The organism is Streptomyces sp. NPDC057137 (assembly GCF_042670825.1).
Classification (GTDB): domain Bacteria; phylum Actinomycetota; class Actinomycetes; order Streptomycetales; family Streptomycetaceae; genus Streptomyces.
Genome location: NZ_JBHUUW010000053.1, coordinates 1 through 56,709, shown reverse-complemented (window position 1 = coordinate 56,709; position 56,709 = coordinate 1). Strand labels below are relative to the sequence as shown.

Annotated in this window: 49 protein-coding genes, 2 tRNA genes, 2 pseudogenes and 1 riboswitch (1 of these 54 only partly in view); of the genes and pseudogenes, 27 read left to right on the top strand and 26 right to left on the bottom strand. The window is 69.8% G+C overall.

Annotated elements, in window-relative coordinates:
• Both ACFT9I_RS30750 and ACFT9I_RS30745 read right to left on the bottom strand, forming a co-directional pair.
• Positions 1-1,306, bottom strand: the 5' portion of a protein-coding gene (locus tag ACFT9I_RS30750) for an ABC1 kinase family protein (RefSeq protein WP_382569610.1). The gene continues 98 nt to the left of window position 1, outside the view; the window shows 1,306 of its 1,404 coding nt (coding positions 1-1,306); its start codon is at positions 1,304-1,306; its stop codon lies beyond the left edge, outside the window.
• A 42-nt stretch (positions 1,307-1,348) separates the two neighbouring features.
• Positions 1,349-2,581 (bottom strand): TOMM precursor leader peptide-binding protein, encoded by a 1,233-nt coding sequence (locus ACFT9I_RS30745; protein WP_382569608.1) that lies wholly within the window; start codon positions 2,579-2,581, stop codon positions 1,349-1,351.
• A 185-nt stretch (positions 2,582-2,766) separates the two neighbouring features.
• On the opposite strand from ACFT9I_RS30745, the gene ACFT9I_RS30740 reads away from it, so the two are divergent.
• The 4 genes from ACFT9I_RS30740 to ACFT9I_RS30725 all read left to right on the top strand — a co-directional run bounded on the left by ACFT9I_RS30740 (position 2,767) and on the right by ACFT9I_RS30725 (position 6,616).
• Positions 2,767-3,390: a M48 family metallopeptidase gene (locus ACFT9I_RS30740; protein WP_382569606.1), complete on the top strand. Its 624-nt coding sequence runs from the start codon at positions 2,767-2,769 to the stop codon at positions 3,388-3,390.
• A gap of 113 nt (positions 3,391-3,503) precedes the next feature.
• A complete protein-coding gene (locus tag ACFT9I_RS30735) occupies positions 3,504-5,141 on the top strand; it encodes a TerD family protein (protein ID WP_382569604.1) in 1,638 nt (545 codons plus the stop codon).
• Positions 5,142-5,154: 13 nt separating this feature from the next.
• Positions 5,155-5,835 (top strand): AIM24 family protein, encoded by a 681-nt coding sequence (locus ACFT9I_RS30730; RefSeq protein ID WP_382569602.1) that lies wholly within the window; start codon positions 5,155-5,157, stop codon positions 5,833-5,835.
• Between the two features lie 16 nt (positions 5,836-5,851).
• Complete coding sequence (locus ACFT9I_RS30725; RefSeq protein ID WP_382569600.1) at positions 5,852-6,616, top strand: AIM24 family protein; 765 nt, start codon at positions 5,852-5,854, stop codon at positions 6,614-6,616.
• Between the two features lie 91 nt (positions 6,617-6,707).
• Here the strand turns inward: ACFT9I_RS30725 and ACFT9I_RS30720 are convergent, their stop codons facing one another.
• Both ACFT9I_RS30720 and ACFT9I_RS30715 read right to left on the bottom strand, forming a co-directional pair.
• Positions 6,708-7,247 (bottom strand): NUDIX hydrolase, encoded by a 540-nt coding sequence (locus ACFT9I_RS30720; RefSeq protein WP_382569598.1) that lies wholly within the window; start codon positions 7,245-7,247, stop codon positions 6,708-6,710.
• Positions 7,244-8,761, bottom strand: a complete 1,518-nt coding sequence (locus ACFT9I_RS30715) for a zinc-dependent metalloprotease (protein WP_382569596.1) — start codon at positions 8,759-8,761, stop codon at positions 7,244-7,246. Before ACFT9I_RS30715 ends, ACFT9I_RS30720 begins: the two co-directional genes overlap by 4 nt.
• 190 nt (positions 8,762-8,951) lie before the next feature.
• Here ACFT9I_RS30715 and ACFT9I_RS30710 point away from each other — a divergent pair, with 190 nt between their 5' ends.
• The 4 genes from ACFT9I_RS30710 (at position 8,952) to ACFT9I_RS30695 (ending at position 12,222) form a co-directional block, all read left to right on the top strand.
• Positions 8,952-10,061 carry an SDR family oxidoreductase gene (locus tag ACFT9I_RS30710; protein WP_376267925.1) on the top strand — a complete coding sequence of 370 codons (1,110 nt, stop codon included), beginning with the start codon at positions 8,952-8,954 and terminating at the stop codon, positions 10,059-10,061.
• A gap of 139 nt (positions 10,062-10,200) precedes the next feature.
• A complete protein-coding gene (locus ACFT9I_RS30705; protein WP_382569593.1) occupies positions 10,201-10,662 on the top strand; it encodes a molybdenum cofactor biosynthesis protein MoaE in 462 nt (153 codons plus the stop codon).
• Between the two features lie 143 nt (positions 10,663-10,805).
• Positions 10,806-10,979, top strand: a complete 174-nt coding sequence (locus tag ACFT9I_RS30700) for a hypothetical protein (RefSeq protein WP_354604858.1) — start codon at positions 10,806-10,808, stop codon at positions 10,977-10,979.
• A gap of 151 nt (positions 10,980-11,130) precedes the next feature.
• On the top strand, positions 11,131-12,222 hold the full coding sequence (locus ACFT9I_RS30695) for a PDZ domain-containing protein (RefSeq protein ID WP_382569591.1): 1,092 nt from the start codon (positions 11,131-11,133) through the stop codon (positions 12,220-12,222).
• Between the two features lie 58 nt (positions 12,223-12,280).
• On the opposite strand, the gene ACFT9I_RS30690 is transcribed toward ACFT9I_RS30695, so the two are convergent.
• A complete protein-coding gene (locus ACFT9I_RS30690) occupies positions 12,281-12,886 on the bottom strand; it encodes a PPA1309 family protein (RefSeq protein ID WP_382569589.1) in 606 nt (201 codons plus the stop codon).
• Positions 12,887-13,037: 151 nt separating this feature from the next.
• Here ACFT9I_RS30690 and ACFT9I_RS30685 point away from each other — a divergent pair, with 151 nt between their 5' ends.
• From ACFT9I_RS30685 to ACFT9I_RS30670, 4 genes are all read left to right on the top strand, one after another.
• Entirely contained in the window at positions 13,038-15,944 is a 2,907-nt protein-coding gene (locus tag ACFT9I_RS30685) for a UPF0182 family protein (RefSeq protein WP_382569623.1), read from the top strand.
• Between the two features lie 43 nt (positions 15,945-15,987).
• A tRNA-Met gene (locus ACFT9I_RS30680) sits at positions 15,988-16,061 on the top strand.
• Between the two features lie 237 nt (positions 16,062-16,298).
• Positions 16,299-18,302: a tetratricopeptide repeat protein gene (locus tag ACFT9I_RS30675; RefSeq protein ID WP_382569587.1), complete on the top strand. Its 2,004-nt coding sequence runs from the start codon at positions 16,299-16,301 to the stop codon at positions 18,300-18,302.
• A gap of 59 nt (positions 18,303-18,361) precedes the next feature.
• Positions 18,362-18,435, top strand: a tRNA-Met gene (locus tag ACFT9I_RS30670).
• A gap of 95 nt (positions 18,436-18,530) precedes the next feature.
• Here the strand turns inward: ACFT9I_RS30670 and ACFT9I_RS30665 are convergent.
• Positions 18,531-18,947, bottom strand: coding sequence for a Fur family transcriptional regulator (locus ACFT9I_RS30665; RefSeq protein ID WP_382569586.1), 417 nt, complete (start codon positions 18,945-18,947; stop codon positions 18,531-18,533).
• Between the two features lie 127 nt (positions 18,948-19,074).
• Between ACFT9I_RS30665 and ACFT9I_RS30660 the strand changes: the two genes are divergently transcribed.
• Complete coding sequence (locus tag ACFT9I_RS30660; RefSeq protein ID WP_382569584.1) at positions 19,075-20,544, top strand: catalase; 1,470 nt, start codon at positions 19,075-19,077, stop codon at positions 20,542-20,544.
• A gap of 82 nt (positions 20,545-20,626) precedes the next feature.
• Here the strand turns inward: ACFT9I_RS30660 and ACFT9I_RS30655 are convergent, their stop codons facing one another.
• Both ACFT9I_RS30655 and hisN read right to left on the bottom strand, forming a co-directional pair.
• On the bottom strand, positions 20,627-21,028 hold the full coding sequence (locus ACFT9I_RS30655; protein WP_382569582.1) for a cyclic nucleotide-binding/CBS domain-containing protein: 402 nt from the start codon (positions 21,026-21,028) through the stop codon (positions 20,627-20,629).
• A gap of 454 nt (positions 21,029-21,482) precedes the next feature.
• Complete coding sequence (gene hisN, locus ACFT9I_RS30650; RefSeq protein WP_382569580.1) at positions 21,483-22,283, bottom strand: histidinol-phosphatase; 801 nt, start codon at positions 22,281-22,283, stop codon at positions 21,483-21,485.
• A gap of 135 nt (positions 22,284-22,418) precedes the next feature.
• Between hisN and ACFT9I_RS30645 the strand changes: the two are divergent.
• A pseudogene (locus ACFT9I_RS30645) lies at positions 22,419-22,892 on the top strand (TetR/AcrR family transcriptional regulator); the annotation flags it as partial.
• A gap of 394 nt (positions 22,893-23,286) precedes the next feature.
• On the opposite strand, the gene ACFT9I_RS30640 reads toward ACFT9I_RS30645, so the two are convergent.
• The 4 genes from ACFT9I_RS30640 to ACFT9I_RS30625 form a co-directional block, all read right to left on the bottom strand.
• Positions 23,287-23,613, bottom strand: coding sequence for a DMT family transporter (locus tag ACFT9I_RS30640; RefSeq protein ID WP_382569621.1), 327 nt, complete (start codon positions 23,611-23,613; stop codon positions 23,287-23,289).
• A gap of 124 nt (positions 23,614-23,737) precedes the next feature.
• Positions 23,738-24,748, bottom strand: coding sequence for a ribosome small subunit-dependent GTPase A (gene rsgA / locus ACFT9I_RS30635; RefSeq protein WP_382569579.1), 1,011 nt, complete (start codon positions 24,746-24,748; stop codon positions 23,738-23,740).
• Between the two features lie 4 nt (positions 24,749-24,752).
• Positions 24,753-26,129, bottom strand: a complete 1,377-nt coding sequence (gene aroA, locus ACFT9I_RS30630; RefSeq protein ID WP_382569577.1) for a 3-phosphoshikimate 1-carboxyvinyltransferase — start codon at positions 26,127-26,129, stop codon at positions 24,753-24,755.
• 119 nt (positions 26,130-26,248) lie between these two features.
• Positions 26,249-26,986 (bottom strand): M50 family metallopeptidase, encoded by a 738-nt coding sequence (locus tag ACFT9I_RS30625; RefSeq protein ID WP_382569575.1) that lies wholly within the window; start codon positions 26,984-26,986, stop codon positions 26,249-26,251.
• Between the two features lie 382 nt (positions 26,987-27,368).
• Between ACFT9I_RS30625 and ACFT9I_RS30620 the strand changes: the two genes are divergently transcribed.
• From ACFT9I_RS30620 to ACFT9I_RS30575, 10 genes are all read left to right on the top strand, one after another.
• Positions 27,369-27,884: a lytic polysaccharide monooxygenase auxiliary activity family 9 protein gene (locus ACFT9I_RS30620; protein WP_382569573.1), complete on the top strand. Its 516-nt coding sequence runs from the start codon at positions 27,369-27,371 to the stop codon at positions 27,882-27,884.
• Between the two features lie 171 nt (positions 27,885-28,055).
• The gene (locus ACFT9I_RS30615; protein ID WP_382569571.1) at positions 28,056-28,871 is read left to right on the top strand and encodes an SOS response-associated peptidase; all 816 of its coding nucleotides are present in this window, start codon (positions 28,056-28,058) and stop codon (positions 28,869-28,871) included.
• A gap of 83 nt (positions 28,872-28,954) precedes the next feature.
• Positions 28,955-29,629: an alpha/beta family hydrolase gene (locus ACFT9I_RS30610; RefSeq protein ID WP_382569569.1), complete on the top strand. Its 675-nt coding sequence runs from the start codon at positions 28,955-28,957 to the stop codon at positions 29,627-29,629.
• A gap of 277 nt (positions 29,630-29,906) precedes the next feature.
• Positions 29,907-30,566, top strand: coding sequence for a sigma-70 family RNA polymerase sigma factor (locus ACFT9I_RS30605; RefSeq protein WP_023538783.1), 660 nt, complete (start codon positions 29,907-29,909; stop codon positions 30,564-30,566).
• Positions 30,563-30,883 (top strand): mycothiol system anti-sigma-R factor, encoded by a 321-nt coding sequence (gene rsrA / locus ACFT9I_RS30600; protein ID WP_382569567.1) that lies wholly within the window; start codon positions 30,563-30,565, stop codon positions 30,881-30,883. The genes ACFT9I_RS30605 and rsrA overlap by 4 nt, the downstream gene beginning before the upstream one ends.
• Before the next feature lie 200 nt (positions 30,884-31,083).
• On the top strand, positions 31,084-32,679 hold the full coding sequence (locus ACFT9I_RS30595; protein WP_382569565.1) for an HD-GYP domain-containing protein: 1,596 nt from the start codon (positions 31,084-31,086) through the stop codon (positions 32,677-32,679).
• Positions 32,680-32,761: 82 nt separating this feature from the next.
• Entirely contained in the window at positions 32,762-34,048 is a 1,287-nt protein-coding gene (locus ACFT9I_RS30590) for an HD-GYP domain-containing protein (RefSeq protein WP_382569564.1), read from the top strand.
• A gap of 104 nt (positions 34,049-34,152) precedes the next feature.
• A complete protein-coding gene (locus tag ACFT9I_RS30585) occupies positions 34,153-35,157 on the top strand; it encodes a tetratricopeptide repeat protein (RefSeq protein ID WP_382569618.1) in 1,005 nt (334 codons plus the stop codon).
• 131 nt (positions 35,158-35,288) lie between these two features.
• Entirely contained in the window at positions 35,289-36,020 is a 732-nt protein-coding gene (gene def / locus ACFT9I_RS30580) for a peptide deformylase (RefSeq protein WP_382569562.1), read from the top strand.
• 206 nt (positions 36,021-36,226) lie between these two features.
• Positions 36,227-36,964 (top strand): D-Ala-D-Ala carboxypeptidase family metallohydrolase, encoded by a 738-nt coding sequence (locus ACFT9I_RS30575; RefSeq protein ID WP_382569560.1) that lies wholly within the window; start codon positions 36,227-36,229, stop codon positions 36,962-36,964.
• A 24-nt stretch (positions 36,965-36,988) separates the two neighbouring features.
• Here ACFT9I_RS30575 and ACFT9I_RS30570 read toward each other — a convergent pair whose 3' ends face one another.
• Positions 36,989-37,951: a GlxA family transcriptional regulator gene (locus ACFT9I_RS30570; protein ID WP_382569558.1), complete on the bottom strand. Its 963-nt coding sequence runs from the start codon at positions 37,949-37,951 to the stop codon at positions 36,989-36,991.
• 81 nt (positions 37,952-38,032) lie between these two features.
• On the opposite strand from ACFT9I_RS30570, the gene ACFT9I_RS30565 reads away from it, so the two are divergent.
• Positions 38,033-38,254 (top strand): hypothetical protein, encoded by a 222-nt coding sequence (locus ACFT9I_RS30565; RefSeq protein WP_382569625.1) that lies wholly within the window; start codon positions 38,033-38,035, stop codon positions 38,252-38,254.
• Positions 38,255-38,276: 22 nt separating this feature from the next.
• Here ACFT9I_RS30565 and ACFT9I_RS30560 read toward each other — a convergent pair.
• The 4 genes and pseudogenes from ACFT9I_RS30560 to ACFT9I_RS30545 all read right to left on the bottom strand — a co-directional run.
• Positions 38,277-38,330: pseudogene (locus ACFT9I_RS30560) on the bottom strand (hypothetical protein); the annotation flags it as partial.
• Between the two features lie 588 nt (positions 38,331-38,918).
• Positions 38,919-39,767, bottom strand: coding sequence for a helix-turn-helix domain-containing protein (locus ACFT9I_RS30555; protein ID WP_382569556.1), 849 nt, complete (start codon positions 39,765-39,767; stop codon positions 38,919-38,921).
• 29 nt (positions 39,768-39,796) lie between these two features.
• The gene (locus tag ACFT9I_RS30550) at positions 39,797-40,318 is read right to left on the bottom strand and encodes a DUF6879 family protein (RefSeq protein WP_382569554.1); all 522 of its coding nucleotides are present in this window, start codon (positions 40,316-40,318) and stop codon (positions 39,797-39,799) included.
• Positions 40,290-40,550 (bottom strand): hypothetical protein, encoded by a 261-nt coding sequence (locus ACFT9I_RS30545; protein ID WP_382569616.1) that lies wholly within the window; start codon positions 40,548-40,550, stop codon positions 40,290-40,292. Before ACFT9I_RS30545 ends, ACFT9I_RS30550 begins: the two co-directional genes overlap by 29 nt.
• Before the next feature lie 534 nt (positions 40,551-41,084).
• Here ACFT9I_RS30545 and ACFT9I_RS30540 point away from each other — a divergent pair.
• Positions 41,085-41,468, top strand: coding sequence for an SH3 domain-containing protein (locus ACFT9I_RS30540; RefSeq protein WP_382569552.1), 384 nt, complete (start codon positions 41,085-41,087; stop codon positions 41,466-41,468).
• Between the two features lie 125 nt (positions 41,469-41,593).
• On the opposite strand, the gene ACFT9I_RS30535 is transcribed toward ACFT9I_RS30540, so the two are convergent.
• The 9 genes from ACFT9I_RS30535 to ACFT9I_RS30495 all read right to left on the bottom strand — a co-directional run bounded on the left by ACFT9I_RS30535 (position 41,594) and on the right by ACFT9I_RS30495 (position 54,970).
• Complete coding sequence (locus ACFT9I_RS30535; protein WP_382569550.1) at positions 41,594-42,337, bottom strand: transposase family protein; 744 nt, start codon at positions 42,335-42,337, stop codon at positions 41,594-41,596.
• 490 nt (positions 42,338-42,827) lie between these two features.
• Complete coding sequence (locus ACFT9I_RS30530; protein WP_382569548.1) at positions 42,828-46,106, bottom strand: RHS repeat-associated core domain-containing protein; 3,279 nt, start codon at positions 46,104-46,106, stop codon at positions 42,828-42,830.
• A gap of 382 nt (positions 46,107-46,488) precedes the next feature.
• Positions 46,489-47,013 (bottom strand): GNAT family N-acetyltransferase, encoded by a 525-nt coding sequence (locus ACFT9I_RS30525; protein ID WP_382569546.1) that lies wholly within the window; start codon positions 47,011-47,013, stop codon positions 46,489-46,491.
• 56 nt (positions 47,014-47,069) lie between these two features.
• Complete coding sequence (locus tag ACFT9I_RS30520; RefSeq protein ID WP_382569544.1) at positions 47,070-48,095, bottom strand: ribonucleotide-diphosphate reductase subunit beta; 1,026 nt, start codon at positions 48,093-48,095, stop codon at positions 47,070-47,072.
• Positions 48,095-50,536 carry a ribonucleoside-diphosphate reductase subunit alpha gene (locus ACFT9I_RS30515; RefSeq protein WP_382569542.1) on the bottom strand — a complete coding sequence of 814 codons (2,442 nt, stop codon included), beginning with the start codon at positions 50,534-50,536 and terminating at the stop codon, positions 48,095-48,097. Before ACFT9I_RS30515 ends, ACFT9I_RS30520 begins: the two co-directional genes overlap by 1 nt.
• Positions 50,537-50,683: 147 nt before the next feature.
• A riboswitch (cobalamin riboswitch) is annotated at positions 50,684-50,815 on the bottom strand.
• Positions 50,816-50,892: 77 nt separating this feature from the next.
• Positions 50,893-51,417: a GNAT family N-acetyltransferase gene (locus tag ACFT9I_RS30510; protein ID WP_382569540.1), complete on the bottom strand. Its 525-nt coding sequence runs from the start codon at positions 51,415-51,417 to the stop codon at positions 50,893-50,895.
• A gap of 98 nt (positions 51,418-51,515) precedes the next feature.
• Complete coding sequence (locus ACFT9I_RS30505; protein ID WP_382569614.1) at positions 51,516-51,719, bottom strand: YbdD/YjiX family protein; 204 nt, start codon at positions 51,717-51,719, stop codon at positions 51,516-51,518.
• 8 nt (positions 51,720-51,727) lie between these two features.
• Entirely contained in the window at positions 51,728-53,950 is a 2,223-nt protein-coding gene (locus ACFT9I_RS30500) for a carbon starvation CstA family protein (RefSeq protein WP_382569538.1), read from the bottom strand.
• Between the two features lie 255 nt (positions 53,951-54,205).
• On the bottom strand, positions 54,206-54,970 hold the full coding sequence (locus tag ACFT9I_RS30495; RefSeq protein WP_382569612.1) for a GntR family transcriptional regulator: 765 nt from the start codon (positions 54,968-54,970) through the stop codon (positions 54,206-54,208).
• A 280-nt stretch (positions 54,971-55,250) separates the two neighbouring features.
• Between ACFT9I_RS30495 and ACFT9I_RS30490 the strand changes: the two genes are divergently transcribed.
• Positions 55,251-56,552, top strand: a complete 1,302-nt coding sequence (locus ACFT9I_RS30490) for a sugar ABC transporter substrate-binding protein (protein ID WP_382569536.1) — start codon at positions 55,251-55,253, stop codon at positions 56,550-56,552.
• Positions 56,553-56,709 lie beyond the last annotated feature (157 nt).

Here is a 56,709-nt window from a genome sequence, read left to right as displayed (position 1 = left end):
GCCGCACCGTGGCGTTCAGCTGGCACAGCACCCCGATCGTGCTCAGCGTGACGCGATGTATCAGCAGATAGGCGGGCGGCAGATTCAGCTGCTTCCCCAACTGGTGCGCCGGGGACCGAGGATCGGCGATCCGGGCCGCCTGGGTGCGCATCCAGCCCCGGCTGAAGGTGAACTCCTCCGCCTCCGCCGGCTCGATGATCGGCACCAGATACTCCAGCACCGCGTCCGGGTCGAGATCGATCGACTCCTTGACGAACCCCTCCGTACGCAGGAGTTCGTACACCGTCTCGGCGTCACCCTCCAGCGTCAGTCGCAACGACTCACCGATCGTCTCGGGCAGCCCGCCCGGCAGCCGGTCCACGGTGCCGAAGTCCAGCACACCGAGCCGCAGTTCACCCTCGGCCTCCATGCCGTCCTCCCCGGCACCGGCGGGCGGCAGCAGCCGGAAGTTGCCCGGATGCGGGTCCGCGTGCAGCAGTCCCGTACGGGCCGGGCCCGAGAAGAGGAAGCGCGCCAGCAGCTGCCCCGCGCGGTCGCGCTGCTCCTCGGTGCCGTCGGCGATCACGTCCGCCATCGGCATGCCGTCCATCCACTCCGTGACCAGCACCTGGTCGCACTGGTGCACCACGTCGGGCACGACCACATCGGGATCGTCCGCGAACTCCGCCGCGTGCTCCCGCTGGGCCTGCGCCTCCAACTCGTAGTCCAGCTCCTCCGACACCCGGTCGCGCAACTCGTTGATCAAGGGCTTGACGTCCATGCCCGGGATCAGCGGACCCAGCAGCCGGGCGAACCGGCTCAGCTGCGTCAGGTCCGACAGCAGCGCCTCCCCGGCGCCCGGGTACTGGACCTTGACGGCCACATCCCGCCCGTCGTGCCACACCGCCCGGTGCACCTGGCCGATCGACGCGGCGGCCGACGGCTTCTCCTCGAACTCCAGGAACAGCTCACGCCACTCCTCGCCGAGCCGCTCGGCCAGCACCTTGTGCACCGTGCCGGTCGGCATCGGAGGGGCCGCCTCCTGAAGTTTGGTGAGCGCCGCGCGATAGGGCCCCGCCACCTCCTCGGGCAGCGCCGACTCGAAGACGGACAGCGCCTGCCCGAACTTCATGGCGCCGCCCTTGAGCTCACCGAGCACCTTGAAGAGCTGGTCCGCCGTGCGCTGCTGGAGCTCCCGGCCCACGATCTCCGCGGACTTGCCGCCGATCCGCTTGCCCAGACCCCACGTGGCACGACCGGCGAAGCCCAGTGGCAGCGCGGCCAACTTGGCAGTTCGGGTGACCGCCTTCCGGGGAAGATCAGACATGCGCCCCTCCAAATCCCAGACAGCCGAGCCGCGTACGGCGGTTTACCCCACCATTGTGTCGTGCGGCGCGCCGGTCACAGCCATGCCCTCTCCCTCCAGTTCTCCGGCGGCCCCGCAGGGGCAGTCGGGATGCGGCGCGATCCGCTCCGAACGCCAGTCGAGCAGGGGCAGTGTGATCTCCCAGCGCGCACCGGTGCTCGCCGGCAGCTCCCCGTCCAGGAAGGACAGCGCGTGGGCGGCGGCGAGACCCGCCACGGTGGTGGCGAGCCCCAGGTCACAGGCCGGAGTGACCGACGCCCTGCGTCCCGACCGCCACTGCGCCAGCATCAGGGGCCACCCAGGATCCCGGCCCGTGCGCTCCTCGGTCAGGCAGCCCGCGCACGCCGTGCCGCCCGGCAGCACCAGCGGGCCCACCACACCCGTGGCCTCCACAACTCCCACGTAAAGATGCGGAGTCCCGGTGGCGATCCAGCGCTCGGCGGACGCCGGATCCGGGGCGTACGCCGCGAGCCCGTCCCGTGGGGCGACGATCACCAGCGACAACCCCGCCCCGCCACCGCTCGCCAGGGCCGCCCGCGCGTCGGCCCGCTCGGCCTTCTCGGCCGCTCGCCCACCCGGCATGTCGTCGACGGCGCCCGCCTCCGCCCCACCCGGATCCGCCCCCGCCGCTCGGCCGGATCTGCCCGGCGCCGAGCGCCGCACCAGTAGCCGGGCGGCCACGTCCCTGCGCTCACCCACCGATTCCGCGGGCACCCCGCCCGGCGCCACGTCCCATGCCTGGGTGAGCCCGCCGTCCAGCACATCCACCCTGCCCACCCCCGAGGCCGAGAGCGTGGCGGCGACGGCCGCACCGACACGACCCGCCCCGCGCACCTGGACACGCATGGTGCGCCGCGCCGCCAGCCGCTCCATCGCCGCGCCCGGCTCCCGGTGAGTGACGGACAGCGACGCCAGATCCGCCCGCAACCGGTCGACCTCGACCTTTCGATTCCGTAACGCTTCGGCGGCCCGTCCTCCCGCCGTGCTGTCGTCCAGCAACCCCGCCGCCGCGAGCCGGTCCACGAGCGCGTCCGCCTTGCCGTCCGGCAACCCCAGGCTCCGCGCCTCGTCCCGCAGCAGCGGAAGCCCTCGCGTGCCGTCGAGCAGGTCGAGAAAGCTGCCCGTGGCCGTATCGACCGGGCCCACCACCACCGCGTGCGCGGGTGTGATTCCGAACTGCACCGTCTGCCGCTCCCGCCAAGCCCGGCGCAACGCGGGCTTCACCATTGGATGCATATTCGTCTCCCCCGTGTGCCTGTCGTGCGATCCGATTCCAGAATGCAGGGAACCGGTGAGAGCTGCGAAGAGTTATCCACAGGCGTGGGGAATTAGCCGTTCAAATGACGGGTGCATGGAGTGGATCAAGATCGAATGGTCCCCGCGACGGGACGTCCCACACTGACAGCGGGTAACGTCGAGGCGTGTCCGCCGACCCTTCCCCTCGCGTTGCGGGGGAATCCCCATCGCACAGCGCCGGAAGCGAAGAGCGCGGCGTGACCGGCCGCCCGCAGCGCGGCCCGGCCACGAGCGCCGTCGAGGTCCGCAGGAGCGCCCGGCGCAACAGGACGGTCTCGGCCTACCGCGAGGGCGACCGCACCATCGTGCTCATCCCGGCCCGGATGTCGGAGGCCGAGGAGCGACGCTGGGTGACCGTGATGCTCGACAAACTCGCGGCCCAGGAGAGCAAGCGCATCCTCGGCGACAGCGATCTGACCGAGCGCGCCAAGCGGCTGTCCGAGCAGTATTTCGAGAGCCGGGCCCGCCCAGCGTCCGTCCGGTGGGTCACCAACCAGAACACCCGCTGGGGCTCCTGCACCCCGGCCGAGGGCAGCATCCGCCTGTCGCACCGCCTGCAGGGCATGCCCGAGTACGTCGTCGACTACGTGCTCGTCCACGAACTCGCGCACCTGCTCGTGCCGGGCCACGGCCCGCGCTTCTGGGAGCTGCTGGAGGCGTACCCCCGTACCGAACGGGCCCGCGGCTACCTCGAAGGCGTCGTCGCCGCCGAGCGGCTGCCGCATCTGCCCACCCCTCCCGGAGAGTGATCGCGCCCCTTCGGTGATCGTGTACCGAATGTGTACCGGCTTGGCTCAATGTCGGACTTAGCCGTTAGCCTGACGCGACGTGTTCAGCTCGGGATGGGGGACGGTCGTTACGCATGGCCAGGGAATTCCAACGCGGCCACAAGGCCAAGATCAGTGACCTCACGCCGGGGACGGATCTGTACGTAGGTGTGCAGATCGCGGCACCCGGCTTGACGTTCGACATCAGCTGTTTCGGCCTCGACGCCAATGAACAGCTCTCGGACGACCGGTATTTCATCTTCTTCAATCAGCCGAAGTCTCCCGAGGAATCCGTCCAGTTGCTGGGCGCGCAGTCGGGGGACACTGAATCCTTCCGCGTCACGCTCGACCGCATTCCGGCGAACATCCACCGGCTCTCCTTCACCGCCACCATCGACGGCGCCGGACAGATGTCCCAGGTGGGTCCCGGATACATACGGATAGTCGCGGGCGGCGAAGAAGTCGTCCGATACGCGTTCAACGGCTCCGAGTTCAGCACCGAACGCGCGGTGATGCTCGGGGACTTCTACCTGAAGGACGTCTGGCGGTTCGCCGCCGTCGGCCAGGGCTTCGACGGCGGACTCGACGCACTGCTCAAGAACTTCGGCGGTGAGGTCGCCGAGGAGGAGCCGGCCGCGGCCCAGCCGCCCGCCGGCGGAGCCGTACCGTCGTTCGCCCCGCCGTCCGGCGGCGCCGCGCCCGCTCCGTCCTTCGGAGCGCCGCCCGCCCCGCAGGCGCCGGCGCCCCCGCCGTCGTTCGGCGCCCCACCGCAGGCCCCGGCCCCCGCGCCCCACCCCATGCACGGCGCGCCGACCGTCACCGCGCCGATGGCACCGGCGCCCGCGCCGTCGCCCTACGCGCAGCCGCCCGGTCCGCCGCAGCAGCCGCAGTTCGGCCAGATCCCCGGTCAGCCTCCGGGCCAGGTCCCCGGCCAGATTCCCGGTCAGTTCCCGGGTCAGGGGCAGCCGCCCGGCGCGCCCTCGCCGTACGGACAGCCGACACCGCCTCCGTACGGAGGCCAGCCCCAGGGCGCACCGCCCCCGGGCATGCCGCAAGCGGGCCAGCAGGCCGGCGCCGGTCTCCAGGCCGCGCTCCAGCCGTACCGCGAGGCGGCCACCGGCCAGCGCTGGACCCCGCAGAACCAGCAGCTGATGCGGGTCGACCTCGCCATGGGCGGCACACCCGTCCTGGCCCGCCAGGGCAGCATGGTCATGTACCAGGGCAAGGTCGAATTCGGCTACAAGAGCGCCGGCTTCGCGGGCCGCATCGTCGGGAACGCGACCGGACAGGAGATGCAGCTCATGCGCTGCTCCGGCCGCGGCCAGGTGTTCCTCGCCGAGGAGGGCTCGCATCTGCACCCGATCGAGCTCCAGGGCGACGCCGTCTGCGTCTCCGCCGAGAACGTGCTCGCCTTCGACGAGACCCTTCAGTACGAGGTCCGCCGTATCGAGGGCCACGGCATCCCCGGTGGAGCCCTGTTCACCATGCAGTTCCAGGGCACCGGCACCGTCGTCGTGAAGACCCACGGTGTCCCGGTGGTCCTGCCGGTCACGCCCACGACCTTCGCCGACTGCAACGCCGTCGTCGCCTGGTCGGCCGCCTCCCAGGTGATCCTCTCCAGCCAGGTCCGGCTGCGCCGCAACGCGTATCCGGGGCACAGCGGAGAGACCGTGAATCTGCAGTTCCGGGGAGCACCCGGCAACTTCATCGTCGTCCAGCCGTACGAGGTCTGAGGGAGTCCGGCACATGAACCAGCAACTCGCGGGCTTCGCCCCGACCCCCGTCACGGCCCGGATGGAGAATCACGGCCGCACCATGCTCAAGGTCGCCATGGCCAGTGGGCAGGACCTCTACGCCCGCACCGGCTCGATGGTCGCGTACGAGGGCTTCGTGCAGTACGAGCCGAACCCGCCCGCCGTGCGTCAGATCGCCAGTCAGTGGGTGACGGGCGAAGGCGCGCCGATCATGAAGTGCGCCGGTGACGGCCTGCTCTACCTGGCCGACTACGGCGCCGACGTCGTCGTCATCAACCTCAACAACGACTCGCTCTCGGTCAACGGCACCAACCTGCTGGCCTTCGACGCACACCTTCAGTGGGGCGTCGAGAAGGTCAAGGGACTGGCGAAGTTCGCCGGTCAGGGCCTGTGGAACGTCACGATCGCCGGGACCGGCTGGGTCGCGCTGACCTCGCGCGGCACGCCGATCGTCGTCGACTGCGGCCGAGGCGAGGACGAGACGTACGTCGACCCCGACGCCCTCGTGGCCTGGTCACCTGGGCTGAAGGTGAAGGGCAAGCGGAGCTTCAAGGCCTCGTCGCTGATCGGACGGGGCAGCGGGGAGGCCTTCCAGATGGCCTTCTCGGGCCAGGGCATCGTCGTCGTACAACCGAGCGAGGACAGCACCGACCGCCTGCGGATCCGGGGCTGAGGGGGAGGAGAACATCATGCAGAGCCCGCTTTTCGGACTCGCGGAAACGCAGTCCCAGGATCGCTACGTCGTGCAGAACCCGCAGTTGCTGCGGGTCGCGCTCACCGGCCAGGACGACGTCCTCGCCCGCAAGGGCGCGATGGTCGCCTACCAGGGACTCGTCGACTTCGACGGTGAGTACCAGTCCCAGGGCCAGCGCCGCGCCAGGGCGAACACCGGCGAGGGTCTCGACCTGATGCGCTGCTCGGGTCAGGGGACGATCTACTTCGCCAATCTCGCGCAGTACGTCCACGTCGTGGATGTCGACCAGGACGGCATGACGGTCGACAGCGCCTATGTCCTGGCGCTCGACTCCACGCTGCACACCGAGGTCATCGCGGTGGACAGCCAGTACGGCATCTCCGGCTCCGGCAAGTACCAGCTCAACATCTCGGGCCGGGGCAAGGTCGCCCTGATGACGTCCGGGCAGCCGCTGATGATGCACGTGACGCCGGACAAGTACGTGAACGTCGATGCCGACGCGATCGTGGCGTGGTCCTCCGCGCTGCGGGTGCAGATGCAGGCCCAGACGCACTCATCGGGTGTACGGCGCCGGCGCGGCAACACGGGCGAGGGCTGGGAGCTCAGCTTCCTCGGTCAGGGTTTCGCGCTCGTGCAGCCCAGTGAGGTCATGCCGCCGCAGAACGCGGACATCGGGCAGGGCGCGCGTGCGCAGTTCGGCGTCGGCCAGCAGGGCGCCCACGCGCAGAACCAGAACAACGCCTGGAACAACCGGGGCTGAGCCCGGCGGGGCCCTGCGGTCCCGCCGGGCCCCGCCGGTCCTTGCGGTCCTTCAGGGGCGGTCTCTTCGGAGGCCGCCCCTGTCAGGTCCGTCAGCCCCGCACCCGCCCGGAGAGCGCCGCGCGCGTGCGGTCCAGGAGCCGTACGACCGACCCGTCGGCGACCGCCGCCACCTCGTCGTACGCGAACCAGCGCAGATCCAGCGACTCCTCGCTGATCTCCTCGACCGCCCCGACCGGTGCCAGAGCCGCGTACTGGACATCCAGATGCCAGTGGCAGGGCGCCGGAATCCGGTGCCGGTCGAGCTGTACGGGCCCGCCCGGCAGCAGCGTCAGTCCCTGGATCCCGGACTCCTCCGTGGCCTCGCGCAGCGCCGCCGCCGCGAGTGAGCCGTCCTGCCGTTCGCAGTGGCCGCCCATCTGCAGCCACATGCCGAGCTTCTTGTGGAGGGTGAGCAGAACCCGGCCCCGCGCCGCGTCGATCACCAGCGCGCTCGCCGTGACATGCCCGGCCTCACAGGACTTCCACATCCCGTCCGGACGGGACGCCAGATGCTCCAGATAGATCCCGCGCAGGTCCTCCTGACCGTCGTACGTCTCCAGTACGTGGACGGCGTCGTCGTGCAGGCTCACTTGGCGCTGTCGTCCTTGCCCTCGTCGCCGCCCTCGCCCTTGTCCTCGGGCCCCTCGGGTCGGTCGCTGTCCTTCCCGGGGGTCTCCTCAGGGGCCTTCTCCGGGTCCTTCGTCAGCTTCGGCTTGCCGCCCGCCGCCTCACCGAGCATCTTGTCCAGCTCGGAGAAGTCCGCGTGCTCGTGGTGGACGAAGCCGTCCGGGTCGTCCAGGTCCGAGGCCGTCGGCAGATTGTCCGGGTGCTCCCAGAGCCCGTCGCGGCCGTCCACGCCCCGCGCGTCCGTGAGGGAGGCCCAGAGCCGGGAGGCGTCCCGCAGGCGCCTGGGGCGCAGCTGAAGGCCGATGAGGGTGGCGAAGGTCTGCTCGGCCGGGCCACCCGACGCGCGGCGCCTGCGCAGCGTCTCACGCAGCGCGTCGGCCGACGTCAGCCTGGTCTTGGCCGCCTCGTGCACCACCGCGTCCACCCAGCCCTCGACCAGCGCGAGCGCCGTCTCCAGGCGGGCCAGGGCGGCCTTCTGCTCGACCGTGTCCTCCGGCTGGAACATGCCCTGCTGGAGTGCTTCCTGAAGCTGCTCGGGATTCGACGGGTCGAGCTGGCTGACGGCGTCCTCCAGCTTGGAGGCGTCGACCTTGATGCCCCGCGCGTAACCCTCGACGGCGCCGAACAGATGCGACCGCAGCCACGGCACATGGGCGAAGAGCCGCTGGTGGGCGGCCTCGCGCAGGGCCAGATACAGCCGCACCTCGTCCTGCGGGATGCCGAGGTCCTTACCGAAGGCCGCGATGTTCAGCGGGAGCAGCGCGGCCTTGCCGGCCGGGCCCAGCGGGAGCCCGATGTCGGTCGAACCGACCACCTCGCCCGCCAGCACGCCCACGGCCTGCCCGATCTGCTGGCCGAACATGGCGCCGCCCATGGAGCGCATCATGCCGATCAGCGGCCCGGCCATGGCCTGCATCTCCTCGGGCAGCACGTCACCCATGGCGGCGCCCACACGCTCGGCCACCGGGTCCACGAGCTGCTGCCACGCCGGGAGGGTCGCCTCGACCCACTCGGCGCGGCTCCACGCCACGGTCGATCCCGCACCGGACGGCAGCGACGTCACGGCGTCCAGCCAGACGTCCGCCAGCCGCACGGCCTCCTCGACCGCGATCCGCTCGCCGGGGCTCACGCTGGCGTCCTTCGTACCGTCGGACGTGCCCTGCGCGACCGTCTGGCGGGCGATCTGCTTGGCCATGTCCCAGTTCACGGGACCGCCCTCGTAGCTGAGCATCTGGCCGAGCTGCTGGAAGGCGGCGCCCAGGTCGTTGGGGTTCATCGATCCGAACATCGCGGCGAACGGGTTGTCCCCGCCCGCGCCACCGCCCGGACCGCCCGGCAGGCCGAACCCCGAGAAGGGGTTGCCCCCGCCGCTTCTGCCGCCGGCACCCTGACCACCTCCGGCGGGGTCGTTCTTCTTGCCGTCGCCGTCCTCTGGCTCCTCCGGCGGAAGGCCGAATCCGAATGGGGTGTCACTCACGGGTTTCCTCGGCTCGTTGGGCCGCCGGCTTTTCCGCCGACGGCGACTGCCCGACACCACCCAGCGTAGACATCCGAGGCCGCATCCGGGCTCGGTGCTCCGCCAACGCTCGGCCTGCGGCAGGATGGACGCCACCTGGTACGCACGTTTCATACACGTCCGTACTGAAGACAACCGCTGGAGACGCCCGGTGAGTTCCCCAGATCCGCAGGTTCGCGCAGCGCGAAACCGCTCAACCCCGACCCCGCCACGCGGCCCCGTCGTCGCGGTCACCGGAGCCGCCTCCGGCGTCGGCGACCTGCTCACCCGGCGCCTCGCGGCGTCCGAGGAGATCAAGCAGGTCGTCGCCATCGACGAGCGCCGCGGCGAGGTGAGCGAGGCGCAGTGGCACATCCTCGACGTACGGGACCCGGCCATCGCCGAGAAACTGCGCGGCGCGGACGTCGTGGTGCACCTGGCGCTCGATCTGGACCTGGAGCGGGACGCTGCGGCGCGTACGGCCTACAACGTCCGCGGCACCCAGACCGTGCTCACCGCCGCGGCCGCCGCGGGGGTGCACCGGGTCGTGCTGTGCACGTCGGCCATGGTCTACGGGGCGCTGCCCGACAACGACATCCCGCTGTCGGAGGACGCCGAGCTGCGCGCCACCGCGGAGGCCACGGGCGTCGGCGACCTGCTGGAGATCGAGCGGCTCGGCCGCCGGGCGCCCCGCGCGCACCCCGGCCTGAACGTCACCGTCGTGCGGCCCGCCGTCCTCGTCGGCGGCACGGACACCGCCCTGACCCGCTACTTCGAGTCGCCCCGGCTGCTGGTCGTCGCGGGCTCCCGGCCCACATGGCAGTTCTGCCACGTGGACGACCTGGTCAGCGCCCTGGAGTACGCGGCGCTCGAGAAGGTCGACGGCGAGTTCGCGGTCGGCTGCGACGGCTGGCTCGAACAGGAGGAGATCGAGGAGCTGAGCGGCATCCGCCGCATGGAGCTGCCCTCCGCCGTCGCCCTGGGCGCCGCAGCCCGGCTGCACCGCATCGGCCTCACACCGTCCCCGGCCGGCGACCTCGCCTACACGATGCATCCCTGGGTGGTCAGCGTCAGCCGTCTCCACGACGCCGGCTGGCGGCCCCGGTGGACCAACGAGGAAGTCCTCGGCGCGCTTCTCGAAGAGGTCGAGGGCCGCCACACCGTCGCCGGCCGCCGCCTCGGCCGTAAGGACGCCACGGCCGCCGGCGCCGCCGGCGCGACGGTCGCCCTGCTCGGCGCGGCAGCGGTGGTACGCCGCGCCCGCAAGGCGCGCCGACGCTGAGAGCCGGGATACGAGAAGCGCGCCGGGCGCCCGACGCCCTCTGCCCGACGCCCTCTGTAGGACGCTCCAAGCGGGCGGGCCGACAGCCGGTCGAACACGCCATTACGTGATGCCCGTGCCGTACGGCACGATGGGCCGCATGGCACGCATCGAGGCGCACCCGGGTGAGCAGGCGGCACAGGACCCCATCCGTCTGCTGGCGATCCGCGAGAGCCCGCTGTCCGTCGACGAGATCTTCCGGGCCGTCGGCGACGACGCGGCGGGAGGCACCGCCCTGTTCGTCGGGACCGTCCGGAACCACGACGGGGGCGCCGATGTCGACACCCTCGGCTACTCCTGTCACCCGTCCGCCGAGGCCGAGCTGCGCCGGGTGGCCGAGAAGGTCGTCGCCGACTACCCCGTCCGCGCACTGGCGGCCGTCCACCGTGTGGGTGACCTCGTCGTCGGAGATCTGGCTGTCGTCGTCGCCGTCTCCTGTCCGCACCGCGCGGAGGCCTTCGAGGCCTGCCGGAAGCTGATCGACGACCTCAAGCACGAAGTGCCGATATGGAAGCACCAGACATTCTCCGACGGTACGGAGGAATGGGTCGGGGCCTGCTGACGCCCTTCCCGTACCGCCGAGTCGCTCTCCGTTCCCATGTGGCCCGATTTGCGTAACCGCACCCCTGCCCGGAGCGTTGAAGCAGCAGATGACTAATCTGCTGATCAGTCGGTTCGCACACACACATGGGTAAGGAGGTCGGGATGGCCGCGCTTGCCTGGTTGCTGATTCCGCTCTTCGCCGCGGTAGGCGCGGCGATATGGGGAAGCTGGGTCTCAAGGAACCGAACCACCGGAGACATAGCCGAACTCGCCGGTTACGCGCGCTTCCGGGACGCGATGGCGAAATCCCACCCGGCCACGACGGACGCCACCTAGGCACCCGCGCCCGCACCCCGCACTCCCTCGTCGGCCTGCGGCCCGCGGCCTCTGTCCGCCGCCCGCCCGTCAGGCCACGCACCGGGCCAAGTCGCCCCGTACGGACCGGCCCCGGGGGTGCACTGACAGACCCTTCCCGTACTGTCGTTCCATGCCACGCCGCACCGCGACGATGCTCGCCTCCACCCTCGTCCTCATCGCGCTGCTCTGTGCGGGAGTGTTCATTCCCGTTCCGTACGCGGAGATGAGTCCCGGTCCGACGGTGAACACGCTGGGCGACGCGAATGGCGAGCCGGTCCTCCACATTGCCGGTCGCAAGACCTATCCGACGACGGGTCATCTCAATATGACGACCGTCAGGGTCACCGGCGCGGATTACAAGATGAATGTGGTCGAGGCGGTCTACGGCTGGTTGTCCCACGACAACATCGTGGTGCCGCACAACACCCTCTATCCGGACGGCAAGACGGAAGAGCAGTCCACGCAGGAGAATGCCGAGGAGTTCAGCCAGTCCCAGGAGAGCGCGAAGGTCGCGGCCCTGAAGGAGGAGAACATCCCCGTCACGTCGCGGGTGATCGTCGCCGCGGTCGTCAAGGACAGCCCCTCCGACGGCACCCTGCACGCCGGCGACGTCATCAGGGCCGTGGACGGCAAGACCGTCGAGGCGCCGCCGGACGTCGCCGAGATCGTCACCAAGCACAAGCCGGGCGAGGACGTCGTCTTCACGATCATCCCGGCCAAGGTCGCCCAGGCGGCCGAGAAGGCCGGCAAGGAGCCCGAGGGCACCGAGAAGGTCACCATCAGGACGGTGAAGTCGGACGAGGGCGACGACCGCGCCATCGTCGGCATCCAGGCCGGGACGGACCACACGTTCCCGTTCGAGATCGACATCAAGCTGGCCGACGTGGGCGGACCGAGCGCCGGTCTGATGTTCGCGCTCGGGATCGTCGACAAGATCACGCCCGGCGATCTGACGGGCGGCAAGTTCGTCGCCGGCACCGGCACGATCGACGACAACGGCAAGGTCGGCCCGATCGGTGGCATCGGGATGAAGCTCGTCGGCGCGCGGCAGGCGGGCGCCCGGTACTTCCTGACGCCGGACGAGAACTGCGCCTCGGCCGCTTCCGACATTCCCGACGGCCTCACCCTGGTGCGGGTGAAGAACATCAAGGACGCGACGGCGTCCCTGAAGAAGATCAAGAGCGGCGACACGGCCGGCCTGCCGAGCTGCTCGACCAGCTGATCCCGTTCGTCGGATCGCCGGAGGGGCCGCGGGTGCGGCCCCTCCGGCGATGACGTCGTTACGCCTCGAACGTGGCGGCCAGGGCCTCGGCGAGGCCCGGCACCAGGCCGGCGCCGGTCAGCACCTGGGTCGGTGAGTCCTTCTCGCGCAGCCGCAGCGCCGAGTCCCGCGTCCCGTCCCGCAGTACGGCGACCGTCATCCGTACCTCCTGACGGTCGGGGTGGGCGGCGACCCAGTCCACGAGCGCGGACTCGTCCAGGCCCTCGGGCACGGACGCCTCGGCGGACGGCGGCAGCATCAGACGCTCCACCGTGATCGCGCAGCCGGCCACCGCGCCGGGCCACGCGATCGTGGCGAGGAACTCGTCGAGCGGCGTGCCCGCCGGGATCTCGTCCTGCTCGACGGGCGTGAGCGGGGCGGGCGTCGAGCCGTCGTCGAGACCGAGCTGGCCGGCCAGCTCCGGTTCGTCGGTGCGCAGTCGGGCCGTGTCGACGAGCGCGAACAGTCTGGCGGGCTGGTCCCAGCCCAGGCCGGAGGCGTATTCGTCGATTTCGAGAACCGCACGGGTGATGGGGGTCGAGGCAACCGGGCCCGAGGCCGAGGGCGGCTGATCGGACGAGGAAGAGGAGGAAGAGGAGGAGGAAAGGTTGGACATGGCCAACATCCTGCCTCCTTCCGACCCCCGTGCGGGAACTAGGTAAAGCCTCAGTAAGTTGCATGGGTGGGCCCTACGATCGCTGGGGCCCACTTACAGACGCTGATTCAGCTGCTTTCACACGACCGCGAACTTCGAGGTGCGCACGTTGGCTTTCCAGATGCCGGACCGCGGCGGAGGCCCGACCGGGCCACGGATCAGAGTGGGCCGGCCGTCCAGACGTGCCCGGACCCTGCTCATGACACTGGGCATCCTGGCCGTCCTGGCCATGATGTTCGTCATGTTCGCCGGGTTCTGGACCGACTGGCTCTGGTATCGCTCGGTGAAATACTCGTCCGTTTTCACCACCACCCTCTGGACCAAGATCGGCCTGTTCGCGGTCTTCGGTCTGCTGATGGCGGCTGCCGTCGGCGTGAACATCTGGCTGGCGCACCGGCTGCGTCCGCCGCTGAGCGCGATGTCGCTGGAGCAACAGAGCCTCGACCGGTACCGGATGGGCATCGCCCCGTACAAGAAGTGGGTGCTGCTGGCGATCACCGCCCTGGTCGGGCTGATCGCCGGAGCGTCCGCGGCCGGTCAGTGGCGCACCTGGCTGATGTGGGTCAACGGTGTGTCCTTCGGCCAGAAGGACCCCCAGTTCAACCTGGACGTGAGTTTCTACGCGTTCGACCTGCCCTGGTACCGCTTCATGCTCGGCTTCGGCTTCGCCGCCGTCGTGCTGGCGCTGATCGCCGCCGCGCTGACGCACTATCTGTACGGAGGGCTGCGCGTCACCAGCCCCGGCGCGCGGGCGACGGGCGCGGCCACCGGTCATCTCTCGGTGCTGCTCGGTGTGTTCGTCTCGCTCAAGGCCGTGGCGTACTGGCTCGACCGGTACGGGCTCGCGGTCAAGGCGAGTGACTTCAAGGCCACCGGCAACTGGACGGGTCTGCGGTACGTCGACGCCAACGCCTACCTGCCGGCGAAGACGATCCTGTTCTGCATCGCCGCCATCTGCGCCGTGCTGTTCTTCGCGACGCTCTGGCGCCGCACCTGGCAGCTCCCGGTCATCGGCTTCGGTCTGATGGTCCTGTCCGCCATCCTCATCGGCGGCCTCTACCCGGCGATCGTGCAGAAGTTCCAGGTCCAGCCGAACGAGCAGGCCAAGGAAGCCCCGTACATCGAGAAGAACATCGATGCCACACGCGCCGCGTACGGCATCGACGACGCCGATGTGACGGACTACTCCGGCAAGGGCGATCCCGACAAGAAGGCGGAGCAGCGGGAGGCGGCCGACTCGGCCGCCAGCTACCGGCTGGTGGACCCCAACGTCGTCTCGCCCGCCTTCCAGCAGCTCCAGCAGGAACGCAAGTACTACCAGTTCCCGGACACGCTGGACGTCGACCGCTACCTCGGCCCGGACAAGAAGCCGCAGGACACGGTCATCGGTCTGCGCGAGCTGAACATCACCGGTATCCCCAAGCGCAACTGGATCAACGACCACTTCACCTACACCCATGGGTACGGAGCGATCGCGTCCAAGGGCACGATGACGGTCACCGACGAGAACGACGGCACGGTGGGCGCGCCGGACTTCACGGAGTCCGGCCTGCCGACCACCGGTGAGCTTCCCAAGTACGAGCAGCGGATCTACTACGGCGAGAAGACTCAGCAGTACTCGATCGTGGGCGGCCCGCAGAAGGAGCTCGACTACGAGAAGAACGGTGAGCGGACCACCAGTTACAAGGGCAAGAGCGGCGTCGATCTCTCCAACCCGGTGAACCGCGCGGCCTACGCCGTGGCGTTCAGCGAGCCGCAGATGCTCTACTCCGGCGCCATCGGCGAGGGTTCGCGGATTCTGTACAACCGCACGCCGAAGGAGCGCGTCGAGGCGGTCGCACCCTGGCTGACCATCGACGGCGACGCCTACCCCGCCGTGGTCGACGGCAGGATCAAGTGGATCGTCGACGCCTACACCACGACGAACGGCTATCCGTACGCCTCCCGTACGACGCTGGGCGACACCACGACCGACTCGCTGACCAACAACCAGCGCGCGGTCGTCGCGCAGCAGAACCAGGTCAACTACATCCGCAACTCGGTCAAGGCCACCGTCGACGCGTACGACGGCTCGGTCAACCTGTACCAGTGGGACACCGAGGACCCGGTCCTCAAGACCTGGATGAAGGCCTTCCCGAACACGGTCAAGCCGAAGTCGGACATCAAGCCGGAGCTGCTGGCCCACCTGCGCTACCCGCAGGACATGTTCAAGGTCCAGCGCGAGCTGCTCACCCGCTACCACGTCACGGACGCCGCCCAGTTCTACAGCGGCTCCGACGCGTGGCAGGTGCCGGACGACCCGACGAACAAGGACAGCAGTGCGGTCCCGCCGTACTACCTGAGCCTGAAGATGCCGGGGCAGTCCGCGCAGAAGTTCTCGCTGACGACGACCTTCACACCCAACGGACGTCCCAATCTGGGGGCGTTCATGGCGGTCGACGCCGATGCCACCAGCAACGACTACGGCAAGATCAGAGTCCTGAGAGTGACTTCCACGGTCCAGGGACCACAACAGGTGCAGAGCGAGTTGAACGGCGTGCCCGAAGTCGCCGAGTTCGTCCGGAACCTGAGAGGCACCGACTCGGACATCGAGTACGGCAACCTGCTCACGGTGCCGCTCGGCGGCGGGTTCCTGTACATCGAGCCGGTGTACGCGCGAGGCGGCAGCGCGAACTATCCGCTGTTGAAGAAGATCGCCGTCTCCTACGGAGGCAAGCCGGTCTTCAAGGACAGTCTGTCCGAGGCGCTGAACGCGGTGTTCGGTGTCGACGGCGCCGAGCCGCCGCCCGAGACGCAGCCACCGGGCGACGGTGACACGACGACGCCGCCGGCCACCGGTGACGCCGCGCTCAAGGACGCCATCGCCGACGCCCAGAAGGCGTACACGGACGGTGAGGCCGCGCTGGCGAAGCAGGACTGGGTCGCGTACGGGAAGGCCCAGGAGGCCCTTCAGGAGGCCCTGGAGCGGGCAGCCGAGGCGGAGAAGTCCGCCAAGGCGCCGGCAGGCGGGAGCGACGACAAGACCTGATCAGCGAACACCCCGCGTCGTGGTACGGTTTGGAACACAACGACGCGGGGTGGAGCAGCTCGGTAGCTCGCTGGGCTCATAACCCAGAGGTCGCAGGTTCAAATCCTGTCCCCGCTACTTACCAGTCAAAGGCCCGGATCCGATCAGGATCCGGGCCTTTGCTGCGCGTTGTGTTGTGTTCGTACCTGTTCGTGGCCGATCCGTGACCGTGCGTCCGGTCAAGTGGGCGGTGGGAGTGGCGAGTTGACCCGAGAGGCGTTTGAGTTGTCTCTCTGTGGGCATGTCGACAAAACGCTGAAGTGACCTTGCTGGCCGCGATATACCAGGTGTACGCGGGTAACAGGTGGTGCAACGATGGATTTTATGGGGGACAGGGCAACTCTGTTGGAGACAGGGCGGTTTGTACAGCGAAAGGCGGATGATGCCGCCGACGCCGAGAACTCCAAGGGCGCGACCGGCGCCACGACCGCCGGCGGCCCCACGGAGAGCGCCGACGCCGAGACGGAGGCGCGCCACCGGCGCGCCGCGGACGGCGGCGACGTCGCGTCCATGAGCGTGCTGGGCGCGCTGCTGCTGCGTCGCGGCGATCTTGACGCCGCCGAGAAGTACCTGCGCGCGGCGACCGCCGAGGGCGACCGTGCCGCGGCCAACAACCTGGGTGTCCTCCTCCACCAGCGCGGCTACACCGAGGAGGCGTCGGGCTGGTGGCGCGTCGCCGCCGTCGCCGGTTCGGCCGCCGCCGCGCACGCGCTCGGCAGGCACTACCGCGAGCAGGGCGACGAGCCCGCCGCCGAGTACTGGCTGCGCCAGTCCGCCGAGCAGGGGCACGCGCTGGGCGCCTACGCGCTCGCCGACCTGCTGGAGCACCGCAGCGACGTCGGCTCGGAGCGCTGGCTGCGGGCCGCCGCCGAGCAGGGCCACCGGGAGGCCTCGTACCGCCTCGCACGTGCGCTGGAGCGCCGCGCGCGGCAGGCCGCGCGCACCGGCAACACCGTCCGCGCGGTCATCGGCAAGAGCAGTGGCCAGGACAGCGGCCAGGGCAGCGGCGCGGGCTCCGGCAAGGGCGACGGCGTGGGCTCCGGCGTTCGCGCGGCCCCCGCGGGCCACGACGGTACGGGCCCCGGCGCCGAGGCAGACGCCGGACAGTCGCTCCTCGCCGAGGCCGCGCAGTGGTACCGGCAGGCGGCCGCGCGCGGGCACCGCCGCGCCGCGCTGCACCTCGGCGCGATCCTGGAGAGCCGCGGCGAGTTGAAGGAGGCCGGGCGCTGGTATCTGACGTCCGCCAAGGACGGCGAGGCGCGGGCCGCCTGCGCCCTCGGCTTCCTGCTGCGCGACGCCGGTGACGAGGAGAGCGCCGCCGTCTGGTGGCTGCGCGCCGCGCAGGACGGCGACGGCAACGCCGCCAACGCGCTCGGCGCGCTCCACGCCGCGCGCGGCGAGCAGCAGACCGCCGAGCGCTGGTACCGGGCCGCGATGGACGCGGGCGACGTCAACGGCGCCTACAACCTCGGGCTGCTCTGCGCGGCCCAGGACCGTACGGCACAGGCCGAGCAGTGGTACCGCCGCGCCGCCTACGCGGGCCACCGCGAGGCGGCCAACGCCCTCGCGGTCCTGCTCCTTCAGGCCGGTGACCCGACCGGCGCCGAGCCGTGGTTCTCCAAGGCGGCCGAGGCGGGCAGCGTCGACGCCGCGTTCAACCTGGGCATCCTCTACGCGGGCCGTGACGACGACCGTACGGCCCTGGTCTGGTACGAGCGGGCCGCGGCGGCGGGGCACACGGAAGCGGCCCTCCAGGTGGGCATCGCGTGCCTCAGGGACGGCGACGAGCGGGCGGCGGAGCGGCATCTGCGGTGCGCGGCCGGCGGCGGCAGCGCGGAGGCGGCCTTCCGGCTCGCGACCGTGCTGGACGCGCGGCAGCCGCCGCCGGGCGCGCCGGCGCTCGGTGAGACGCAGCCGGAGAAGACCGAGTGCGAGCAGTGGTACGAGCGCGCGGCCGAGCACGGTCACCGGCGCGCCCAGGTGCGGGTCGGGATGCTCGCCGCGGGCCGTGGTGACATGACGGACGCGGCGCGCTGGTACCGGGAGGCGGCGGAGGCGGGCAGCCGCAACGGCGCTTTCAACCTGGGGCTGTTGCTGGCCCGTGAGGGCAGCGAGCGGGAGGCTGCGCTGTGGTGGTCGCGCGCGGCGCAGGCCGGCCACGGGCGCGCGGCTCTGCGGCTCGCGCTGCTCGCGGCCCGGCGCGGGGAGTTGGCCGAGGGGCAGCGCTGGTGCGCCCGCGCGGTGGAGCTGGGGCCGTCCGAGGTGACGGAGCGGGCGGCGCGGCTGCGCGAGGCGCTGCATCAGGAGCTGACCGCGTGAGCGGCGTTGGAAAGGGATTTGCGCTGGTCGACGGGGTGACGTAATGTCGAGTTCACCGACGCGGGGTGGAGCAGCTCGGTAGCTCGCTGGGCTCATAACCCAGAGGTCGCAGGTTCAAATCCTGTCCCCGCTACTGAAGAAGAAGGACGAAGGCCCGGATCCGATCAGGATCCGGGCCTTCGTCGTGCTCCGGGGTGCGCGGCGCGTGGGCCGCTCGGCGGTTTGGGCTCAGGATTGGGCGCAGTTGGGGCAGGTGCCCCGGTACGTCACTTCCACGTCCGAGATCGCGAAGCCGAAACGCTCCGTCGCCGGCAGGTCCGCCAGCGGGTCGCCCAGCGGGTGCACGTCGCGGATCGTGCCGCAGTGCGCGCAGACCAGGTGGTGGTGGGGCCGGTGGGCGTTCGGGTCGTACCGCTTGGCGCGCCGGTCCGTCGAGACCTCGATGACCTCGCCCAACGTCACCATCTCGCCCAGGGTGTTGTAGACCGTCGCCCTGGAGATCTCGGGCAGCCGGGCCACGGCGCGCGCGTGCACCTCGTCCGCCGTCAGGTGTACGTGGTCCCCGTCGAGGACCTCGGCCACCACACGGCGCTGGGCGGTCATCCGCCAGCCGCGTTCGCGAAGTCGTTCCAACAGGTCACTCATGAGGGTCAGCTTAACAGTGAAGGCGCCCAGATCCTGAACGTGTGTCGAGTTGGATCCTTACTTGACTTAGACAAAGTCCATCGTAGGATCGGGACAGGCAATCGCCGAGCGACAGGCACAGGCAGGAATGACGCAGGAGGCGCACGTGACGCAGGGACCGCTTACTACGGAGGCCGGCGCGCCGGTGGCCGACAACCAGAACAGCGAGACGGCGGGCGCGGGCGGTCCCGTTCTGGTCCAGGATCAGGCTCTTCTGGAGAAGCTCGCCCACTTCAACCGCGAGCGCATCCCGGAGCGCATCGTGCACGCCCGCGGCGCCGGGGCGTACGGCACCTTCACGCTGACCCGCGATGTCTCGCAGTGGACGCGTGCGAAGTTCCTCTCCGAGGTCGGCAAGCAGACCGAGACGTTCCTGCGCTTCTCCACCGTCGCCGGAAACCTGGGCTCGGCCGACGCGGTGCGTGACCCGCGCGGTTTCGCGCTGAAGTTCTACACCGAGGAGGGCAATTACGACCTCGTCGGCAACAACACCCCGGTGTTCTTCATCAAGGACGCCATCAAGTTCCCCGACTTCATCCACACCCAGAAGCGCGACCCGTACACGGGCTGCCAGGAGGCTGACAACGTATGGGACTTCTGGGGTCTGAGCCCCGAGTCGACGCACCAGGTGACCTGGCTGTTCGGCGACCGCGGCATCCCCGCCTCGCTGCGCCACATGAACGGGTACGGCTCGCACACGTACCAGTGGAACAACGAGGCCGGCGAGGTCTTCTGGGTCAAGTACCACTTCAAGACCGACCAGGGCATCAAGAACCTGACCTCCGAGGAGGCCGCCGTGCTCGCCGGCGCCGACCCGGACAGCCACCAGCGCGACCTGCGCGAGTCCATCGAGCGCGGTGACTTCCCGTCCTGGACCGTGCAGATCCAGGTCATGCCGGCGGCGGACGCGGCCACTTACCGCTTCAACCCGTTCGACCTGACCAAGGTCTGGCCGCACGAGGACTACCCGCCGGTCGAGATCGGCAAGCTGGAGCTCAACCGCAACCCGGAGAACATCTTCGCCGAGGTCGAGCAGTCGATCTTCAGCCCGGCGCACTTCGTGCCCGGCATCGGCCCGTCGCCCGACAAGATGCTCCAGGGCCGTCTCTTCGCGTACGGCGACGCCCACCGCTACCGCGTCGGCATCAACGCCGACCATCTGCCGGTGAACCGTCCGCACGCCACCGAGGCGCGGACGAACAGCCGTGACGGCTCTCTGTACGACGGCCGCCACAAGGGCGCCAAGAACTACGAGCCGAACAGCTTCGGCGGTCCGTTCCAGACGGACAGGCCCCTCTGGCAGCCCACGTCGGTCACCGGCACCACCGGAAACACCGAGGCCCCCGTCCACGCCGAGGACAACGACTTCGTGCAGGCCGGGAACCTCTACCGGCAGATGTCGGAGGACGAGAAGGCGCGACTCGTCGCCAACCTGGCCGGGTTCATCTCCCAGGTCTCGCGCGACGACATCGCCGAGCGAGCGGTCAACAACTTCCGTCAGGCGGACGGAGACTTCGGCAAGCGGCTGGACGCCGCGGTCCAGGCCCTGCGCGGCTGACGGCCCTTGCCGATGAGGCGGTGGAGGCCGGGTTCCGGGACGGATCCGGCCTCCACCGCCGTCCCTACGGGTCTCTCGTCCCTCAGCCGGTCAGCGCCGGCGGGCGGCGCCCGACCGGTGCCCAGCAGCGGATGATGTCGCGTACGGACACGATGCCGACCGGCTCCCGGTCGTCGCAGACGATCAGATGACGGAAGCCGCCGTGCGTCATCGCCTCGGCCGCCTCCTCCAGGGTCCAGACCGGTGAGGCGAACACGACTTCGGTGGTGGTGTGCGTACCGGCCAGTTCCTCGTCGGGATCATGTCCGGCGCCGATCGAGATCAGGATGTCACGCTCGGTGATGATCCCGACCCCGCAGTGATCGGTGTCCAGGACGACGGCGGCGCCGACACGGCGAGCCGCCATCAGCTGTGCGGACTGGCGGAGTGTGTGGGTGGGCCCGATGGTGAGGACCACCGTGCTCATGGCGTCACGGACGAGCATGGATGGAGCCACCTCCTCGGTGAACCGGTCCCTCGGCCCTTGGCTGGAGAACGGATTCACAAGTTCACAAGTGGGGGGACTTTCAGAGTGACACCGACACCGTGAGTCAACAAGGGGGCGGGCGGAGCGAGGCGCCCGGCGCACGAAGATCAGAACCGCACGCCCCGGGCGCCTCAAGGGACTTCCGATCCCCCGAATGGCGGATCGCCCGGAGAAAAAGTTTGCCGGGTGTCCGGTCGCGGACGGGACTTCTGTACAGCTGTCCGCCGGGACGCCGTGAGCGGTTCAGGACGGCCGGGTGCGGCACCGCTGGCGAGTGAGCCGAAGGGGCGCGTCGGTGTCGAAAGGGAGAGCGCGCACGGGCCCCGAGGAACGAGGGGCCGAGCACGGTCGACCGTCGACACCGACTCAAAGCGCCCCGGAGGCGAACCGAGCCCTCAAGAAAAGGCGCCCGTCAGTAGCGCTGGTTCAGATAGCCGAGCAGCTCCTCGTGCAGCACCCCGTTCGACGCCGCCGCGTTGCCGCTGTGCGGCCCCGGGCGCCCGTCCAGGCCCGTGAACCGGCCGCCCGCCTCGTGGACGATGATCGACGGCGCCGCCATGTCCCACAGGGACAGCTCCGGCTCCGCGCACATGTCCACCGATCCCTCGGCGACCATCATGTACGGCCAGAAGTCGCCGTATCCGCGCGTACGCCAGCAGGCCCGGGTCAGATCCAGGAACCCGTCGAGGCGGCCCTGCTCCTCCCAGCCCTTCAGTGAGGCGTGCGCGAACGAGGCGTCCCCGATGCGCGAGACCTTCGAGACCCGCAGCCGGGTCGCCGACGAGAGACTGCGGCCGGAGTACGCGCCGCCGCCCTTGGCCGCCCACCAGCGGCGCGCCAGCGCGGGCGCCGACACCACGCCGACCACCGGCTCGTAACCGCCCTCGCCCGCCACCATCAGGGAGATCAGCGTCGCCCAGACGGGGACGCCGCGTACGTAGTTCTTGGTGCCGTCGATCGGGTCGATCACCCACCGGCGCGGGCCGGTGCCCTCGATGCCGTACTCCTCGCCCAGTACGGCGTCCCGTGGCCGCGCCCGCTGGAGATTGCCGCGGATCAGCTCCTCGGCCGACTTGTCGGCCTCACTCACCGGGGTCATGTCCGGTTTGGTCTCGACCTTCAGGTCGAGAGCCTTGAACCGGTCCATCGTCGCGGCGTCGGCGGCGTCCGCGAGGACATGGGCGAGTCGCAGATCATCGTGGTAGTCGGGCATGGTCGTCACAGTATCGACAGCGTCCAAGATCGGGCTACGGGCCGGTGGGGGAGCCGCACCGGCCCCGGGTCCTCTTGACAGCGCGCGAGGCTGCGTCAACTCTGAGTGCGGAGCCGAACGGCCCGGGAGGCACCGATGCCTACAGCGCGTGAAGCCCTACTCAACGCCGCTCTTTCGGCACTCACGGACCAGTCGTGGTCCGCCGTCAGGATGGTCGACGTCGCGTCGGCCGCCGGGGTCTCGCGGCAGACCCTCTACAACGAGTTCGGCAGCAAGGACGGTCTCGCCCGCGCGCTCGTACGGCGCGAGGCCGACCTGTATCTGTACGGCGTCGAGCGGCTGCTGGCCGAGCCCGCGGACCCGGTGGACCGGCTGGTGTCGGTGGCCGAGTGGACGGTCTCCGAGGCGCGCTCCAGACCCCTGCTGCGGGCCCTGCTCACCGACGGCTGGACCGAACGCCACCCGGCGCCCCGTCCCGTACGCCCCGCGGCCCCTCCGGGGGGCGCGCCCGCCCAGCGCCGCGCGGACGCCGGGCCGCCCGCCCCGGCGGACCTGGTGGCGGCGGTACGGAACCGGGCCGTGGCCGCGCTGGACCCGGGGCGGCCGGACCGCCGGGGCGCCGCGGACGCCGGTGCCCCGCCGCGTACGGAGCCGCTGCGCGTGCAGGCGGGACGGGTGCAGCGGGCCCGCGTGGAGCAGGCGCGGGCGGACCAGGCGCGCGTCGAGCAGGCGCGGGCCGAGCGGGGGCGTACGCCGCAGCACCGCAGACCGGAGCGCGCCCGGCCCGATCAGCCCCGTGCCGAACAGACCCGGACCGATAACGGCCGCTCCACCGCCCCGCCCAGGGCCCCCGAGCCCGTGCTCCGTACGAAGGACGAGTCCGCCGAGCTGGCCTTCCGCTGCGAGCTGGCCGTACGTCTCGCCCTCGCGCATGTCGTCGCGCCCGACGGTGAGCCCGTCGGGCGCCTGGTACGCGCGGCCGTCGCCGGACCGATCGCGGCGGTCAGTGCTGGGACGAGCCCGAGAGCTGGAGGCCGATGACGCCGATGATGACCAGCGAGATCGAGACAATCTTCAGCGTGGAGACCAGATCGTCGAGGAAGACCATCCCGTAGATCGCGGTGCCGGCCGCGCCGATACCCGTCCACACCGCGTACGCCGGGCCGACGTCGAGCTTCTTGAGCGAGAGGGTCAACAGGCCGAAGCTGGCGAGCGCGAAGGCCGCGAACGCGATCGTCGGCCAGAGCCGGGTGAACCCGTGCGAGAGCTTGAGACAGACGGCGAAGCCCGTCTCCAGCAGCCCTGCCACTACCACCAGCAGCCACGCCATCGTCTGTGCCTCCCGCATCGGTGACTGCACGTTTTCGATGTGCCTTGGTACGCCTTGACAGACCTTGCCAAGACTTGGTGAGTTTATGCACTTACCAAGGCTTGCAGGCGGCAAACACCGGGGATCAGTCGCCCTCGCGCCGCTCTCGCGTGGAGAGCAGCCGGCGCAGTGAGTCGAGCCTCGACGGATCGGCGTGACCCTCGGCCACCCACGCGTCCAGCGCGCAGTCCGGTTCGTCGTGACTGCACCCGCGCGGGCAGTTCTCCGTACCCGGTGCGAGGTCCGGGAAGGCCAGGATGACGCGCGACGGGTCGACGTGGTGCAGGCCGAAGGAGCGGATGCCGGGAGTGTCGATCACCCAGCCGTCCGCCTTCTCCAGCGGCAGCGCGAGCGCGGAGGTGGTGGTGTGCCTGCCGCGCCCGGTGACCGCGTTGACCAGGCCGGTCGTCCGGCGGCGGTCGTCCGGCACGAGCGCGTTGACCAGCGTCGTCTTGCCGACTCCGGAGTGCCCGACGAACGCGGTCATCCGGCCTTCGAGGTATTCGCGTACGCGGTCGGCCGCCTCGCCGGTGGCCAGTTCGTCCCGTCGCGTGACGACGTAGCGGATTCCCAACGGCCGGTAGGTCTCCAGCAGTTCGTCCGCCGACGCGAGGTCGGACTTGGTGAGGATCAGCAGCGGTTCGAGGCCCGCGTCGAACGCCGCGACCAGACAGCGGTCGATCAGCCGGGGCCGCGGCTCGGGGTCGGCGAGGGCGGTGACCACGGCGAGTTGGTCGGCGTTGGCGACGACGACGCGCTCGAACGGGTCGTCGTCGTCCGCCGTGCGCCTCAGTACGGAGCGTCGCTTCTCGATCCGTACGATGCGCGCCAGTGTGTCCTTCTTGCCGCTGAGGTCCCCGACGAGCATCACCTGGTCACCGACCACGGCGGCCTTGCGGCCCAGTTCGCGGGCCTTCATCGCCAGGACGACGGTGTCGCCGACCAGGCAGGTGAGCCGGCCGCGGTCGACGGTGAGGACCATGCCCTCCGCCGCGTCCTCGTGCTTGGGACGGATGTTGGTACGCGGTCGGTTGCCCTTGGGGTTGGGGCGGGAGCGGATGTCGTCCTCGTCCGGGTTCTTGCCGTAGCGGCGCATCGCGTCAGGCTCCCGCTCCCGCGAGCATCTCGGTCCACATCTCGGGGAAGTCGGGCAGGGTCTTGGACGTCGTCCCGACGTTCTCGATCTCCACGCCGTCCACGACGAGGCCGATGATCGAGCCCGCCGTGGCCATGCGGTGGTCCTCGTACGTGTGGAAGACACCGCCGTGCAGGGGGCGCGGACGGATGTGGAGGCCGTCGGCGGTCTCGGTGACGTCGCCGCCCAGCTCGTTGATCTCCTTGGTCAGGGCGGCCAGCCGGTCCGTCTCGTGGAGCCGCAGATGGGCGACGCCGCGCAGCGTGGAGGGCCCGTCGGCGAGGGCCGCGACGGCCGCGATGCCGGGGGTCAGTTCGCCGACCTCGCTCAAATCGACGTCGATGCCGTGGATCCGGCCGCCGCCCCTGAAGTTGAGCCCCTGCGCGGTCAGTTCGCAGGAACCGCCCATCTCGGTGAAGATCCGGCGCAGCGCGTCACCGGGCTGCGTGGTGCGGGTGGGCCAGTCCCGTACGGTCACCCGGCCGCCGGTCACGAGGGCGGCGGCGAGGAACGGCTGGGCGTTGGACAGGTCCGGCTCGACGGTCAGGTCACGGCCGAGAACGGCGCTGGGGGAGACCCGCCACACGTTCGGCTCGCCGCCGGTCTCCGGCTCGTCGACCTGGGCGCCGACGCCGCGCAGCATGTCGACGGTCATCCGGATGTGCGGCAGGGACGGGAGGGTGGCGCCCACGTGCCGTACCTCGACGCCCTGGTTGAAGCGCGGGCCCGAGAGCAGCAGCGCGGAGACGAACTGGGACGAGGAGGAGGCGTCGATCTCGACGGTGCCGCCGTCCAGCGCGCCGCCGCCGTGCACGGTCAGCGGGAGCGAGCCGCGGGCCTCGTCGTCGATCCGGGCGCCGAGGGCGCGCAGGGCGTCGATGACGCCGTGGAGCGGGCGTACGTAGGAGCGGGGGTCGCCGTCGAAGTGGATGGGGCCGTCGGCGAGGGTCGCGACGGGCGGCAGGAAGCGCATGACCGTACCGGCGTTGCCGACGTCGACCGTGGCCGGGCCGTGCAGGCCGTTGGGGAAGATGCGCCAGGCCTCGCCGGTGAACGACGGGCTGCCCGCGCCGCGTGCGGGCGTCATGGAGCCCGCCGCCGCCGAACTGGAGGAGACCGTCTCCTCGATGCCGACGCCCATCGCGCGCAGGGCGTCCGCCATCAGGAGGGTGTCGCGTGAGCGCAGGGGCCGGCGCAGCCAGCCCGGTTCGGCGGCGAGCGCGGCGAGGACGAGGCCGCGGTTCGTGACCGATTTCGAACCGGGCACGGTGACCGTCGCTTCGACGGCCCCGCTCGCGTAAGGGGCGGGCCAGAGGGCAGGGTGCACGGCGCTTTCGGTCATGGCCTTTACTTTAATGGCTGCACAACGACCGCGATCCCGATCAAATACGTTGAAATCGGGGCGTAATACGAAGGTGGTATGGGGGCACGCGACCGGCTCGCGGGGGCTTTCCGCCCGTGCTACAGGCCCAGCAGCCAGGTGCCTCCGCCGATCAGCGAGCACAGCGAGACGGCGTGGAAGAGGAACAGCCACATCGCCGGCGGCACATGCGTCAGGCGTGCGAGCTGGTCGGCGTCGGAGTCGGGGGCGCCGCCGTGCCGCCGCTTGGACTGGAGCTCGAAGGCCGGCCGTACGCCGCCGAGCAGCAGGAACCATACGGCGGCGTACGCGAACGCGGCCTGCACGGTCGGACCTGTCAGCCAGGAGATCAGCAGAAAGGCCGCACCCGTCACGATGACGGTGAGTGCCCCGTACGCGTTGCGGATCATGACCAGCATCACCAGCAGCAGGGCCGTCGCCAGCCACAGCAGCAGCGTGATGTGGTGCGCGGCGAGCAGCCAGGCGCCGCCGAGGCCCAGCAGGGACGGGGCCGTGTAGCCGGCCGCCGCGGTGAGGATCATGCCGATGCCGGTGGGCTTGCCGCGGCTGACGGTGAGGCCCGAGGTGTCGGAGTGCAGCCGGATGCCGTCGAGCTTGCGGCCGGTGAGCAGGGCGACCAGGCCGTGCCCGCCCTCGTGGGCGATGGTGACGGCGTTGCGCGACAGGCGCCAGAGCGGATGCGGCACGACGGCGGCGAGCGCGACGACGGCGGTGGCGATCACCAGCCAGTCCTCGGGGACGGGCTGGGTGCCGAAGACGCGATCCCACAGATCGCCTATGGAGGCGGCCGCGATGCCGCTGGACTCGGTGCTGGTCATCGCTCGGGCGGCTCCTCAGGGGGGGCGCACGTCGGGGTGTGCGTCGGACGTGCGCGTCGGGTGTGCGTCGTCGAAGTGTGGCACTTGCGCGCGGGGCGCGGCCGCCGCACAGGGGCTGGAGGGTTTCAAGCCACGTGCGGTCAAGGGCAGTTCAAGTCTTGACGACACCCGAAAGCGGCTGCCATGGTCTAGACCTAGTAGAACATTGGAGTGGTTAGCCCTGCGACAGCGCTCCACCGGACCGTCACCGGTTTTCTTCTGCTGTCGATGCAACTGTTCGTGCACCTTCGCGAGTTCCCCACACGCAGTGAGTCCGTAACGGGTCGGAGCCGGCCGCGTCTTCGGCGACGGTCCCGTCGGATGTCACCACGAAGGAGTTGTCATGCACAAGAAAACTCGTCTCGCCCTCGTCCTGAGTGCGGCGGTCGCACCGATCATCGCCGTCACACTCCCCGCCCCGGCCGCCTCCGCGCACGGCTGGATCAACTCGCCCGCCAGCCGGCAGGACCAGTGCAAGACCGGCGTCGTCTCCTGCGGTGAGATCAAGTGGGAGCCACAGAGCGTCGAAGGCCCGAAGGGCCTCAAGAGCTGTAACGGTGGGCTCGCGAGGTTCGCCGACCTCAACGACGACAACAAGGGCTGGCAGCGCTCCAACGTCGGCGTCAACCAGACGTTCAACTGGACGCTGACGGCGCGGCACCGCACCACCACCTGGCAGTACTTCGTCGGCAACACCAAGGTCGCCGAATTCAACGACGGCGGTGCCACGCCCGGCGCCACCGTGTCCCACAACGTCAACTTCGGCAGCATCCGCGGTAACCAGAAGGTCCTGGCCGTCTGGAACATCGCCGACACCCCGATGGCGTTCTACTCCTGCATCGACGTCAACATCCGCTGACCCTGGCGGAGTCGGAGCTGATACATGTCCCTGTCGGGGCCGGGGGCGCCCCCGGCCCCGACAGGGCTGTTCGGTGACCGGCGGAGACGGCGGACAATCTGCGAGGGTTGTAGGCGTGTCGGTAGCGTGATCCGGCACGAGTGCGTCGGCAGGTCGGATGGGTGGTTGAACATGTGCGGTCGGTACGCGGCGAGCCGGAGGCCGGAAGATCTCCTCGGGCTCTTCGAGGTCGAGAAGTGGGACCCGGAGGAGACCCTCGCGCCCGACTGGAACGTGGCACCTACCAAAGAGGTGTACGTGGTCCTGGAGCGCCCGGTGAAGGGCGCCGACGACCCCGCCCCCGTACGCCAGCTCCGCACGCTCAAGTGGGGGCTCGTGCCCTCCTGGTCCAAGACGCCCGAGGGCGGCGCCCGGATGATCAACGCGCGCGCCGAGACCGTGCACGAGAAGCCGTCCTTCCGGCGCCCCTTCGCCTCCCGGCGCTGCCTCATACCGGCCGACGGCTACTACGAGTGGGTCACCGCCCCCGAGGAGCGGCAGCTGGAGGAGCAGGGCAAGAAGAAGCGGCCCCGCAAGCAGCCGTACTTCGTCACCCCGGCCGACGGGTCCGTCATGGCCATGGCCGGTCTGTACGAGTTCTGGCGCGACAAGACCCTGCCCGACGACCACCCGAACGCCTGGTGGGTGACCTGCTCCGTCATCACGACCGAGGCGGAGACCGGCCCGCTCGGCGTCGCCCCGGCCGAGGGACCCGGGTCGCTCGCCGACATCCACCCCCGGATGCCGCTGATGCTGACGCCCGACCGGTGGGACGCCTGGCTGGATCCGGCCCGCACGGACCTGGACGAGCTGCGCGAGCTGCTGGCGCCCCCGCCGGAGGGGCTGATGCGGGCCTATCCCGTGGCGACGGCCGTCAGCAACGTACGGAACAACGGACCGGAGCTGCTGGAGGAGCTGGCCGCGCCCGAGGAGAGCACCCTCTTCTGAGGAGAGCACCCGGGAGACACCCTCTTCCAAGGAGGACGCGGGGGATCCACGGCGTACGAGCGCCCCGATGTGATCCTGGTGTCATGCAGAGCGAGATCGTCGACACCCCCGCGGGCGACGCCCGTATCACCTGGCACCCTCCCAAGAAGGGGACGCCGTCGAAGGAGCCCGCGGCCCGCCTCGTCCTCGCCGTCAGTCATGGCGCGGGCGGCGGCATCGAGGCACGTGACCTCCAGGCGCTCGCCGCGACGCTGCCCGCGATCGGGGTGACCGTGGCGCTGGTCGAGCAGCCCTGGCGGGTGGCCGGGAAGAAGCTGGCCCCCGCGCCGAAGACCCTCGACACCGGCTGGCGGGCGCTCTGGCCGGCGCTGGCGAAGCCCGGACTGCCCGTGGTCGCCGGCGGGCGCAGCGCCGGGGCGCGGGTGGCCTGCCGTACGGCGCGCGAGCTGGGCGCCCACGCCGTACTGGCGTTGAGCTTCCCGCTGCACCCGCCGGGCCGGCCGGAGAAGTCCCGCGCCGACGAACTGCTCGGGTCGGGAGTGCCGACGCTCGTCGTCCAGGGTGGGAACGACCCCTTCGGGAAGCCCGCCGAGTTCCCCGAGGACGGGTTCGCCGACGGCGGTCACGAGCTGCTCGAGGTGCCGTACGGAGACCACTCCTTCGCCGTCCCCAAGCGGGCCACGCTCACCCAGGACGAAGCCCTCACCATCCTTACGGACGGCGTCGGGAAGTGGATCCGGTCACAGTCGGCCCGCTGACGGAGCGTGCCCGCGCACCCGGGAATGTGTCGTAGGCGGCGACTGTTGTGCGAGATGTCGGTACACAGATCCTGGAAAGGGAGTCCGTCGCATGGGTTCGACCATCTGCCCCGCCCGGTCGCACGCCACCGAAGTGGAGTGGACGGTGCTTTCCGCACCCAGGACCACGCCCGCTCGCTCGTCGGCCGAGGCGGCGACGAAGCCCGCCCCGGCACAAGGTCGACTATTCTCCGATTCGAGTGGGTCCGCCTTCGGGCCTGCCGCAGCGTTGGAGGAGGTGGGTCCGGTCACTGGGACCGACACAGGGACCGACGACGGCCACAAGGAAGAGTCAGCCGCCGAGCGCAACGCCCGTTTCGAGCGCGACGCCCTCGGCTATCTCGACCAGATGTACTCGGCCGCACTGCGCATGACGCGCAACCCGGCCGATGCCGAGGACCTCGTGCAGGAGACCTACGCCAAGGCGTACGGCTCCTTCCACCAATTCCGTGAGGGCACCAACCTCAAGGCGTGGATGTACCGCATCCTCACCAACACCTTCATCAACTCGTACCGCAAGAAGCAGCGTGAACCCCAGCGCAGCGCCGCCGAGGAGATCGAGGACTGGCAGCTGGCGCGCGCCGAGTCGCACATGTCGACCGGTCTGCGCTCCGCGGAGTCCCAGGCGCTCGACCACCTTCCCGACTCCGACGTGAAGGAAGCGCTCCAGGCGATTCCCGAGGAGTTCCGCATCGCCGTGTATCTCGCCGATGTAGAGGGCTTTGCGTACAAGGAGATCGCGGACATCATGGGGACACCCATCGGTACGGTGATGTCGCGACTGCACCGTGGACGGCGTCAACTGCGCGGCATGCTTGAGGACTACGCCCGCGAGCGCGGGCTTGCCCCGGCCGGTGCCGGAGAGTCGTCGGATGATCGGAAAGGCTCGGGCTCATGAGTTGCGGAGAGCCGCACGAGACGGATTGCACCGAAGTGCTCGACCATCTTTACGAGTACCTCGACCGGGAGATGCCGGACAAGGACTGCACCAAGTTCGAGGAGCACTTCGACGAGTGCTCTCCGTGCCTGGAGAAGTACGGACTTGAGCAGGCCGTGAAGAAGCTGGTCAAGCGGTGCTGCGGACAGGACGACGTACCGACCGACCTGCGGGCCAAGGTCATGGGACGGATCGACCTCATCCGCGCCGGCCACACCGTGCCCGAGCGGGACGTGACGGCCGTCGACTCGGACCAGCCGGCCACCGCCAACGAGTAGTCGGCAGCCGCAGTACCGACACGCCTACGGGGCGCGCCGCGCACATCGCGGCGCGCCCCGCGTGCGTTTCCACGCGCATCACCCGATGGTGCTAATCGCCGCCGACCGCCGGTGGGCCCGTGCCCAACTCGCTAGCCTGACCGTCTGTTTCGGGCTGTTTCGGGCCGGTGCCAAGGGAGCGTGTGCGGGGTGAGGGCGGGGTGAACGCCATTCCGGGAGCGGCACGCGCGTACATCTGCTGCGCCGTGCTGGGCGCCCTCGCGTGTGTGCTTCCCGCGTTCGCCCTGCCCCGGTTACGCACCGGCTCCATGGCCGGTCCAGGCAGTCTGTGGCCCGCCGTTCTGCTGCTCGGCGCGCTGTACGCGCTCTGCGAGGCACCCGCCCGCTGCCGCTTCCTGGGGAGGTCGGTGCGCGGCTCGGTGCCCGTCACCGCCGGGTCGTTCTTTCCCGTCCTGCTCGCCGCCGCGTTCCTGCTGCCGCCCGCCGCCGCGGCGCTCGTGGCCGTCCCCGGCGGGCTCTGCGGCCAGGTCGCGCAGCGGCCGGCCGGGGTCCGCCGGGTATGGCGCGCGGCCCAGCTCGCCATCGCCACCTGGGCCGCCGCCCTGGTCCACCGCCTCCTCGACGGTCCGGCGGCGCTGGGCGGCGCCGTGCATCCCGGCGGGGCCGCTCCCGGTGTCCCCGCTCTCCCCGGTGTCCCGGACTTTCCGTACGCCCTGCTGCCCGCCGGGGCCGGGGCGCTCGCCTTCTGTCTGGTCCTGAGCGCGCTCGACGGCGGCATCTTCGTGACCGCCGAACGGCAGCCCGTCCGCACGGCCTGGCGCGGCCTGCTGCCGCGCTCGCTCGCGCCGTACGGTGCGCACGCCCTGGCCGGGCTGATGATGGCCGTCCTCTGGCGCAGCCCGTACGGTCCGCTCTCCGCGCTCTTCGTACTGCTGCCGATGTACATCTCCTGCTGGGTCTTCGCGCAGTACCACCGCGAGCGTGCCGCGCACCAGGCGACCATCAGGGCGCTCGTCCAGGCCGTCGACCTCAAGGACCGGTACACGCGCGGCCACAGCGAACGTGTGGGGCGGGCGTCGGCGATGATCGCCGGCGAGCTGGGGATGGACGCCGAGCGCCTGGAGGTTCTCCGGTTCGCCGGGATCCTGCACGACGTGGGCAAGCTCGGCGTCCCCACGCGTGTGCTGCGCAAGGACGGGCCGCTGACCCCGGAGGAGCGGCGCGTCATCGAGCTGCACCCCGAGTACGGCCACGAGATCGTGCGCGGCATCGGTTTCCTCGGAGAGGCCCGGCTGGCGATCCTGCACCACCACGAACGGCTCGACGGCAGTGGCTATCCGTACGGCCTGGCGGGGGCCGAGATCCCCGAGTTCGCACGGGTCGTCGCCGTCGCGGACGCCTTCGACGCGATGACCTCCACCCGGTCCTACCGGCGGGCGCGGCCGGTGGCAACGGCGGTGGCGGAGCTGCGGCGGTGCGCGGGCACCCAGTTCGACCCGCGGATGGTGCGGGCGCTCGTACGGGCGCTGGACCGGTACGGCTGGCAGACGGCGGTGACGTCGGACGAGACGGCGGCTTCGCACGAGGCGGGGTCCGGGCCGGAGCCTCCGCCGGATCCGCCGCTGGAGGCGGCGCCCGCCGTGGCTGCCGGGGCGCTGCTCGGGGCGCCGCCGCATGTCACCGGCGCGTCCGCCGTATCGGCGCCTGTGGCGCCTGTCGCGCCGCGAAAAAACGTCCCGCCACCGCGAGGCTCGGACACCCGACATCGGACACCGCCACCCGGGGGCCGCCCGTGAACGCCCCACAGACCGGCCGACGCACCGTCCTCGTGCGCCCCGCCAGGGGTGTCGCAGGCCCCCGTACTCGCAGCGGGCGCCCGTGAACGCCCGTCCCGTCCGCCCGCCCCGTACCGCCCCCACCGTCGTCGCCGTCCACGGCGCCGCGCTCGTGCTCGCCGGGGCCGGTCTCGGGTGGACCCTCTGGCACGGGGTCACCGAGCCCCGTACCGCCCTCGCCTTCGGCGTTCTCATCACCCTCGGCGAACTCGTCCGCCGAGGCGCCCTCCCTGGCGAGCGCGAGCCCGCGCCCCTCGCGGCCGCCGGAGCCCTCGCGTACGCCCTGCTCGGGCAGAACGCCGGCCGGCCGGCCGAGCACGGTGTCCCGCAGACCGTCGCCGTCGTCGTCGCGGCCGTCCTCGTCGGAGCCGTACCGCAGCTCGCCCGCGGCCACGGCCCCGCGCGCGACCACGTGGCGCGCCGCGTGCTCACCGTCGGCTTCGCCGCCGTCTGCTTCCAGCCGTTCGTCGCCTCGGGCGAGTGGGGGAAGCAGGTCGGCGAAGGCCCGTACCACGCGCTTCTGCTCCTCCTCCTACTGATGCTGACCGCCCTGTGCGACGCCGTCCTCGCCGCGCTGATGCTGCGCGCCCGTACCCGCCACCCGTACGGTCCGCTGCTCCGCGACGAACTGCGCGCCCTGCTGGGCATCGGCTCGGCCGTCTGCGCGACCGGTGTGGTGATGGCCCTCGGCGTCGCCGTCGCGGGGCTGTGGGCACTGCCCGTCTTCTGTGTGCCGCTGCTGCTGACGCAGCTGTCGTTCCGGCGGTACGCGGCCGTCCGCACCGTCTACGGCCAGACCATCGCCTCGCTCGCCCGCGCCACCGAGATCGCCGGATACACCCGCCACGGCCACGCCCGCAGGGTCGCCGAGCTGAGCCGCGCTGTCGGCCGTGAGCTGGGGCTCTCCGGAGCCGAGCTGACCGTCCTGGAACACGCGGCGCTGATGCACGACATCGGCCAGCTGTCGCTCGTCGATCCCGTGCCCGACGGCGCCACCGCCCTGCTGCCGGTCACCGAGCAGCGGCGGATCGCGCTGCTCGGCGGGGCCGTCGTACGCCAGACCGGGGTCCCGTCGGCGGTCGCCGTCGTCGTGGAGCGGCAGGCCGATCCGTACCGCGAACAACCTCTGTCGGCCCGGATCGTCCGCGCCGTCAACGCGTACGACGATCTCACCGGAGCGGGCGCCGGCGGCCCCGGAGGGGCCACCGGGCCGCTCAGCGCCCTGGAGCGGCTGCGCCTCGGCACCGGCCACGACTACCAGCCCGAGGTGGTGGAATCTCTGGCGCGCGTCCTGTCACGCGGTGGTCTGACCCCTGGTCGGGCTGGGTAACCCATGGGTAAGGAGCGAGCGTCCGACCGGGCATGGTTGGATGCGAAGAGGAGTCCAAGAGGGTGTCCGGGGGCACAGACCCGAGCGACCGGCAGGCGGGAATCGTGAAGATCTTCGGGAAGGTACGGCATCGGCCCTCCGCCTCATGGCGGCAGGCCACCGACCGCGCGTTCACGCTGATCGGCGACGGACGGTACGAGGACGCGGGTGCGCTGCTCACCCGTGCGGCGGATCTGGAGCCCTGGCTCTCCGAGTCCTGGTTCAACCTGGCTCTGCTGCACAAGTTCCGGCACGACTGGGAGCAGGCGCGGGCCGCCGGGCTGCGCGCCGTCGCGCTGCTCGACAAGGAGACCGGGGCACCCGACTGGTGGAACGTCGGCATCGCGGCCACCGCGCTCCAGGACTGGCCGCTGGCCCGGCGGGCCTGGCAGGCGTACGGCCTCAAGGTGCCCGGCAATCAGTACGCGGCCGCGGCGACCGGTGAGCCGGTCGGTATGGACCTGGGCAGCGCGGCCGTCCGGCTCTCGCCCGAGGGCGAGGCCGAGGTCGTGTGGGGCCGCAGGCTCGACCCGGCCAGGATCGAGATCCTGTCCATCCCGCTGCCGTCCTCGGGCCGCCGCTGGGGCGAGGTCGTCCTGCACGACGGCGTACCGAACGGCGAGCGTACGACCGCCGCGGGGTCGAACGGCTCCGCGCGGGCCTTCCCGGTCTTCGACGAGATCGAGCTGTGGGCCCCGTCGCCCGTGCCGACCTGGGTGGTGCTGCTGGAGGCGGCGACCGAGTCCGACCGGGACGCCCTGGAGCGGCTCGCGGCCGACGCGGGCTTCGCCGCCGAGGACTGGTCGTCCTCCGTACGACTGCTCTGCCGGGCCTGCTCGGAGAGCCGGATGCCGAGCGCAGAGGGCGACGGCGAGCACCTCGACCCGCACGACCACAGCGAGCCGGGACATCCGGGGCCGCTCGGGCATCGTACGGAGGGCGAGCTGTGGGTCCCCGAGCGCGAGTGCGGGATAGCCGCGCCGCCCGGACTGGTCCGGGGTCTGCTCGACGGCTGGGTCGCCGACAGCCCGGACACACGTGAGTGGCGGGACCTCGAAGAGGTCTGCTGACGTCCTCCCCCGGAGGGGTATCTCGGGTATCGCGGGGGACAGTGCGACTGCGGGCCGTAGGCTGTACGGGCACATCGCGCAGGCAGCGGTGTAGAGGCAGCAGCGGGTACCGAGGAAGGCGTACTGCGGACATGGCGCAGCAGGAGACGGACCAGAAGACCGAGGGCGGGGCCTCCCAGGCGGAGCGGGGGGACGGGTTCGTCGCGGGCGCCAAGGGGAGCGCGGGCGGCGAGGCGATCCTGGAGCGCGAAGGGATCGTGGACGACGAGGGGTTCCTCGTCGACACCCAGGACGCGGAGGCGCGTGAGCTGGCGTACCGCGAGCGCGGCACGTCGCGCCCCATCACCGTCGTCGGCAATCCCGTTCTGCACAAGGAGTGCCAGGACGTCACCGCGTTCGACGACAAGCTCGCCGCGCTCGTCGACGACATGTTCGCGAGCCAGCGGACGGCGGAGGGCGTGGGCCTGGCCGCCAACCAGATCGGTGTGGACCTGAAGGTCTTCGTCTACGACTGCCCGGACGACGACGGCGTACGGCACGTGGGCGTCGTGTGCAACCCGGTGCTGGACGAACTCCCGCCGGAGGAGCGCAATCTGGAGGACGGCAACGAGGGATGCCTCTCCGTCCCCACGGCGTACGCGGAGCTGGCGCGGCCCGACTACGCGGTGGTCCGGGGCCAGGACGTCCAGGGCAAGCCGATCAAGGTGCGCGGCACGGGCTACTTCGCGCGCTGCCTTCAGCACGAGACGGATCATCTGTACGGATACCTGTACATCGACCGGCTCGGGAAGCGCGACCGCAAGGACGCGCTGCGGCAGATGGAAGAGGGCACGCCGCGCTACGAGACCGTGCCGAACGCCTGAGTCCGCATGATGGTTTCGCGGCCCCGTTCCGGATCTCCGGGAGCGGGGCCGACGGCGTTCTGCGCGGGATGAGCGGTATGGCTCGCGCCGCCATTGGTCCGACAAGTGGCCCTGGTCGGGGACGGGTTGACGCGCGTCGACCTGTGCGCCACTCTCTGCCGTACATCTTGCCTCGCCGTACATCTCGCCTCGAATCTGGAGACCCGATGCTCCGACGTACCGCACGAATCCTGCTCAGCCTTGTCATGACCCTGTCGTTCGCCTGGGCGGGCTCGGTGGTCACCGCCGGCACGGCGCAGGCCGACGGTTGCTACACCTGGTCCGGCACCCTCTCCCAGGGGTCCAGCGGCGCCGCCGTGACCCAGCTCCAGATCCGGGTGGCCGGCCACGCCGGCAACGGCGCCGTACTCGGTATCGACGGCGCGTACGGACCGGCGACCGCCGCGGCGGTCAAGCGCTTCCAGTCCGCGTACGGGCTGGCCGCCGACGGTGTCGCCGGCCCCGCCACCTTCAACAAGATCTACGAGCTGCAGGACAACGACTGCACGCCGATCCACTTCACCTACGCCGAGCTGAACACCTGCAACTCCGACTGGTCGGGCGGCGCGGTGAGCGCGGCGACCGCCAAGTCCAACGCCCTGCGCACCATGTGGAAGCTGGAGGCGATGCGGCACGCGATGGGCGACCAGCCGCTCCGGATCACCAGCGGATTCCGCTCGAACGCGTGCAACGCGGCGGTCGGCGGGGCCAGCGGCAGCCGTCATCTGTACGGTGACGCCGCCGACATCGGGTCCGGACCGCACACCCTGTGCGGCCTGGCCCAGAACGCGCGGAACCACGGCTTCAACGGCATCCTCGGCCCGGGGTACCCCGGTCACGACGACCACGCGCACGTCGACCACCGCTCGGGCCGCTTCTGGTCGGCGCCGAGCTGCGGTATCTAGGACCTGCTCAGGTGTACGGGGGCCTCACGCGACGCGCGTGGGGCCCCTGAACGTACGCCGGTAGCCGTTCGGGGTCGTCCCGAGCGTACGCAGGAAGTGGTGCCGCAGCCCCGCCGCGTTCCCGAAGCCGGACCGGCCGGCGATCGCGTCCACCGTCTCGTCCGTGCCCTCCAGCAACTCCTGTGCCAGCAGCACACGTTGACGCAGCAGCCAGCGGTACGGGGTGGTGCCCGTCTCCTGCTGGAAACGGCGCGCGAAGGTGCGGGGTGACATATGGGCGCGCTCCGCGAGCTGTTCGACGGTCATCTCGCTGTCCAGATGCCGCTCCATCCAGGCGAGGACCCCGCCCACCGTGTCGCACGCGACGGGCAGCGGACGCTCGATGAACTGCGCCTGCCCGCCGTCGCGGTGCGGCGGCACCACCATGCGCCGGGCGAGCGCGTTGGCGACCTCGGGGCCGTGCTCCTGGCGTATGACATGGAGGCAGGCGTCGATGCCGGCGGACGTACCGGCGGACGTGACGATCGGGCCGTCGTCCACGTACAGCACGTCGGGCTGCACGTCGGCCAGCGGGTAGGCCTTGGCCAGCTCGGCGGAGTGCATCCAGTGGATGGCACAACGGCGCCCGTCGAGCAGCCCGGCGGCGCCGAGGGTGAACACGCCGGAGCACACGCTGAGCACGCGCGCGCCCCGGTCCACGGCCCGGCGCAGCGCGTCCAGCAGCTCGGGCGGATAGTCCCGTACGACGTACTCGTCCCCGGCCGGCACGCAGATCAGATCGGCCTCCTCCAGCCGTTCGAGACCCTGGAGCGCGGAGATGGTGAATCCCGCGTGCGTACGGAGGACGGGGCCCTCGGCCGAGACGACGGCGAAGTCGTAGACCGGCAGGCCCTGCGCGCTGCGGTCGAGGCCGAAGACCTCGCAGAGCACGCCGAGTTCGAAGGGATGGACTCCGTCGAGCAGGACGACCGCCACGTTTTTCAGCATGGCAGCAGTGTGGCAGTAATTCGATGGTTCATGACAGTCCTGCCACTGCTCTTTCTGCCGTGGAACGACGACAGTGGAGACATGAACACAATCGGTGGTTACCTCGTCGTACTGGCCCTTTTCGGTCTTCTCGCCCTTCCCGGCCTCATCGGCTACGCCAAGGACCGCGCCATCGACCGCCAACTGCGGCGCGCGGAGCACCTGGACGGCGCGCCGGAGCCGCCCGCCGGCCGGTCACCGACGTATGCACCAGCGCGGCGGCTGCGGCACCGACCGCGTACCACAGCAGGTCAGGCGCATTGAACGTCGACCCGAGCACGAGCCGCACGACCACACTCCGCTCGGCCGGCCCGGCGGTCACCCCGCTGAGCTGAAGCACCTCGACGGCGCAACTGAACCCGAACGCGGCGGCGCCGGCCACGGCGGGCCGCACGCGGGGCGATCAGGGGGACGAGGGCGTACACGAGGACGGTGTACAGCGCGACCCCGCCGTACTTGGCGACGTCCCCGCCGGCGACAGCCCTGATCCCGAGCCCGGCGACCACGGTCCCGACGGCGACTGCCGCGGCCACCAGCCGCGTACGCGCACGAACCCCCATGTCGCCCATGGCGGGCAGCCTATGTGGGCCGGTGGGGGTGGGCGGCGGGTGGCCTCCGCTCGACTGTCACGGGGCGGTTGGGCCGGAGGCGCCTGCGTCCTCGGTTACTTGCCGCCCTCGCCGCCCTGAGGCTGCGGGTCGCGCGGGGCCTCGGGCGGCATGGGGCCGCCGTCGTGCTTGCCGCCATCTCCCTTGTCGAGCCGGGGGCGGCTGCCTATGACAGGAAGGTAGAACTCAATTCGACCGACCCCCAAGGAGATTGCGTGATTTTGCGGCAGACCCGGGAGGGCGCGTCTGCCGAACAGCCCCGTCACGCAATCCCGTGCAATGCGGTGGACCGGGCAAACGCTTACGGCTACCGTCTCAATTCATCGGAGACTGCGTACGGCGTCGGAGATGAGCGTGCGCGCCGAGGCGCCGAAGACGGCGGACTTGGTCAACTCGCCGAAAGCCTTTATGTAGTCGTGGGCTTCGCCAGGAGCTGTCACATTGATCTCGGCCGTCAGGGTCTCCACGTTTACCAGCCTGTTGTCGAACAGGTAGAACGCCTCCAGAGGCCATATCGTGCGTTCTGCCGACGCGGGAATGATTCCGAGCGAGACGGAAGGCAGTGCGGATACCGTGAGGAGATGGCCGAGTTGGCCGGCCATTTCCTCGGCGCTCCCCACCCGGTATCGGAGGACCGTTTCCTCAAGGAGGATCGCGAAGGTGTGCCCTCCCTGGTACAGCACGCGGGCCCGTTCCATCCGAGAGGCGACGGCCGCTGTCACGTCGTCGGGTGTGCCTTGGAACTTCGTGATCATCGACATGAGGGCACCGGCATACGGCGGTGTCTGCAGGATGCCCGGAACAACATTCGAGCAGTAGATCCGAAAGGCCCGCGTCCGCTCGTACAACGGCAGAAGCTCAACCTGTGCCCTGCGCATTCCCGCGCGATGGCGGCGCCTCCACTGGATGTACATCGACTCTGCGGTTCGACCGGCGGCAATCAGATCCGCAGCTTGTTCCTCGGCGCCACACGCGGCACACCAGGCCCGGATATCGGCATCCGATGCGCCTGTCTTGGCACTCTCTATCCGCGACGTCTTCGATTCGCTCCAGCCGCACCGCGCACCAAGTTCCCGCCCAGTGAGCCCAGCGTCCTTACGTAGCTCGCCCAGACGCTCGGCCAGGGCCTTGCGGGCGGCCTGAGCTGTGGAGAGAGGAGACGTGGACATGAGAGCCGACCACCGCGCGTTTCTCTGTTTCAGACCGTGAAATCGGCGTGGGGGACGCCGCGTTCCCACACGGACTCGAATGAGGAAACGCAGAAGTTTGCGACACTCGGCTCCTCAGTGAAGTCCGTACGAATCCATTGTCCGAGACCATCGAAGATGTTGAACTGGACCAGCCGCCCGTCGAAGATCCACAGATCATTTCCCGGCAGGGCGAGGGATGACGCCCGGTCCCTCGGCAACCACCGAACCTGTTCGCCGGCGTCGATGTTCATCTGAGTGCCCGCGTGCTCGTAGCGGATGTAGTCGGACACCCGCACTGACACCACCCGCGCGCGGCGCATCACGACACCTCGGGAAGTCGCCTCATTGACGAGGCCGAGCCAAGACTGTCGGTCGGCGCGCTCCAGATCCTCACTCCAGTCTCCGCGCCGGAACGCCGCGAAGTTGTCAGCCTCGTTGTCCACACCGTACGAGTCCCGCAACTCCAGGTGCACGGCGGAGCGATGTACGCCCGCAAGGATCTCAGCGAAGCTCTCCACGCTCTGCGACATCACACGCCTCCCTCAGGATCGACACCATGCGGGCTGGGATCCGCACCACGGCCTCATGGGCCGGAATCCCCGTCGCGTGGCCCTGGATCTCGAACCCGGCGCATTCCTTCTCGGTCTGCCCGCCGGCCCGCCACCCCTGGATGACCAGATCGTCCGTCTCCGGGTCGACCCAGACCGTTGGAGAGCCGTTACCGCCGGTGTTGGGGTCGATTCCGATGAATCGTAAAGTCATGGTGACCTCACTTCGCATGGCCGGGGTCGTCGACAGTACGAGTTCCATGAGATGTCCCTCAACGAACTTGCAGGGTCTTGCAGGTGGACGTCGCGGGAACGGCTTCGGTTAACGGACACCATCGAGGACGGCCACGAGGTCCTCCAGAGTCTCGACGAACGCCCCGACCGGGATCTCCACCGCGAAGATCCCGCCCGCCTGCTCAGGAGGTTCGCCCCAGAACTGCAGCGTGATCGTCCCATCGGGTGACGGTCCGTGAAGCGAAACGCGCGAGGCCCCCGGGCTGTTGACCAAGATGTCTGACGTCTCAATTACGTTGATTCAGCGTCTGACGGACTACCCAACCGGAACGGGCCACTTCCCCCGTTCCGGTTGGGTAGTTCTCGTGTATCAGGCGGCTGATTTCGCCCCGATGGCGCTAACGTCGTGCGCGGCTCCGGTGTCTTTGAACGGTGACACCGCTCGGCCGGTCCGGGCCTGCTCCTACGTACGTGTTCCGCACCCAGAACCGACGACGCAAGGGGAATCGATTCCATGACCGTCACAGCAGCACGCCGCATCATGTCACCGCGTCGCTCCGCCGCCCGCACGGTGGCCGTGGCGGCCCTGTCCGCCGCCGCGCTCCTCGGCGGCGGTCTCACGGCCCAGGCCGCCGCACCCGCCCGCACGACGGGCGCGGCCGTGGAGCTCGCGCCGGCCGGCGTGCTCGCCACCAAGTGCTACTACAGGGTCAACGCCAACGGCGGTCTGCAGATCCGCAGCGGTCCAGGCACCGGCTACTCGGTCGTCGGGTCCTACGCCAACGGCTCCACGATCCTCGCGTCGGCGTCCACCACCAACGGCTTCCGCAACGTGGGCACCAACCGCTGGGTCTCCTCGGCGTACACAGTCCGCATCACCAGCTATCCCTGCGAGTAACAGGGACCCGCGCCGAGGACCGTTCCCCAGCCCTTCAACGGGCCGCCGGCCGCCAGAAATCCCTTCGGCGGCCAGCGGCCTGTCCGCTGCCTCCGACCGGCCTCCGAATTCATCACTGAGCTTCTTCAGCGTTGCAGCTCCAGTGTGAGGACGGCCTTGGCGATTGACGTCATGCGGTTGGGACTGCATCGGGACCTTCGGAAGATCCGCCAGGACTTCAGGCGGGCGACGCCGCGTTCGACGGGTGCCCGTGTGGCGGCCAGGGCACGGTTGCGGGTCTTCTCGGTGGGGGTCAGTTCCTGCAGGGGCCTGCGTTTGATGCCCGTGGTCAGCCACGGACCGGCGCCCTGGTAGGCGAGATCGGCCACGGTGGGAACGCCCTGGCGCTCGCAGATGCGGATGATCCGGTGGGTGCGGGCGGCGGTCAGGTCGTGAGTGCGGCCCGGCAGGGCGGGCGAGAGCCACAGCAGCCGGCCGCCGGGATCGGTGACGACCTGCACGTTCACGCCGTGGCGCCGGTGCTTGTGGGAGTAGTCGGCCCGGCCGACCCGGTCGCACTCGGCGACGGTTCCGTCGAGCAGGACGAAGTCGGGATCATGCTCGCGCAGCGTCCTCAGCAGACCCGGCGCACGCGCGGCGAGCAGGTCAACGACCGCGCTGATGTAGGCATGGGCGGTGGACTCGCTGATCCCGAACCCGGCGGCGATCTTCGCCAAAGTGGTGTGCTCGCGCAGATACACCAGTGCCACCATCGCGCGCTGGGACGGACGGAGCTTGCAGCGCCGGTCGCCCTCACGGGTCACGATCAGCATGGTGACCCACTTCACGAGTTCCTGCGGCAGGTCGATTGCGGCAGGATGGACGACCAACGAGGCCCCCGAGCAACGTAATTGAGACGTCAGACATCTTGATCAACAGCGCGGGGGCCTCGCTCGTTTCGCTTCACGGACCGTCACCCGATCGGTGGCCACATCGAAGAAGCTCAGTGATCGTTCGGCGGGTCGACGATTATGAATTGCGATCTTCGATATGTCGTAGGCATCAAATGCCTTCGTCATTCGTACGTGGCTATGCGCGTTCACTTGGACGCCGCAGCCCGTGCGGGCTGTCAGGGAATCTCTGGCAGCCCGCACGTGGTGAACTACTGGCCGATTCGTTCACACGCCCATCTCAGCGCTCGTTATTTTCGGAGTCGGGCGAGAAGAAGAACCAAACCGCCAAGCGCTGTCACCGCCAGCCCTACAGTGATCAGTACGACGCTTACTCGTTCTCCAGTTGCTCCTGCGATCACGAAACCAATGGCGACCAGTGCCAGCATCACTCCGACCACGGTGAGCTGTCTGGTGCGTCCGGGGCTCATCAGAAGGCATTCGTGAAGAACTCGTACGATGCCCCTGCGGAGCCGATCGCAGTTCCTGCAGCAACGATTGTGGGCGCGCACCCGACGACGGTTACACATGCCGGGGCAGTGCCGACAGCCGCGATTACGGAACCCACACCCACTACGGCAGCCCCGACACCGCCGAGGAAAGCACCGAGGGAAAACAGGCCGGTGGGGTCGGTGTTGTTGATGGGGTCGCCGTTGGCGTAGAGGTAGGGGTTGGTGTCCTGGCCGGAGGGGTCGGGCTGGGTGAAGCGGCCCATGCTCGGGTCGTAGTAGCGGGCGCCCATTTTGTAGAGGCCGGTGGGGTCGGCGTAGCGGTAGGGCTGGACGACGGTTTCGGTCGGGGTGGTGCGGGGTGTGCCGGTGGGGCTGTAGGCGTAGGTGTGCGTGCGGGTGCCGGTGTTGTTGACGAGGCCGAGGACGTTGCCGGTCGCGTCGGTGAGGTAGTAGTAGCTCTTGCCCCCGGTTCGCATGGAGTTCAGGGTGCCCGCAGGTTCGCGGATGAATCCCGTGTCCGAGCTTCCCGTGGTGGTACCGCTCAGGCCGAGCGCGGTGGAGTGGAACCAGGTGCCGGCGAGCTTGGTCCGCTCGTCGTTCGTGGTGCCCGCGTGGACGAGGTCGCGGGCGGTGGTCGCGGTGGTGATGTTCGTCAACTGGCCGTGGTCGGAGAAGGTTTCACCGGTGCGCGCGGTGCCCGACGCCGGGTCGGCGGCGGTCTCGTTGCCCGCCAGGTCGTAGGACCAGCCGGTGGTGGAGCCGCCCCGGGCGGTGAGCTGGGAGGCGTCGTTGTAGGTGTAGGTCGGGGTGGCGGGGCAGGTGGTGGCCGTGCCACTGGTGGTGCTGGTCATGTTGCCGGCCTTGTCGAAGCAGTACAGCCACGACGCTGTACGCACCCCGGCGGTATCCGTCTCCTTGGCGTAGGTGAGGCGTTCCTGCGCGTCGTAGGTGTACGCGGTGGTCCGCGCGGCGGCCTTGTCGGTGCGGGTACGGATCTTCGTGCCGTCCGTCGCGCCGCCGGTGCCGTACCCGTACGTGTACGCGAGGTCGATGAGCGTGGTGGTGCCGGAGGTCGCCTTGGTCGCGGTGGGGCGGCCGGAGTTGTCCAGCGTCACGCTCTGCGTGGTGCCGCCCGGGTAGGTGGTCTTGGTGCGTCTGTCGTTGTCGTTGTAGGCGTAGATGGTGGTCTTGTCGGCGGGGTCCTTCAGCTCGGTGAGGCGCCCGGCGATGTCCCAGGTGTATTCGGTCTTGCCGTTGGGGTCGGTGTAGTGGTCGACCTCGCCGCCGGGTGTGTAGGCGAGGGCGGTCTGGGCGCCGTTCTGGAGGGTGCGGACGCTTTCGCGGTTCAGGGCGTCGAAGTCCCAGCGCGTGGTGCCCGACGCGTCCGTGCGGGAGGTCTGGTTGCCGTCACCGTCCCATGTGTACGTGACTGTCGAGTTGGTCGAGGACACTTCGGTGACGCGGTCGCGGGAGTCGTAGGTGTATACGCTCTTGATGCCCCGGCCGTCGGTGACGGTCTCCGGGCGGCCCAGCCCGTCGTAGGTGTAGAGGACTTCGCCCAGCGGCGACGGCGGCTGCACCTTCCGCAAGTCGCCCTTGGTGTCGTACGTGAACGCGGTTGTCCTGCCGTTGAGGTCCTTCGCCGTGCAGCGCTGGCCCTCGAAGCCGCCGCACGTCGGGGTCGCCTTGTTGTAGGTGTAGCTGCGGCTGCCGCCCGCCGCGCCGGATGTCGCCACGGAGAGGGTGTTTCCGGAGGTGTCGTAGCTGAAGGTGTCCTTCTTGCCGTCCGCCGCGCTGAAGTCCTTCGGCAGATCGGTGCCCGCAATCGTCTGATACGCGGATACGGCGGCGGTCGCGCCAGTGGGGAGCTTGGCGGAAGAGGGGTTGTTGCGGGTGTCGTAGCCGTAGGCGGTGACGTTGCCGCCCGTGCCCGTGCCCATCGCGTCGGTCGCCGTCTGGAGATTGCGATTCTGGTAGGTGCGTGAGCGGTTCTTCAGGCGCGGGTCGGTGACCTTGGTGATTTCACCGTCCGCGTTGTGGGTGTGAACGGTCTCGTCGCCGTCCGGGTCCTTCACGGTCGTCGTCCCCGCCGCGGCGGGTGAGCCTGCGGAGTGGGCGTACGTCCAGGTCGGGCCGTCCGCCCGCTTCACGGAGGTGACACGGTTCTGCGCGTCGTAGGTGAACGCGGTCACTTTGCCCTCGGGAGTGGTGACCTTCGTGACGCGCCGCGAGGAGTCGTACGCGAGGTGCGTGGCCTTGCCCGCCGTGTCGGTGGTCTTGACCAGGTCCCCGACGGAGTTGAGGTCGAAGACGGCGGTTCGGCCGGTGTGGTCCTTGGCCTGCCACTGCGAGGCGTTGGTCTTGACCAGGTCGACCGAGCGTCCCGAGCGGGTCTCGGCGAGCTTGAAGCCCTTGTGCTCGTCGCCCTCGTCGTGCTGGGTGACGGTGATCGTGCCGTTGTTGCGGTCGGTGACCTTCGTCAGCGTGCCGTGCTCACTGTAGGTGTCCTTCGACCCCGACTTGCGATCGGTGAGGGTGTACGTCCCGTCGGTGTTCTTCTTCAGGTCCTCCGAGTACCCGGTCGGCGTGGTGAACGTCCCGTCCGTCTTCTTCACGAACCGCACCGCCGCCCCGGTCGCGTCATACACGACGACTTCGGTGTCCGAGATCTGCGCGTAGCGCTCCCACCCCTGCCACCAGCGCTGGGAGACCTTGCCGTACGGGGCGTCCAGCGAGTTGTACGTACGCGCCAGTTGAAGACTCTGCCCCACCCCGGCGACGTCGAACTCGGTGCCGGCGAGCATCAGGTTCCCGTTCGACAGGTCGACGCGCGCCACCAACGAATCCGATAGCCGGGTGTCGGAGAGCTGATGCCACGGCACCTGACCCTGCCCTTCAACCACCGTCTCGGTCGCGGCAGCAGCCCGTGAAGCCGGCGCACCCGAGGCGACACCACGGTCGGGCAGAGTGCGCGCCGTGTCCTGCGCCTCGTACCAGGCGGAACGTTCCTGCGACGGCTCCGCCGCCGACAGGGAAGTCGGCGCCCTCGTCGAACCGGTCCGCACCGGCGGGGCCTTCACCTCACCCGGCGTCGTCCATGCCGTCTCGGGTTCCGGTAACTCCACCTTCGGGTCCGGCGCGGCGAACGCCGGCAGTGACGCGGCGGCCAGCGAGACGGCGGCGAAGGCCGCGGTCAGGGCGTATCGGGTGGATCTGCGGGCACGCCGAAACGGCGTGCCCGAAGCACGTGAATGCATCAACTTCCCCCCACGGAAAGCCTGAAGCAGCAACCCCAACGGTCACCGCGCCACCACAAACTGTCACGCCTCCTCCACGGGACACGACCTCTTTCGGCACCAAAAACACAAAGACCCCCACAAACAAGCCGAACTTATGCCCTGATTAATGCGAAATGCTGCCGCTGCGTAGCAACTTCACCAAGTGGGCAGCTCTGGGCGCACTGTATTTTTTGGCCGAAAAGCGACAGCAAACCTATTTGTTCACTCGCCTTATGAACGCTAAACGGTCAAGGTCGGTCAAAGAACCGCCCAGGGGGAAGCGACATGGCCCGCCATGACCCGACCCGCCTACGGCCGAGCCGCCTGAAGGCGACGGTCGCAAGACCCCGTACAGCCGCCGTCAGTACGAGTCGCCGCGCCGTACCTCCCACGTCCGCAGCCGCACGCTGCGGCCCTCGCTCTCGCGGACGACCGGGGGCTCGTCCGTCAGTTGGAAGCCCGTCCGGCGCGCCACCGCCGCGCTCGGCGCGTTGTCCGGCTCTATCCGGAGCACCGCGCGGTGGACCCTTGCGTCGTGGAAGGCGTGGGGAAGCATCAGGCGGACCGCTCGGGACGCCAGGCCCCGGCCGCGGTGCGGGGCGCCGATTCCGTAGGCGAGTTCGACCTGGGTGCCGTCTTCCGACGCCGCGAACAGCAGCACCTCGCCCAGGGGAGTGTGGCCGTCCGTCGTGATGGCGAGTTGGAGCGCCTGGCCCGAGGCGCGGCGTTCGTGGGCGCGGAGCAGATACGCGCGCGCCGCCGCCTCGTCGAACGGCGAAGAGAGCGGTGTCCAGCGGTCCATCTCGGGCTCGTCGAAGAGCGTGGACAGAGCCGGGACGTCCGCCTCGGTCCATTCGCGGAGTTGAAGACCCTCGTGAGAGAACATGGGGGCATCGTGCACGAGCCCCGTGGGGCGTTCCACGGGGCTCGGGCACAGTTCTGCTAGAAGTCGTCGTCGAAGCCGACCGTGCCCTCCACCGCCACCTGGTACGCCGACGGGCGGCGCTCGAAGAAGTTCGTCAGCTCCTGGACGCCTTGCAGCTCCATGAACGAGAACGGGTTCTCGGAGCCGTACACCGGCGCGAAGCCCAGGCGCTGGAGGCGCTGGTCCGCGACGCACTGGAGGTACTCGCGCATCGACTCCGTGTTCATGCCCGGCAGGCCCTCGCCGCACAGGTCGCGGCCGAACTGGAGTTCCGCCTCGACCGCCTCCTTCAGCATGTCCGTGACCTGCTGCTGGAGTTCGTCGTCGAAGAGTTCCGGCTCCTCCTTACGGACGGTGTCCACGACCTCGAAGGCGAAGTTCATGTGCATCGTCTCGTCGCGGAACACCCAGTTGGTGCCGGTGGCGAGCCCGTGCAGCAGGCCGCGCGAGCGGAACCAGTAGACGTACGCGAACGCTCCGTAGAAGAACAGGCCCTCGATACAGGCCGCGAAGCAGATCAGGTTCAGCAGGAAGCGGCGCCGGTCCGACTTGGACTCCAGGCGGTCGATCTTCTCGACCGAGTCCATCCACTTGAAGCAGAACTGCGCCTTCTCGCGGATCGACGGGATCTCCTCGACCGCGTCGAACGCCGCCGCGCGGTCCGCCGGGTCGGGGAGATAGGTGTCGAGCAGCGTCAAGTAGAACTGGACGTGCACGGCCTCCTCGAAGAGCTGGCGCGAGAGGTAGAGCCGCGCCTCGGGGGAGTTGATGTGCTTGTAGAGCGTCAGCACCAGGTTGTTCGAGACGATCGAGTCGCCCGTCGCGAAGAACGCGACCAGCCGGCCGATCATGTGCTGCTCGCCGGGGGAGAGCTTGGCGAGGTCGGTGACGTCGGAGTGGAGGTCGACCTCCTCCACCGTCCAGGTGTTCTTGATCGCGTCGCGGTAGCGCTCGTAGAAGTCCGGGTAGCGCATGGGACGCAGGGTCAGTTCGAAGCCCGGGTCGAGCAGGTTCTTCTCTACGGCAGGGGTGGTGGAACTCATTACTGGCAGGCCTCGCAGGACTCGGGGTTTTCCAGGGAGCAGGCGATCGTGTCGGCGTCCGGCGTCAGCTGCAGGGGTACGGCCGGGGCCGGCACGGCCGCCGCCACCGGCTGCGACTTCGCCGCGCGGGCGATCCGCGTCGCCGGGCGGGACCGAAGGTAGTACGTGGTCTTGAGCCCCTTCTTCCAGGCGTACGCGTACATCGAGCTGAGCTTCCCGATGGTCGGCGTCTCCAGGAACAGGTTCAGCGACTGGCTCTGGTCGAGGAACGGGGTGCGCGCCGCCGCCATGTCGATCAGGCCGCGCTGCGGGATCTCCCACGCCGTGCGGTACAGCTCGCGCACATCGGCCGGGATCCAACTGAAGCCCGCCACCGAGCCGTTGGACTCGCGCAGCGCCTCGCGGGACTGCGCGTCCCACACGCCGAGGCGCTTCAGCTCCGCCACCAGATAGGCGTTGACCTGGAGGAACTCACCCGACAGCGTCTCGCGCTTGAAGAGGTTGGAGACCTGCGGCTCGATGCACTCGTACACCCCGGCGATCGACGCGATGGTGGCCGTCGGCGCGATGGCGAGCAGCAGGGAGTTGCGCATACCGGTCTTCGCGACCCGCGCGCGCAACGCGTCCCACCGCTCGGGCCAGTTGAGCGCCACGTCGTAGTGGTCCGGGTGCAGCACGCCGCGCGCGGCGCGGGTCTGCGACCAGGCCGGCAGCGGGCCCTCGCGTTCGGCGAGGTCGCAGGACGCCTCGTACGCGGCGAGCATGATCCGCTCGGCGATACGGGTGGAGAGCGCGGCGGCCTCGGCGGAGTCGAACGGCAGCCGCTTCTTGAAGAAGACGTCCTGGAGGCCCATCACGCCCAGGCCCACGGGGCGCCACTTGGCGTTGGAGCGGCCGGCCTGCTCGGTCGGGTAGAAGTTGATGTCCACGACCCGGTCGAGGAAGGTCACGGCGGTGCGGACGCTCTCGTCCAGCCGCTCCCAGTCCAGCTCCCAGCCCTCGCCCTCGCCGCTCTCCGTGACAAACGCGCCGATGTTGACCGAGCCGAGGTTGCAGACGGCCGTCTCGCCGTCGTCCGTGACCTCCAGGATCTCGGTGCAGAGGTTCGAGGAGTGCACGACGGTGCCGGGCTCGGCGGTCTGGTTCGCCGTACGGTTCGACGCGTCCTTGAAGGTCATCCAGCCGTTGCCGGTCTGCGCCAGGGTGCGCATCATGCGGCCGTACAGCTCACGCGCCGGGATGGTCCGGCGGGCCTTGCCCGCCGCCTCGGCGGCGCGGTACGCCGCGTCGAAGTCGTCGCCCCACAGGTCGACCAGCTCGGGCACGTCGGAGGGGGAGAACAGCGACCAGTCGCCGTCCGTGTCGACCCGGCGCATGAACTCGTCGGGGATCCAGTGCGCGAGGTTCAGATTGTGCGTACGGCGGGCCTCCTCGCCGGTGTTGTCGCGCAGCTCCAGGAACTCCTCGATGTCCGCGTGCCAGGTCTCCAGGTAGACGCAGGCCGCGCCCTTGCGCCGGCCGCCCTGGTTGACGGCGGCGACGGAGGAGTCGAGCGTCCGCAGGAACGGCACGATGCCGTTGGAGTGCCCGTTCGTCCCCCGGATCAATGAACCGCGGGCGCGGATACGGGAGTACGAGAGGCCGATGCCGCCGGCGTGCTTCGAGAGACGGGCCACCTGGTGGTAGCGGTCGTAGATCGAGTCCAGCTCGTCCAGCGGGGAGTCCAGCAGATAGCAGGACGACATCTGGGGGTGGCGGGTGCCGGAGTTGAAGAGGGTGGGGGAGGAGGGGAGGTAGTCGAGCCGGCTCATCAGGCCGTACAGCGCGGCGACTTCGTCCACGGCGGCCGGGGAGTCGTCCTTGGCCAGGCCGGACGCGACGCGCAGCATGAAGTACTGCGGCGTCTCGATGACATCGCGGGTGATCGGGTGCCGGAGCAGATAGCGGCTGAAGAGGGTACGCAGGCCGAAGTAGCCGAAGCGGTCGTCGCCGGCGGGGTCGATCAGCGCGTCGAGCCGGGCTGCGTGGCGCGTGACGAACGCGGCCGTACGGTCGGCGATCAGGCCCTCCGCTTGGCCCACGGCGACCGAGGAGGAGAACGAGAGAGCGCCCTGGCCGGCGGCCTCGTCCGCGATGGTGCGGGTGAGGAGGCGGGCGGCGAGCCGGGAGTAGGCGGGGTCCTCGGAGATGAGCCCGGCGGCGGCCTCGGTGGCGAGTTCACGCAACTCGGCCTCGTCCGACGCGGCGTTACGGCCCCGGAGCGCGGCCGCGGCGACCTTGCCGGGGTCCGTGTCGGTCAGGTCGGCGGTGAGGTCCGTGAGGAGCCGCAGAAGGCTCGTCCCGGGCCCGTCGGCCTGCCGGTCGGCGGGTACGGCCGGAACGGCCGTACCCCGTCCCCGCTCGGAGATCGCTGAAGCCGGATCGGCTGGCGCGATGGTCACGTGGTGCTCTCCCTCGCTCGGCTCTGGGCCACGGGGGAGGGGCACGGCGGCGCACGCCCGCGTACGCCGGCCCGGAAGCGGGCAGCGCGCGGTGCGGCGTCCACCGGCCCAACCTCGAGGCCCGGACGTCTCGGCATCCGGATCGGTCGAGCCGGATGCGCCGTCGGCAGGTGCTCGGACTCGCGGGCGCGCAAAGCGCACCACAGCACACCGTTGCGGGACAGTTCCGGATTTCCACCGGATTCTCCTGCGGCGACAACAGACTTGAGCATACATGTGGGGCCCGTTGGGAGCGGCACCCCCCACATGTTGTGTCGCGGGTGTTCGGCCTTGCCCTGAATCGGCCCCGAAACGCCTTAGATTTCCAGGCTGTACGTGAGCAGGGACAGCCCCGGGATGGGCGACCAGTCGCGTTCCGGGGTCCGTACGAAGCCCAGGCGCTCATAGATCCGGTGCGCGCCCAGCATCGACTTCTGCGTGGACAGCCGCACCCGTACGCACCCCTCGGTGGCCCGCGCACGCTCCACACACGCCCGCACCAGCGCCCCGCCGACACCCCGTCCCCGGGCGGCCGGCGCGACGGCCAGCATGCGGAATTCGGCTTCCCCGTCCCCGGCCAGATCGGCCCACGCGGACGGGCCGGAGACGTGGGCCACCCCACCGAGCACGCCCCCGTCCGCGTCGACGGCCACGAGCACCTCGGCCCCGGCGGCCCGCGCCGCGACGTCCCGCAGGGTCGCCAGATAGGGGTCGTCCTCCCCGAAGTCCAGCAGCCCGTCGTCCAGATAGGCCCGCGCGGTTATCTCCCCGAGCACGTCGTACTCGGCGGTCTCGGCCGCCCTGATGGTGAAGTCGGCCTCCGGCCGTGTCGTCTGATCCATCCGTGCAGTGTGCGACACGGCGCGAACCCGGTGCGTCCCCGCCCCCGCACGTCGAAGGGCCGTCGTACCCCATCGGGATACGACGGCCCCTCACGCGCTCAGCAGCAGCGGAACCCTTCCCTCGGGTCCGCCTCTCTCGCGTCCATCCGGTCGCGTTCGAACGCGCGGCGGGTCTTGATCTGTGCCGTCGGGTCGCAGGCGCGGGTGTGGGCCACGTAGTGGTCGTACGCCGACTCGCCCGTCAACTCACGTACGTACCAACGGATCCGGCCCACCGCGTGCCGTACCTTCGCCGCCGAGATCGCCGACGTCATGACGGATCCGCCCCGGAGGACGCCCCCGCCCCGGCCCTCGTCGATGCCTCGGCCGCCGCCAGCTCCGCCTTCTCCTCCTTCGTCGGGATCAGGCCCGCCGGTGCGACCAGTTCCGACTTCACGTACGGCGTCTCCGACAGCTTCACGCTCTCCGGGTGGCGGATCGCCTTGTAGCAGACCCGCGCCGCGTCGGCGATGACCACGAGGATCAGGATCGCGAAGACCGCCGAAAGGACGCCGTCCACCGTCGAGTTGGTGACGACCGTGTGCATGTCGTCCATCGTCTTCGCCGGCGGGATCACCTCGCCCTTGTCGATGCCTGCCTGGTAGACGTCGCGCTGGGTGAAGAAGCCGACCCTCGGGTCGTCGGAGAAGATCTTCTGCCAGCTCGCGGTGAGGGTGACCGCCGCGTCCCAGGCGAGCGGAACTCCCGTCACCCAGGCCCATTTGAGCCGCCCGGACTTCACCAGCAGCGTCGTGCACACGGCGAGTGCCACCGCCGCCAGGAGCTGGTTCGCGATGCCGAACAGCGGGAAGAGCTGGTTGATGCCGCCCAGCGGGTCGTGCACGCCGACCCAGAGGAAGTAGCCCCACGCGCCGACGACCACGGCGCTGGCGAACCAGACGCCCGGCTTCCAACTGACCTGGCGCATGGGCTTGTAGACGTTGCCGAGCATGTCCTGGAGCATGAAGCGCCCGACGCGCGTTCCCGCGTCCACCGTCGTGAGGATGAACAGCGCCTCGAACATGATGGCGAAGTGGTACCAGAACGCCTTCATCCCCGCGCCGCCGACGACGGACGAGAAGATGTCCGACATGCCGAGCGCGAAGGTCGGCGCGCCGCCCGTACGGGACAGCAGGCTGGCCTCCTCGACGTCCTTCGCCGCCTGGGCGAGCTGGTCCGGCGAGATGGTGAAGCCGAGGTTGGCGACCGCCTGCGAGGCGGACTCGACCGTGCCGCCGATGACTCCGGCGGGGGAGTTGACCGCGAAGTACAGACCCGGGTCGATGATGCACGCCGTGATCATCGCCATGATCGCGACGAACGACTCGGTGAGCATCGCGCCGTACCCGATCATCCGGATCTGGGTCTCCTTCTGCACCATCTTCGGCGTGGTGCCCGAGGAGACCAGTGCGTGGAAACCGGACAGCGCGCCGCACGCGATGGTGATGAAGACGAACGGGAACATCGAACCGGCGAAGACCGGACCGTCACCCCGGCTCGCGAACTCCGTGACCGCGTCCATCTTCATCGTCGGCAGCGCGACGACGACACCGACCGCCAGCAGCGCGATCGTGCCGACCTTCATGAAGGTCGACAGATAGTCGCGCGGCGCCAGCAGCATCCAGACCGGCAGAACGGAGGCGAGGAAGCCGTACACGATCATCCAGATGACCAGCGTGCCGGCCTCCAGCGTGAACGTGTCCGCGAGCGAGGACTCGGCGACCCAGCCGCCGGCCACGATCGCGAGCAGCAGCAGCGCCACGCCGATGAGCGAGACCTCGCTGACCTTGCCCGGCCGCAGCACCCGTAGGTACACGCCCATGAAGAGGGCGATCGGGATGGTCATCGCGATGGAGAAGACACCCCACGGCGAGTCGGCCAGCGCGTTGACGATGACCAGTGCCAGCACGGCCAGCAGGATGATCATGATGAGGAAGACCGCGATGAGCGCGGCGGCGCCGCCGAACGGGCCTATCTCGTCACGGGCGATCTGGCCGAGCGAGCGGCCGTCGCGGCGCGTGGAGAAGAAGAGCGTGACCATGTCCTGGACCGCGCCCGCGAAGATGACGCCCGCGACGATCCAGATCGTGCCCGGCAGATAGCCCATCTGGGCGGCCAGCACCGGCCCGACGAGCGGTCCCGCGCCCGCGACGGCCGCGAAGTGGTGCCCGAACAGCACGCGCCGGTCGGTGGGGTGGAAGTCGACACCGTTGTCGAGGCGCTCGGCGGGTGTGGCCCGCGTCTTGTCGACCTTCAGCACGCGCCGTGCGATGAATCTGGAGTAGAAGCGGTACGCGATCGCGTACGAACCGAGTGCCGCCGCGAGCATCCAGGCGGCGGAGATCTCCTCACCGCGCGACAGCGCGAGGACGCCCCAGCCGACCGCGCCCACCAGGGCGACGAGCGCCCAGATCACCATCGACTTCGGCGTCAGGCGCCCGGATGATTCCTGTCCCGATTCCTGTGTGGAACTCGGCTGTGCCGGCTCTGGCATGGCGAGTCGTCCCCTCACTGGTCACCTGCTGAAACTCGCAGGAAATCTAAGGGAACGTCTCGGCATGCGTCACCCCCCGTCCGCATATCGGTACGGCAACGGTGTGTCTGCCGTACTCCTGCGTCGGGTCCTCAACAGGCCGTCTGACGTGGGGCTTTGTCGTACTCGGTGCGTTTCGTCCAGGCTCGGTCCGGCGGCCTGCGCGGCTCTCGGTCGGTAGGCCTGCGTGGCTCTTGGTCGGTGGGCCTACGCGGCTCAGTCGGTCGGCCTGCGCAGCCGCGCCACGAACTTGTACCGGTCGCCCCGGTACACCGACCGCACCCACTCCACCGGCTCCCCGGCGGTGTCGATCGAATGGCGCGACAGCATCAGCATGGGCAGGCCCACATCCGTACCGAGCAGCCCCGCCTCGCGCGGTGTCGCCAGCGACGTCTCGATCGTCTCCTCGGCCTCCGCCAGGTGCACGCCGTACACCTCGGCCAACGCCGTGTAGAGGGACGTGTACTTGACGAGCGAACGGCGCAGCGCGGGGAAGCGTTTGGCCGAAAGGTGTGTGGTCTCGATCGCCATCGGCTCGCCGCTCGCCAGGCGCAGCCGCTCGATGCGCAGCACACGCCCGCCCGTGGTGATGTCGAGCAGCCCGGCGAGCGTGTCGTCGGCGGTGACGTAGCCGATGTCGAGAAGTTGCGAGGTCGGCTCCAGGCCCTGCGCGCGCATGTCCTCGGTGTACGAGGTGAGCTGGAGCGCCTGCGAGACCTTGGGCTTGGCCACGAACGTGCCCTTGCCCTGGATCCGCTCCAGCCGGCCCTCGACGACCAGCTCCTGGAGCGCCTGGCGCACCGTGGTGCGCGAGGTGTCGAATTCGGCCGCCAGCGTGCGCTCCGGCGGTACGGGCGTGCCCGGGGGCAGCGTCTCCGTCATGTCGAGCAAGTGTCGCTTCAGCCGGTAGTACTTGGGCACGCGTGCGGTACGGGTCGCCGCCCCGTTCTCGGGCTCGGTGCCGCCCCCGTCCGTGGCCATGGTCTGCCTTCCCGACTCCTGCGCTGCTGCCGTCACCGGCTCCTCCGTCTGTTGCGGCTCACATGGTGGCACGGTCCGGTCGCGGGTCGTCTCCCCGATCCAGGTGTCGGTCCGATAACGGACACGACAGCCCTCTTATACACCCTTGACACCCCTAAAGGTCTAGGCCAAGCTCCCCGTACTGGTCTAAACCATTAAAGACCAGGTCCCAGCCCCGGTGGTACTCGTCGTAAGTCAGCGCGGTGGGGAGGGGGTTGCAGGAATCCCTGAGGAGGGTGGCGTGAAGCGCAAGCTCATCGCGGCGATCGGCGTCGCGGGCATGATGTTCTCGGTCGCGGCGTGCGGATCCGACGACAGCAATTCGGCGAAGGACCCGAAGGACCGTAAGGACACAGTCACCGTCTGGCTGATGGTGGACGCGCAGAGCACCTGGCCGGAACTGGTCAAGGACGTCAACGCGCAGTTCAAGGAGAAGTACCCGAACGTCAAGGTCAATGTCCAGTACCAGCAGTGGGCGGACAAGGCCAAGAAGCTCGACACCGCACTCGGTGGCGACAAGTTCCCGGACGTCGTCGAGCTCGGCAACACCGAGACGATGCAGTACATCCTCAACGGCGCGGTCGCCGAGGTCGATCCCAAGAAGTACGACAACTCGGACACCTGGATCCAGGGCCTGAAGGACACCTGCACCTTCGAGGGCAAGCAGTACTGCGTGCCGTACTACGCCGGTGCGCGCGTGGCGATCTACAACACGGACATGCTCAAGAAGGGCGCCGGCCTCGACACGCTGCCGGAGACCGAGGACGAGATGCTCGCGGCGATGGACAAGGTCGCCAAGGAGCTCGGCAAGACCGACAAGCGCGCCTCCAGCCTCTACCTGCCGGGTCGTTACTGGTACGCCGCCATGTCCTACGTCGCCGCGTACGACGGCAAGATCGCCACGTACGACGAGGGCGCGAAGGAGTGGAAGGGCTCGCTCTCCTCGCCCGAGTCGCAGAAGGGCATCCAGCACTTCATCGACCTGGTCAAGAAGTACAACAAGGCCGACCTGACCAAGGACGAGCAGGACCACGCCAATGTGATGGCCAACGAGAAGGCGGCCCTCATCTACGGCAACGGCTGGGAGTCGGGCTCCGTCATCGACGGCAAGAACAACGGCAACCCGAAGCTCGAGGGCAAGATCCTCACCGCGGGAATGCCCGGCCCGAACGGCAAGGCGCTGCCCTCCTTCATCGGCGGCTCCGACCTGGCGATCACCAGCAAGTCCAAGGTGCAGGACCTGGCCGAGGACTGGGTCTCGATGTTCACCAGCGAGAAGTCCATGGAGGTTCTCGCCGGCAAGAACATCCTCCCGAACAACGAGAAGCAGCTGGAGCCGCTGAAGGCGAAGCCGGAGACGGCCGCGATCGCCAACGCGGTGCCCGACGCGTGGTTCACCCCGATCGCGCCCGGCTGGACCTCCATCGAGAAGGAGGAGGTCCTGCAGAACATGCTCCTGTCGATCCTCAAGGGTGACTCGGTGGCCGACGCGACGAAGGTCGCCGACTCGAAGATCAACGAACTGATCAACGAAGAGTCCTGACCCCAGGGTCCTCAAGACACGAGCCCTGACCCAAGGCTCTTGACCCAAGGTCCTGAGCGCCAGGGCCTCCGGCGCCCCCGCCCCCGGAGGCCCGTCGGCTCAACGGCGGGCGGGCGGGGGGGCCGGGCACCCCGGGCCCCCCCCCCCCCCCCCCAGG

Bases quoted from the DNA above. Each gene is read 5' to 3' on its own strand.
- ACFT9I_RS30495 (WP_382569612.1), bottom strand. From the start codon at position 54,970: ATGGCCACGGACGGGGGCGGCACCGAGCCCGAGAACGGGGCGGCGACC.
- aroA (WP_382569577.1), bottom strand. From the start codon at position 26,129: ATGACCGAAAGCGCCGTGCACCCTGCCCTCTGGCCCGCCCCTTACGCG.
- ACFT9I_RS30540 (WP_382569552.1), top strand. From the start codon at position 41,085: ATGACCGTCACAGCAGCACGCCGCATCATGTCACCGCGTCGCTCCGCC.
- ACFT9I_RS30665 (WP_382569586.1), bottom strand. From the start codon at position 18,947: ATGAGTGACCTGTTGGAACGACTTCGCGAACGCGGCTGGCGGATGACC.
- ACFT9I_RS30725 (WP_382569600.1), top strand. From the start codon at position 5,852: ATGCAGAGCCCGCTTTTCGGACTCGCGGAAACGCAGTCCCAGGATCGC.
- ACFT9I_RS30625 (WP_382569575.1), bottom strand. From the start codon at position 26,986: ATGACCAGCACCGAGTCCAGCGGCATCGCGGCCGCCTCCATAGGCGAT.
- ACFT9I_RS30530 (WP_382569548.1), bottom strand. From the start codon at position 46,106: ATGCATTCACGTGCTTCGGGCACGCCGTTTCGGCGTGCCCGCAGATCC.
- ACFT9I_RS30700 (WP_354604858.1), top strand. From the start codon at position 10,806: ATGGCCGCGCTTGCCTGGTTGCTGATTCCGCTCTTCGCCGCGGTAGGC.
- ACFT9I_RS30520 (WP_382569544.1), bottom strand. From the start codon at position 48,095: ATGAGTTCCACCACCCCTGCCGTAGAGAAGAACCTGCTCGACCCGGGC.
- ACFT9I_RS30620 (WP_382569573.1), top strand. From the start codon at position 27,369: ATGCACAAGAAAACTCGTCTCGCCCTCGTCCTGAGTGCGGCGGTCGCA.
- ACFT9I_RS30550 (WP_382569554.1), bottom strand. From the start codon at position 40,318: ATGTCGCAGAGCGTGGAGAGCTTCGCTGAGATCCTTGCGGGCGTACAT.
- ACFT9I_RS30555 (WP_382569556.1), bottom strand. From the start codon at position 39,767: ATGTCCACGTCTCCTCTCTCCACAGCTCAGGCCGCCCGCAAGGCCCTG.
- ACFT9I_RS30610 (WP_382569569.1), top strand. From the start codon at position 28,955: ATGCAGAGCGAGATCGTCGACACCCCCGCGGGCGACGCCCGTATCACC.
- rsgA (WP_382569579.1), bottom strand. From the start codon at position 24,748: ATGCGCCGCTACGGCAAGAACCCGGACGAGGACGACATCCGCTCCCGC.
- ACFT9I_RS30685 (WP_382569623.1), top strand. From the start codon at position 13,038: ATGCCGGACCGCGGCGGAGGCCCGACCGGGCCACGGATCAGAGTGGGC.
- ACFT9I_RS30545 (WP_382569616.1), bottom strand. From the start codon at position 40,550: ATGACTTTACGATTCATCGGAATCGACCCCAACACCGGCGGTAACGGC.
- ACFT9I_RS30705 (WP_382569593.1), top strand. From the start codon at position 10,201: ATGGCACGCATCGAGGCGCACCCGGGTGAGCAGGCGGCACAGGACCCC.
- def (WP_382569562.1), top strand. From the start codon at position 35,289: ATGGCGCAGCAGGAGACGGACCAGAAGACCGAGGGCGGGGCCTCCCAG.
- ACFT9I_RS30510 (WP_382569540.1), bottom strand. From the start codon at position 51,417: ATGGATCAGACGACACGGCCGGAGGCCGACTTCACCATCAGGGCGGCC.
- ACFT9I_RS30525 (WP_382569546.1), bottom strand. From the start codon at position 47,013: ATGTTCTCTCACGAGGGTCTTCAACTCCGCGAATGGACCGAGGCGGAC.
- ACFT9I_RS30570 (WP_382569558.1), bottom strand. From the start codon at position 37,951: ATGCTGAAAAACGTGGCGGTCGTCCTGCTCGACGGAGTCCATCCCTTC.
- ACFT9I_RS30745 (WP_382569608.1), bottom strand. From the start codon at position 2,581: ATGCATCCAATGGTGAAGCCCGCGTTGCGCCGGGCTTGGCGGGAGCGG.
- ACFT9I_RS30675 (WP_382569587.1), top strand. From the start codon at position 16,299: ATGGATTTTATGGGGGACAGGGCAACTCTGTTGGAGACAGGGCGGTTT.
- ACFT9I_RS30640 (WP_382569621.1), bottom strand. From the start codon at position 23,613: ATGGCGTGGCTGCTGGTGGTAGTGGCAGGGCTGCTGGAGACGGGCTTC.
- ACFT9I_RS30655 (WP_382569582.1), bottom strand. From the start codon at position 21,028: ATGCTCGTCCGTGACGCCATGAGCACGGTGGTCCTCACCATCGGGCCC.
- rsrA (WP_382569567.1), top strand. From the start codon at position 30,563: ATGAGTTGCGGAGAGCCGCACGAGACGGATTGCACCGAAGTGCTCGAC.
- ACFT9I_RS30695 (WP_382569591.1), top strand. From the start codon at position 11,131: ATGCCACGCCGCACCGCGACGATGCTCGCCTCCACCCTCGTCCTCATC.
- hisN (WP_382569580.1), bottom strand. From the start codon at position 22,283: ATGCCCGACTACCACGATGATCTGCGACTCGCCCATGTCCTCGCGGAC.
- ACFT9I_RS30615 (WP_382569571.1), top strand. From the start codon at position 28,056: ATGTGCGGTCGGTACGCGGCGAGCCGGAGGCCGGAAGATCTCCTCGGG.
- ACFT9I_RS30500 (WP_382569538.1), bottom strand. From the start codon at position 53,950: ATGCCAGAGCCGGCACAGCCGAGTTCCACACAGGAATCGGGACAGGAA.
- ACFT9I_RS30735 (WP_382569604.1), top strand. From the start codon at position 3,504: ATGGCCAGGGAATTCCAACGCGGCCACAAGGCCAAGATCAGTGACCTC.
- ACFT9I_RS30565 (WP_382569625.1), top strand. From the start codon at position 38,033: ATGAACACAATCGGTGGTTACCTCGTCGTACTGGCCCTTTTCGGTCTT.
- ACFT9I_RS30660 (WP_382569584.1), top strand. From the start codon at position 19,075: ATGACGCAGGAGGCGCACGTGACGCAGGGACCGCTTACTACGGAGGCC.
- ACFT9I_RS30730 (WP_382569602.1), top strand. From the start codon at position 5,155: ATGAACCAGCAACTCGCGGGCTTCGCCCCGACCCCCGTCACGGCCCGG.
- ACFT9I_RS30690 (WP_382569589.1), bottom strand. From the start codon at position 12,886: ATGTTGGCCATGTCCAACCTTTCCTCCTCCTCTTCCTCCTCTTCCTCG.
- ACFT9I_RS30575 (WP_382569560.1), top strand. From the start codon at position 36,227: ATGCTCCGACGTACCGCACGAATCCTGCTCAGCCTTGTCATGACCCTG.